This window comes from Streptomyces sp. NBC_00631 (genome assembly GCF_045206895.1).
In the GTDB taxonomy this organism is placed as follows: domain Bacteria; phylum Actinomycetota; class Actinomycetes; order Streptomycetales; family Streptomycetaceae; genus Streptomyces.
This window is the reverse complement of sequence record NZ_CP107734.1, coordinates 6,104,141-6,161,305: the sequence shown is the minus strand read 5'-3', so window position 1 is coordinate 6,161,305 and position 57,165 is coordinate 6,104,141. Positions and strand designations below refer to the sequence as shown.

Below are 57,165 nucleotides of genomic sequence, written 5' to 3'. Positions count from 1 at the left end.
TGGCGGCGGCCTCCAGCTCCGCGCGCTTCTGCCCGGCCTCGGCCAGCACCAGCTGCTCCTTCGCCCGCAGGTGTGCGGCCTGCTCGGCGGCCTCGGCCGCCTTGATGTCCTTGACCAGCTGCTCCTGCGCCTCCGCCTCGGCGGCGATGATCACGGTCTGCCGGGTGCGCTCGGCCTCCTGCACCACCCGGACCCGCTTGATCTCCTCTTCCTGCTCCGCGACCGTGCGGTCCACCGCGATGCGCTCACGCACCACGTCGGCCACGCTCCGGCGCTCCACCTCGACCTGCTTGTCCTTCTCGGCCCTGGCGAGTTCCACCTCCCGCTCCCGGTTGACGACCTCCAGCAGCCGGTCCTTCTCGATGCGCTCGCTCTCCACCGCGAGGACCCGTTCCCGGTTCTTCTCGGCGACCGCGATCTCCCGCACCTGGTTCTCCCGCTGGACGCCGAGCAGTTCCTCGGTCCGCAGCAGCGCGCCGTGCGCCTTGAGCCGCTCCTCCTCCTGGACCTGCGCGGTGGCCGCCTCCTCCTGCGCGCGCAGGGTCTCGATCCCCTTGCGCTGCCGGATCTCCGCTTCCGCGCGCCGCCGTTCCAGCTCCAGCACGGCCTCGCGCGCGTCCACGTTCTGGCGGGTGATCTCCATCTCCTCGTTGCGCTGGAAGTCGTTGGTGCGGATGTGCTCCAGCGCCGTCAGTTCGGTGATCTTCCGGATGCCCTGGGCGTCCAGGATGTTGGACGCGTCGAGCTGCTCCAGCGGGGTCTGCTCCAGGTGGTCGATCGCGGCGTCTTCCAGGTGGTAGCCGTTCAGATCGGTGCCTATGGCCGCGACGATGCGGTCCCTGAACTCCTCGCGCTTGGTGTAGAGGTCGGCGAAGTCGAGCTGCTTGCCCACCGTCCGCAGCGCCTCGGCGAACTTCGCGCTGAACAGGTTCTGGAGGGTCTCCTGATGGCTGGCCCGCTCCGTGCCGATCGCCTGGGCCACCTTGACGACGTCCTCCACCGTCTTGTTGACCCGGACGAAGAACGTGATCTGGATGTCGGCGCGGATGTTGTCCTTGCAGATCATGCCCTCCCGCCCGGTGCGGGAGATCTCGATGGTCTTCACCGAGATGTCCATGACCTCCGCCCGGTGCAGCATCGGCAGCACCAGGGCGCCGGTGAAGGTGACATCGACGCTCTTGGGCCGGGAGACGATCAGCGCCTCGCCCTGGACCACCTTGCGGAACAGCCGGCCGAAGAGCAGCAGCGTGCCCAGGCCGATGAGCAGCAGGACGGCGACGAGTACGCCGATTCCGATAGTGACGACAGACATGGCGGTTCCCTTGGACGACCTTGCCGTGGATGGATGAGTGAACGACGGGCGCGCCGAACGCCCTGACGAACGGGCGACGTGAGGTGGCGTCAGCCGGTGGCCGGCAGGGCGGGCATGACCCAGAAGTACTCGCCGGTGTCGTCGTAGTCGTAGATGAGCGCCGACGCTCCGGCGCGGAGCACGCCCCCCGGCCCTGCCGCGTCATCGAGGCTCTGCCGGACCTGTACGACGGCGGAGGAACCGTCGGCCGCACGGACCTCGGCCTGCCCGAAGTCGGGGCCGACCCGTCCGGTGCGGATCACGCAGCCGAGACCGACGAAGTCCCGGCGCGACGGCGGCGGGGCGGGGGCCGGCATCAGCCGCCGCAGGGGCCACGCCAGCACCCGCGCTCCCGCCCACCCGCCGGCCAGGGCGACCGGCAGCAGGACTCCCCCGTGTCCGCTGCCGAGCACGACCCGGCCGCTGAGCGCGCCGAACCAGGCGAAGGCGACCACCAGCGACACCGCCACGGTGATCGGCACTCCGCCGAGGCCCAGCACCTTCCGCAGCCCCCCGTGGCCAAGGTGCCCCCCGCCGTGCCCGTGCCCCCCGCCACGTCCGTGCGCGTGGCCGTGCCCAGGCGTGTTCGCGGGCCCGTGCCCGTGCCCGTGATGCCCACCGCGCGCGCCATGGAAGTGGGCGCCCCCCAGGAGCACCAGCAGCCAGTAGACCGCCACCACGACGAGCGCGAAGGTGAAGACCACGGTCGGAAACGCCGTGACCGCCCCCAGAAAGTCACCCACTGCGCTCGCCCGCCTCTGCAGATCCCCCGGCGGCCACGCTTCGTGTGCCGCACGCGCAAGGGTGACACCGTGGTGACGGCCGCGCAGTGCATGATCCCGGAAGTCTCGGCGGCCTTTTCACGTCCCGGATCAGCTCACACCGCTCGACGCCGGGACGCTGGTCACAGGGCCGGTGTTGCCGCGGCGGCGACCGCCGGTTCCGGGCGGCGCACAAGGATCCGGCTGCGTCGCAGCAGGGGCCGTTCGACGAGGGCGTACGAGGCGAGGGCCGCGACGAGTGTCGCAGCGAGGCCGGCGGGGAGGAGCCGGTCACCGCGCACACCGAGGTCGGAGAGCAGCCGGATGACGGGGTAGTGCCACAGGTACATCCCGTAGCTGAGGTTGCGCCCGATCCAGACCGGCACCGCCGGTGACAGCAGACGTGAGGGCCACGCCTGGGGGCACAGCTCAAGAGCGGCCACCACACAGGCCGACAGCACGGCGGCGGCCAGGAACCCGGCCGTGTACCAGAGGGGACGCCACCCGCTCGCCTCGGTGATCGGGATCCGCCAGGCGATCAGTGCCAGCAGCGCGAGGGCGGGCCCGCAGAGCCGTCCCGCCCAGCGGCGCAGCAGTGCCAGGCGGGGGTCGTCGGCGCGGAGCCGGGCCAGGACGAGGGCCAGCAGAGCGCCGACGAGGAGCTGGTCGGCGCGGGTGTCGGGGCCGTTGTAGATGCGGTGCGCCGCCGTGGGATCCCAGAGCACCGTCCGCCAGAGCACCGGCAGGACGCACAGCGCCGCGACCCAGCCCAGCACCGCCCGCGCCGTCGCGTGCCTCAGCAGCGCCAGCAGCAGGATCGGCCAGACCAGGTAGAACTGCTCCTCCACCCCCAGGGACCAGGTGTGGCCGAGGGGCGCGGTGAGATCCGAGTACGTCCCGGGGTCCGCGGCCCGTACGAGATTGACCACCGAACCCGCGGCCAGCGCCGCCGTCACCCACGCCCCGTCGAACAGCGGCAACGGGAACGCGACGGCCAGCAGGGCGGCAACCACGCACATCACCAGCAGGGCCGGCATCAGCCGCCGCCACCGCCGCCGGTAGAACGACCAGAGCCCGATCCGGCCGGTACGGGCGTACTCGGCGACCAGCAGCCGGGTGATGACGAAACCGCTGATGGTGAAGAACACGTCCACGCCCACCGAGCCGCCGGGTACCAGGTGCGGCTCCACGTGGTACACGATCACCAGCACCACCGCGACCGTGCGCAGCCCGTCCAGCCCCGCCACCCGCCCCCCACCGCGCAGCGCCGAGGCGAAGGCCCGCCCGCCGCCTCTGGGCCCGTCCGCCGACGAGGGGACGGCCTCAGGGGCCGCTCGCGCGTCCGGGCGCTGCTCCGCGGTCTCGGCCGCCGTGCTCCGATAGAGGGTGCTCATGAAATCGGCGCCTGCCCAGACGCGGCCGAATCACACGGACTCCACCACTGACCGGCTTCGGGATCCGGCTTTCGGGCGGTTCCGACCACATGGCCTGAACTCCGCGCCTTTGGCCAGAACCAGTACCGTTTCCCCAGCGTCGTACGGCATGTGTGCCGATGGCCCGAACTGTGGGGGGACCACATGAGCGCCGAGATCTACTTCAGCAACAACTACCGGGACCTGTGCGAGCGCAACGGGACCGGTGCCGGGTTCCAGTTCGAGTTCTCCTGCTCGCGCTGTTACGACACCTGGCGCTCGCCGTTCGAACCGTACGCCGGAGAGCGGGCCGCCACCTGGCTCCGCAAGGGCGTCGACGTGGCCTGGGGGCTGCTCGGCCGTACCGGTACCGGGCTGACGTCGGCGGCCGACGGCCTGGCGGGGGCCGGCTACGGGCGCGCCCGCGACGAGGCGTTCCAGCGGGCGATCAGCAACGCGCAGGGGCACTTCAACCGCTGCGCGCGCTGCACCGACTACGTGTGCGGCCGCTGCTGGAACGCGGCGCAGGGGCTGTGTCTGCGCTGCGCTCCGGACACGGCGGCCGAGGCGATGGCGGCCCAGCAGCGCGGCCTCAACGACATGGCCTCGCAGCGGGCGTACGCGGCGGGGCAGCAGGCCGGGCAGGGCTACGACCCCCACACACCCCGCCAGTTGGTCTGCCCGCACTGCCGGACCGAGACGCACGGCGCCGCCTTCTGCCCGGGCTGCGGGCATCAACTGGCCCAGTCCGCACGGTGTTCCTCGTGCTCCGCGGTGGTGCCGGACGGGGCGGCCTTCTGTCCGGGATGCGGCTCACGCAGGTAGCGGCCCGGTCCATCGGCCGCCCACGTCAGCCCGGTGCCGGCACGGGCCGGGCAGCGGGAGCGGCGGCGCGGCCCGCCCGCGGCGCGACCGTGGCCAGACCATGCGACTCCCCCCGAGACCCCTCACAGCCGAGGCAACCGAGGCAACCGAGGCAGCCGAGGCAGCTGATGCCGGTGATGCGGTCGACACGGCTGATCCGCCCGCGGCGGTGGACGGCCCGCCGTACCCGGAAGGCAGCGGGAGTCCACGGCCACGAACACCGGCCTCGACCGAGTGCAGAAGCCGCGTACGGACGGCCGGGTACGGCGGGCCGGAGGGGGGTACCAGCTACCACCCGGACCCCGTGGCGCCCCTGAATCCCTGGACCTCATACCCTACGGGGGTATATAAACTGATCGTCGCGGTCGGCTGCGAAAGGTGGACACCATGCATGCGGTCGGGCACGCGCTCTCCATCGCCGGGTCGATGACCTGGGAGATCACCTGGGCGCTGATCCTCGGCTTCGCGCTCTCCGCGGTCGTGCAGGCCGTGGTGCGCCGGGAGACGGTCGTACGGCTGCTCGGGGACGACCGGCCCCGTACGCTCACGCTGTCCGCGGGGCTCGGCGCCGCCTCCTCGTCCTGCTCCTACGCCGCCGTCGCCCTCGCCCGCTCCCTGTTCCGCAAGGGCGCGGACTTCACCGCGGCCATGGCCTTCGAGATCGCCTCCACCAACCTCGTGATCGAACTGGGCGTCATCCTCGCCCTGCTGATGGGCTGGCAGTTCACCGCCGCGGAGTTCGTCGGCGGCCCGATCATGATCGTCGTCCTCGCCGTGCTGTTCCGCGTCCTGCTGCGGGAGCGGCTGCTGCGCCGGGCGCGGGAGCAGGCCGAGCGCGGAGTGGCGGGCTCCATGGAGGGGCACGCGGCGATGGACATGTCCGTCGGCGGCGAGGGCGGTTTCGTACGCCGGCTGCTCTCCCGGAACGGGTTCACGTCCGTCTCCCACATCTTCGTCATGGAGTGGGCGGCGATCCTGCGCGACCTGGTGGCGGGGCTGCTGATCGCCGGGGCGATCGCCGCCTGGGTGCCGGACGACTTCTGGCAGAGCCTCTTCCTGGCCGGCCACCCGCTCGCGGCCAAGCTGACCGGGCCGCTGATCGGGCCGCTGGTGGCCATCGCCTCGTTCGTCTGCTCCATCGGCAACGTGCCGCTGGCGGTGGTGCTCTGGAAGGGCGGCATCAGCTTCGGCGGCGTCATCGCGTTCATCTACGCCGACCTGCTGATCCTGCCGATCCTGAACATCTACCGGAAGTACTACGGCACCCGGATGACCCTGTTCCTGCTGGGCACCTTCTACGCCTCGATGGTGGTGGCCGGCTATGCCGTGGAGCTCGTCTTCGGGGGCCTGGGGCTGATCCCCGACCAGGCCGACGCGAAGATCCCCGACGAGGGGATCAGCTGGAACTACACCACCTGGCTCAACATCGCCTTCCTGCTGCTGGCCGCCGCGCTGATCGTACGGTTCCTGCGTACCGGCGGCCCGGCGATGCTGCGGATGATGAGCGGTTCGCCGGACGGGGACGAGCAGCAGGAGGGGCACGAACACGGCCACGGTCACATGCACGGCGAGCACAGTCCCTGAGCCCGCGCGGACTGAGCGGGCGTGAACCGGGGGAGAACGTCCGGGTCGGGCACACCCGCCGTCGAGAAGGAGCTCACGTGGACCGCAGCCGCGACCTCGCCGTGGCGCCCGCCGTGCGTGCCGTCTACGGGCCCCAGGACCTGAGCTCCGCACCGGCGTTCGCGGGCGGGTTCATCAACTTCGGCCACTGGGCCGGGATCCCGCTCGACCGTCCGCTGACCGTCGAGGACCGGGTCCGCAGCCAGCGCGACCTCTACCGGCACGTGCTGGGCACCCTCGACGGGGCGGACGCCCACGCGGTCGAGGTCGGCTGCGGGCTGGGGATCGGCGCCGCGCTCGCGCTGGAGGAGTTCGGTTTCGCCGCCGTGACCGGTCTGGACATCCACCCCGAGCAACTGGAGCGGGCCCGCCGGGCCAACGCCACGCTGCTCGCCCGCGCGCCGGAGCGGCTCGGTTTCGCACACGGGGCGGCGGAGGGGATGCCGTTCGAGGACAGCGGTTTCGACCGGCTGTACTCGGTGGAGGCCGCCCAGCACTTCCGTGACCTGGCCGCGTTCGCCCGGGAGGCCGCGCGGGTGCTGCGGCCCGGCGGCCGGCTGGCCGTCACCAGCTTCTTCCTGCCGGCCGGCGCCGAGGACGCGGGCGCCGAACTGGCCGCGCGGCTGGAGAGCTTCGCGTCCGGCCTGGACCTGGCCCACCCGCTGGTGTCCCTGCTCGACGCCCTCGGCTCCGCCGGTCTGACCGGTGTACGGGCCGAGTCGATCGGCGACCATGTCTGGCCGGGCCTGGACCATTTCCTCGCCGGTGTCGAGATGCCCGTGCGGTGGCCGCGCAACTTCCTGCCGGCGTATCGCGACGGCCTGCTGGACTACTACGTCGTCACGGCGGACCGCCCGCTGTCCGACGCCTGACCCGCGGCCCTCGGGCGGGCCCCTCGCACCGGCTGCGCCCGCTCGGGTGGCTCTGCGGTGCGTGCCGCGTGGCTGTCCGGTCGCGGCCGGACCGACTTGATGATCATCGGTCCGTGACGACCCACGACGGCGCCCGCACCGCCGGCCACCCCCGCCGCACGGCGCCCGCCGACGCAGCCACCCCCCGCCGCACCGCGCCCGCCGACGCAGCCACCCCCCGCCGCACCGCGCCCGCCCTCGCAGCCACCCCCCGCCGCACGCCCGTCGCCCGCACTCCCGCCCGCCCCCTGGCCGCCGCCCGGGCCCTGCTCTGTTGCTGCCTGCTGACCGTGCTGACCTGTCTGTCAGCCGCGCCGCCCGCGGCCGCCCTCCCGCGACCCCGCGCGCTCCCTCGCCCCTCGACGGACGCCGAAGCCCGCACCGACGCCTACCTGACGTCGCTGCGGACGGCGGCCCCGGACGCCCCCCGGGCGCTGCGCAGGTTCTTTCTGCAGCTGCCCAAGGGCGGCGACCTGCACAACCACCTCTTCGGTGCGGTCAGGACCGAGTACCTGATCGCGCTCGCCGCCGGGGACGGGCTGTGTGTCGACACCGCGACGCTGACCGCCGTCGTACCGCCCTGCGGTCCCGGTACCCGGCCGGCCGCCGACGCCCGCAGCGACCCCGGCTTCCGCGAGGCGATCCTGGGGGCCTGGTCCATGCGGGACTTCCCGCCCGACCGGAGCGGCCACGACCACTTCTTCGCCACGTTCGAGAAGTTCGGGCTGGTGGCCGCACGGCACCCGGGCAAGGTGCTCGCGGAGGTCGCCGACTCGGTCGCGGCACAGCACCAGTCCTATCTGGAGACCATGGTCGACCCGGCCTCCGACCGCGCCGAGCGGCTCGCCGGCGAGGTCGGCTGGGACCCCGACCTCGCCGCGCTGCACGCCCGGCTGATCCAGGGCGGCCGGCTCGACGAGGTGGTCGCCGCGGCGCGCAGGGCGACGGACGACGCCGACGCCGAGTTCCGGGCCGCCGCCCGCTGCGGCACCGACCGCCCCCGCCCCGGCTGCCGGCTCACCGTGCGCTTCGTCTACCAGGCCTTCCGCGGCGAGTCCCGCGAACGCGTCTTCACCGAGCTGGCCCTCGGTATGCGGCTCGCCGAACGCGACCCCCGTTTCCTCGCCGTCAGCCTCGTCCAGCCCGAGGACGGGCCCGTCGCACTGGCCGACTACACCCTCCAGATGCGCATGGTGAGGTTCCTGCACACGGTCTATCCGAGGGCCCATGTCACCCTGCACGCCGGCGAGTTGCGGCCGGGGCTGGTCCCGCCGGAGGACCTGCGGTTCCACGTCCGGCAGGCCGTCGGCATCGCCGGCGCCGAGCGCGTCGGCCACGGCGTCGACCTCCGCCACGAGGACGACTGGCAGCGGACGGCCCGGACGATGGCCGCCCGGCAGACCGCCGTGGAGGTGCCCTTCACCAGCAACGCGCAGATCCTCGGGGTGCGCGGCGCCGCCCACCCCTTCGACACCTACCGGTCGTACGGGGTGCCGGTCGTCCTGGCCACGGACGACCCCGGTGTCTCGCGCACCGACATCAGCCACGAGTACCAGTACGCCGCCGGGACCTACGGCCTGTCCTACCCGGAGCTCAAGGACCTGGCCCGCGCCTCCCTGCAGTACGCCTTCCTGCCCGGCCGGAGCCTGTGGCGGGGCAACCCCACCCGCGACGGCTACCGTCCGGTCGCCGCCTGCGCCGGGCGGCTCCCCGGCAGCGGCCGTCCGCCGGGCGCGGAGTGCCGGGCCCTGCTCGACGCCAGCCCGAAGGCCGCCGTCCAGTGGCGCGAGGAGGCGGCCTCCGTGTCCTTCGAACGGACCTTCGGCCGGGCAGCCACCCGGCCTTGAAAAGCAGGTCGCGATGCGCCGTATGTCGACTGCGGCGCCATGGTGGCTGGTCGCGCCCGCGCGGCGGTAGCCGCACATCGATACAGCCCCGCGCCTCTTTGGGGCGCTGCCGGACCCCCTTAGTCTGCACGGGTGACGACCGAGACCCCCGAGCTGATCCTGCTACCCCAAGTCGCCTGCCGCGGACGGGAGATCACCGCGCCCCGGCTGCGTGGGCTGCTGGCGCTGCTCGCGCGGGACCTGCGTACCGGCTGCAGTACGGGGCGGCTGGTGGAGGGGCTGTGGCCGGACGAGCTGCCGGAGCGGCCGGGCAAGGCGGTGCAGGTCCTGGTCTCCCGGCTCAGGTCGCAGCTGGGCGCCGAGCTGATCCTGAGCACGCCGACGGGATACCGGCTGGGGCTGGACGAGACGCGCGTCGACAGTTCCGCGCTGCTGCTGCACGAGGCGGCCGGTGCCGAGCGGGCGCGGGCGGGGGATCACGAGGGCTCCCTGGCCGAGGCCGAGGCCGGGCTGGCGCTGTGGGACGGGAGCGTGGCCGCCGGGGCGGACGAGGAGCTGCACGACCCGGTGGCGGCACTGCGGACCGAGCGGGTGCGGGCGTACCGGGCGCTGGTGCGCTCCCACGCCCTCGCGCTCGCCCGGCTGGGACGGCGGGCGGAGGCCACCGCGCCGCTGGCCGAGCTGCACCGGGAGCTGCCCCGGGACGAGGAGGTGCTGGCGGAGCTGCTGCGCTGCGAGGCCGCCGGTGCCGGGCGGGCCGCGGCGCTCACCCGGTACGACGGCTACCGGCGCCGGCTCCGGGACGAGCTGGGAAGTGATCCGGGGGCCGGACTCCGTGCCGTCCACCAGGAGTTGCTGCGCGCGGACGCGGCGCCGGTCCGGCACGGGGTGCCGCACGAACCGAACCCGCTGCTGGGGCGGGACGCCGACATCGCCGCCGTGGCCGGGCTGCTGCGCGGCGCCCGGGTGGTCACCGTCGTCGGTCCCGGCGGCCTGGGCAAGACCCGTCTCTCGCACGCGGTGAGCCGGGCGGTCGAACAGCCCCTCGTCCACTACGTCACCCTGGCCGGTGTCACCGACGACGACGTGGCGGACGAGGTCGCCTCGGCCGTCGGCGGCGGGGAGGGCCGCCAGCTCCCGGGCGGGGGCAAGGACACGGTGAGCGCGATCGTCGCCGCGCTGGGGCCCGGCCCCGCGCTGCTGGTCCTTGACAACTGCGAGCACGTGATCGCGGGCGCGTCCGCTCTCGTACAGGCGCTGGTGTCGCGGTCCAAGGAGCTGCGGGTGCTGGCCACCAGCCGGGCCCCGCTCGGCCTGACCTCGGAGTCCGTGTACGCGCTGCCTGAGCTGTCCCTGGCGACCTCCGTCGAGCTCTTCGCGCAGCGGGCGCGGGCCGCCCGGCCCGGTGCGGACCTGCCGGCCGACCGGGTCGCCGAGATCTGCCGGCACCTGGACGGGCTGCCGCTGGCCGTGGAGCTGGCCGCGGCCCGGGTGCGGGTGCTCTCCGTGGCCGACATCGCGCACCGGCTGCGGGACCGTTTCGCGCTGCTGCGCGGCGGCGCCCGGGACGCGCCCGAACGGCATCGCACGCTGCGGGCCGTGGTCGAGTGGAGCTGGAACCTGCTGGAGCCCGAGGGCAGGGCGGCGCTCCGCGCACTGTCGGTGTTCCCCGGGGGCTTCGACGCGGACGCGGCGGAGTGCGTGCTCGGCGACACCGGGGCCGGTGCCGGGGACGCGATGGATCTGCTGGAGCAGCTGGCCGGTCAGTCCCTGATCAAGGTCGGGGAGAGCCCGGCCGGGGTGCGCTTCCACATGCTGGAGACACTGCGGGAGTTCGGCGCCGCCCGACGGGAGGAGGCGGGTGAGACCGAGGCCGTGACCGGCCGGTTCCTCGCCTGGGCCCGGGACTTCGGTCGGGCCCACCACGCCGGGATGTACGGCACCGACGCGCCGGCCTCCTTCGACCGCATCCGTGCCGAGCAGGACAACCTCGTCCTCGCGCTGCGGCACGCCCTGGCCCGCGCCGACGGGCCGGCCACCGCCGCCGTCACCGCCGTACTGGCCTCCCTGTGGTCCGTCGGCAACAGCTACGCCCGGTTCGTCACCCTCGCCGCCGAGACCGGCGGGCCGCTGTCCCATTTCCGCCCGGGACCCGGGCACCCCGAGGACGTGGAGACGGCCCGGAGCGCGGCGGCGGTGTGCGCGGCCGGCCTCTTCATGGGCTACGGCCCGCACGCCGTACGCCAGCTCGTCACGCTGCGCCGCCTGCCGCCCGCCCCTGCGGACACCGTGCCGCGGGCCCTGGCCGCCGTGCTCTGCGCGGTCCCGGACATGCGCCCGCCGGAGTACGCACGCCTGGAGGAGCTGTGCGACGCGGGCGAGCCCCTGCTGGCGGGCCTCGCGGCGAGCGTCGCCAGCTACCTGTGGGAAGCCGCGTACGAGACGGAGCGCGCGCTGCGCTACGCCCGGCGGATGCTCGCCGCGGTGGCGCCGCTCGGCAATCCGATCACGATGCTGCTCAGCCATGGGCGGATCGGCGAGCTGTGCCTCAAGACGGAGCGCGGCGCGGAGGCGTACGACCATCTCCGGGCCGCGGACACGCTCGGTGAGGCCGGTGCCTGGTCGGACGCGATCGGGGTGCGCTACGGGCTGGTGTCCGCCTGTCTGCAGCGCGGGGAGGTCGCGGAGGCGGAGTACTGGCTGGGCCGCGCCGCCCCGGACCGGCAGCCGGAGTCCGTCGAGGCCTTCAGCCCCGAACTGCTGCAGGCCCGGGCCGAGATCGCGCTGGCCCGGGGGTTGACGGAGGTCGGCCTCGGTCTCTGGCGGCAGGCGGCGGCCGGGATCCGGGCGGCCGGCGCGCTGGCCCCGGACGACCCTTTCCTCGACTCCTGGTCCCTCCATGTGCAGGCGGCCGCGCTCGCCGCGCACGCGCAGCACGGCCGGCTGGAGCCGGTGGCCGGGCTGTCCGGGCACCTGCGGGAGCGGCTGCTCGGGATGCTGTCCGGCGACGGTCCCGCCGCCGGGGACCTGCTGGAACTGCCGGTCTACGGCTCGGTGCTGCTCGCGCTCGGGTACGCCGGGCTGGCCCGGGGCGACACGGCGGCGGTACGGCTGCTGGCGCTGGCGGAGGTGCTGCCGGTGATGCGGGACCTGCCGACCCTCTCCTCGGCCCGGTCCCGGCAGGCGGCCGGGAACGCGGACGGGGCCGCCTACGCCGACGCGAGGTCGGAGTACGCGGCCCTGGGGCGGGATCAGTTGCGGGCGGCGGCCCGGCAGGCTCTGCACGAGCTCACTGCCGGGGCTCACGGCTGAACCGCGCCTTGGACCACAGGTAGCCGAGCACGGTCAGCCCGAGTCCCCAGCCGATGGCCAGCACCGCGTTCCTCGTGCCGATCTCGCTGCCCAGCAGCAGCCCGCGCAGGGTCTCGATGAAGGGCGAGAACGGCTGGTACTCGGCGAACCAGCGGAACCAGCCCGGCATGGCGTCCACCGGCACGAACGCGCTGGACAGGAAGGGCAGCATCACCAGCGGCGTCCCGATGTTGCTGGCGCCCTCGGGGTTGGGGCTGATCAGACCGATGCCGACGGCGAGCCAGGTCAGCGCGAGGCTGACCAGGGCCATCAGCCCGGCCGCCGCGAGCCACTCCACCGGCGACGCGTCGGGCCGGAACCCGATGGCGAGTCCGATGCCCAGGACCAGGACCAGGGCCATCATCGTCTGGATCACGCTGCCGATCACGTGGCCGATCAGCACCGAGGCGCGGGAGATCGCCATCGTGCGGAACCGGGCCATGATGCCCTCGGTCATGTCGGTGCACACGGCCACCGCGGTGCCGAGCGAGGTCATGGCCACGGTCAGGAAGAGGATGCCGGGGACGAGGTAGGCGACGTACTCGGACCGGTCGGCGTGGCCGCCGGTGATGCCGGCGCTCATCACGTTGCCGAAGACGTACACGAACAGCAGCAGCAGGATGACCGGGGTGAGCAGGAGGTTCAGGGTGAGGGAGGGGTAGCGGCGGGCGTGCAGGAGGTTGCGCCGCAGCATCGTGAGGTTGTCGCGGAACGCGTAGCCGGCGGTGCTCATCGGACGGTCTCCTTCTTGTCGGTGGCGGCGGCGTTCTCGTTGCCGGTGGTGCTGGTGGTGGCCGTGGTGGCCGTGGTGGCGGTCAGGGCGAAGAACACGTCGTCCAGGTCGGGGGTGTGCACGGAGAGTTCGTCGGCCTCGATGCCGGCGGCGTCGAGCCAGTCGAGGATGGCGCGCAGCTCGCGCTGGGTGCCGCCGCTGGGGATCTGCAGGGCGAGGGCCTCGTCGTCGCGGGTGGTCTCGCGCAGCGCGGTCGCCGCCCGCTCGTACGAGCCCGGGTCGGAGAACCGCAGCCGGACGTGGCCACCCGGGACGAGCCGCTTGAGCTCCTCGGCGCTGCCCTCGGCGACGAGCCGGCCGCCGTCGAGCACCGCGATGCGGTCGGCGAGCTGGTCGGCCTCCTCCAGGTACTGGGTGGTGAGGAAGACGGTGGTGCCGCCGGAGACGAGTTCGCGGATGATCTGCCACATGGTGTGGCGGGAGCGCGGGTCGAGGCCGGTGGTCGGCTCGTCGAGGAAGATGATCCGCGGGCTGCCGACCAGGGTCATGGCGATGTCGAGCCGGCGCTTCATGCCGCCGGAGTAGGTGGAGGCGGGCCTCTTCGCGGCCTCGGTGAGGTCGAACCGCTCCAGCAGGTCGGCGGTGACCTGCCGTCCGTCCCGCTTGGACAGGTGGTGCAGGTCGGCCATGAGGAGCATGTTCTCCTCGCCGGTGATCAGTCCGTCCACGGCGGAGAACTGGCCGGTGACCCCGATCGCGGCCCGTACCTTCTGGGCCTCGGCGGTGAGGTCGTGCCCGGCGATCCGGGCCGCGCCGCCGTCGGCGCAGATGAGCGTGGACAGGATGTTCACCGCGGTGGTCTTGCCGGCGCCGTTCGGCCCGAGGAGCGAGAAGATCGTGCCGGCGGGGACGCGGATGTCGATGCCGTCGAGGACGGTCTTGTCCCCGTAGGCCTTGCGCAGCCCGGTGGCCGCGATCGCGAGTTCGGGTTCGGGTCCGTGTGTGTTCGTCGTCATGCCGCAGAGCGTGCGGCCACGGGGATTCAACCGGGCTTCAGCCCGGTTTCAGCCGGGCGGGACGGCCTCGGGGCGCTGAAACCGAGCACCTTCCCTACATTTCCCATAGGAATGGTGGCTAAGGTCCCGCTCCATGGATTCCACCGTTCCGATCGTCATCGCGGGAGCCCTGGTCGGTTTCGCCGTAGGGCTCACCGGCATGGGCGGCGGGGCGCTCATGACACCGATCATGGTCATGGTGTTCGGGGTGAACCCCACCGCGGCCATCGGCAGCGACCTGGCCGCGTCCGTCTTCATGAAGCCGTTCGGCGCGCTGGTCCACCAGCGGGCCGGCACCGTGCGCTGGGACATCGTCCGCTGGCTGCTGCCGACCGCCGTCCCCGCCGCCTTCGGCGGTGTCTTCCTGCTCCGCGCCCTGGGCGACGGCGACGACCTGCAGCAACGCGTCAAGTACGTCGTCGGTACGGCGCTGATGCTGGCCGTCGTCGGCATGCTCGCCCGCATGTGGCTCGACCGCCGCCGCGCCGCCACGGACGGCGAGGGCGGCGAGGACGGCGAGGACGCCCGTGTTCCCGTGCGGCCCGCGGCCACGCTGCTCATCGGCCTGGTGGGCGGGGTGATCGTCGGGATGACCTCGGTCGGCTCGGGCTCCCTGATCATCGTGATGCTGATGCTCGCCCACCCGCGGCTCAAGGCCAACCACCTCGTCGGTACGGACCTGGTGCAGGCCATCCCCATGGTGGCCGCCGCCGCCCTGGGCCACCTGCTCGTCGGCGACGCCGACCTGGGGCTCGCGGCCACGCTCCTGATCGGCGCGATCCCCGGGGTGCTGCTCGGCTCCCTCGTCTCCAGCCGGGTCGCGGGCTCCGCGGTGCGCTGGGCCCTGGTCGTGCTGCTCACCGGGTCCGGACTGTCGATGCTGAAGGCGTCGTCCACCGTCATCCTGCTCGGCTGCCTGGGCATGGCGCTGCTCGGCACGCTCACCGCCGTACGCGACCGGCGGGCGGCCGAGGGCTCCTCGCCGTCGCCGTCGCCGTCACGGCCGCCGGCGCCGGCGCTCGACTCGCGGGCGTTGCCGCTCGCGCGCGACCATGGGCAGAAGTCGAGTCGCTCTTGAAGGAGCGGGCATGAGACGGAACCGACTGCTCACCTCGGCCGCGGTACTGGGCGCGGCCGTCGTCCTGGGCCCGGCGGTGCCCCACACCGCGGTGGCCGCCTCCGGCCGGAACTGCTCCTACGTGGCGTCGGGCTACCGGCCGACGCTCGCGTACGGGGACACCGGAGCGGCGGTCAGGCAGGTGCAGTGCCTCAGCAACGTGTGGGGCGGGCAGCCGCCCAAGCTCGCCCCCGACGGGGTCTACGGCACGGTCACGCAGCGGAAGATCGAGTGGATCCAGACCTGCCACGGCCTGCCGGCGAGCGGCGTGGTCGAGGGCCGCACCTGGCACGTGCTGTACCACCCTGCCCTGGACTGTTACGTCCCCTACCCGTCCTGACCGCCCTCCCCGGCCCGTCGCTCCGCCTTCCCCCGCCGCCCCGTTAGGGTGTTGTTAAAGAAAACGCAAAGAACCAGCGGGACGAGACGACGAGACAGGGGAGACAACCTTGGGGGCTCCACGCCTGAGCAGGACGCCGTTGCCGGGAATCGGGGTCCGCTACGACCTCGCCACGCGCGAGCAGGGCCGGGTGTCCGTGGTCGCGCACCGGGACGGTTCACGGATTCTGAGCGCCTACCACCAGGACGATCCGGATGCCTGCGCCCTGTCGCTGCGACTGTCCTCGGGTGAGACGGCGGCGCTCATCGACGCGCTGATGCCGACGCACCACAGCCCGAACCTGCTGTCCACCACCGACCTCGGGCTGGTGGCCGAGCGGATCGAGCTCTCCGCCACCTCGTACTGGAACGGCCGGCTGCTGGGCGAGACGCGGATGCGGACCGAGACCGGCGTGTCCATCGTCGCCGTGCTGCGCCGCGCCGAGGCGGTCCCCTCCCCCACGCCCGGCTTCCGCCTGGCCGGCGGTGACACGCTCATCGTGATCGGCACCCGTGAGGGCGTCGACGCGGCCGCCGCGATACTCGGGCGGGAGTGAGGCCGCCGTGCACGACTCCGCCGTGTTCCTGATCGAGTTCGGTGCGATCATCCTCGGTCTCGGCCTGCTCGGCCGGCTGGCCGGGCGCCTCCGCTTCTCGCCCATCCCCCTCTACCTGCTGGCCGGGCTCGCCTTCGGCAAGGGCGGGCTCTACCCGCTCGGCACGAGCGAGGAGTTCGTCGCGATCGGCGCCGAGATCGGCGTCGTCCTCCTGCTGCTCATGCTCGGCCTGGAGTACACGGCCAGCGATCTCGTCTCCAACCTCAAGACGCAGTACCCGGCCGGGCTGGTGGACGCCGCGCTGAACGCGCTGCCCGGCGCCGCCATGGCCCTGTTGCTGGGCTGGGGCCCGGTGGCGGCCGTGGTGCTGGCCGGCGTCACCTGGATCTCCTCCTCCGGGGTCATAGCCAAGGTCCTCGGGGACCTGGGGCGGCTCGGCAACCGGGAGACCCCGGTGATACTGAGCATCCTGGTCCTGGAGGACCTCTCCATGGCCGTCTACCTGCCGATCATCACCGCGCTGCTGGCCGGCGTCGGCCTCGCGGCGGGCAGCCTCACGCTGGCGGTCGCCCTCGGGGTCGCCGGACTGGTCCTGCTGATCGCGGTCCGCTACGGCAGGCACATCTCGCGTTTCGTCTCCAGCGACGACCCCGAGAAGCTGCTGCTGGTGGTCCTCGGCCTGACCCTGCTGGTCGCGGGCATCGCACAGAAGCTGCAGGTCTCCGCCGCGGTGGGCGCGTTCCTGGTCGGCATAGCCCTGTCCGGCGAGGTGGCCGAGGGCACCCACCACCTCCTCGCCCCGCTCCGCGACCTGTTCGCCGCCGTCTTCTTCGTCTTCTTCGGCCTGCACACCGACCCGTCGAGCATCCCGCCGGTGCTGCTGCCCGCGCTCGCCCTGGCGGCCGTCACCACGCTGACGAAGATCGCCACCGGCTACTGGGCCGCGAAACGCGCCGGGATCTCGGTGCGGGGCCGCTGGCGGGCGGGCGGCACCCTGGTGGCCCGCGGCGAGTTCTCGATCGTCATAGCCGGCCTCGCGGTCACGGCGGGCATAGAACCCTCGCTCGGCCCCCTGGCCACCGCCTACGTCCTCATCCTCGTCATCCTCGGCCCTCTCACCGCCCGCTACACCGAACCCCTGGCCCGCCGCCTCACCGGCCGGTCCGAGCCGACGGACCGCGTCGCCCTCGTACCCGCCGAAGCCGACGCGACCGACCAGGACACGGCCGGCCGGGTGTGATCCAGAGGGAACAGCACAGGCGGGGAACAGCACACGGGCACGAAATGGCCGGGCCCGAAAGACGGAAACCAGGACGCGGCCCTTTCAGCGTGGCGTCCAGCCCCACCGCAGGGACAGGTCGGGCCGGAGACCGACGGCTGACCAAAGCCTCTGACCTGTCGAGCTCGGCAACAGCGAGAACCTGCGGGACCTGGAGAGATCAGGCGCGGAGCAGGTCGGTCGAGACCGTCCAGAGGAGCTTGGCGATGGCGGGATCGAGCGCCCATTCCTTGACACCGTGCGGGTGCTGGGCGAGGTCGGCGTCGTTCGGCACGGTGTAGGCCTCTTGTGCATCGTCGAGGTAGTGGCCTCCGGGGCGAGCGAACTGGGGGGGGCGACGGCCGCGACGATGCGGGTGGCGGCCCCCTGCCCGACCTTCCTGCACGCACGCGCGACCCACGCCGACGCCCTCGGGACCTTCGCCCCACGGGCCGGACGCGACCACAGCCCGTGACAGGCTCGTCAGTTGTTCCAGCTCTCGTCGTACGGATCGGCCGGCACCGGGATCGGCTTGGCGTCCGTGACCTTCAGGTAGGGGATCGGGCCGTTGTTCACCGGGTCGTGGGTCAGTCGGGCGGTGTACGTGCCCGTCACCTGGAGCCAGGCGTCCGGCTGGAGGACCGGGGGGATCTTGCCGGTCAGTGCCACCTTCACCGGCTGGGCGTCCGCCGCGCAGCAGTTGAGGGCCATGCGGACCAGATACGGGGTGCCCTTGCCGTCCAGGGCCACGAAGCCGGCGATGCGGACGCGGTGGCCGTCGAACGAGCGCCCGTGGTCGTACACCGCGCGTCCCGCGTAGTCGACCAGGTTGAGCGGGATCGGGTCGGACTTGGGCAACTTCAGGTAGCCGTACGGCTGTTGCAGGGCCGTGCCGGTGCGCACCGCGCTGTAGGAGCCGAGCGCGGGCGGTGCGATGAGGATCAGGGCGAGGATGGGGAAGACCAGCAGCCAGGAGATGCGGGGCTCCGGGTGGACATGCGCCTCGGGCGCGGCTGCCGGAACGGCTTCCTGCGCGGCCTTCCGGCTGCGGGCGCGCTTCCACTCGTACCACGCCGTCGCCAGCGCCGAGGCGATCAGGACGGCGCCCGCGGCCAGCACCAGCGGCTGAAGGCCCGCCTTGACGTAGCGCAGGTAGAGATTGGTGGCGCCCGCGTGCAGCAGGGCCGCGCCCACCAGGAACATCACGGCGGCCTGCGCCTGCCGGTTCACAGCAGCACCGCCCCGGTCAGGACCGCGCCCGCGATCGCCGCCACGAAGGTGGCCGGGGCGAAGCGCAGGGCGAAGCCGCGGCCGAAGGTGCCCGCCTGCATCGCGAAGAGCTTGAGGTCGATCATCGGGCCCACGATCAGGAAGGCCAGCTTCGCGGTGAGCGAGAACTGGGTCAGGGAAGCCGCCACGAACGCGTCCGCCTCCGAGCAGATGGACAGGAGCACGGCCAGGATCGACAGGGCGAAGATCGCGACCACCGGGTTGGCGGCCGCCGTGCGCAGCCACTCCGCCGGGGCCACCGCCTTCAGCGTCGCCGCCGCCATCGCGCCGAGCACCAGGAAGCCGCCCGCCTGCATGGTGTCGTGCCGGACCGAGGACCAGAACGCCTCGCCCCTGGTCTCGCCCTCGTGGTGCGCGTGCGCCGGCAGGCGCAGCCAGTCGGTACGGCCGAGCCGCTGCCACAGCCAGCCCATCGCGCACGCCACCAGCAGACTGCCGGCGAACCGGCCCACCACCATCTCGGGGTCGCGCGGGAACGCCACCGCCGTCGCCGTCAGCACGATCGGGTTGATCGCGGGCGCGGCGAGCAGGAAGGCGATCGCCGCGGCCGGGGTGACGCCCCGCCGGACCAGGGCGCCGGCCACCGGGACCGACGCGCACTCGCAGCCGGGCAGGATCACCCCGGCCAGCCCCGCGACCGGTACCGCCAGGGCGGGGTGACCGGGCAGGGCGCGGGCGAAGAAGGAGGGCGGGACGAAGACCGCGATCGCGGCGGACAGGAGCACGCCGAGGACGAGGAACGGGAGCGCCTGGACGACCACCGCCACGAACACCGTCATCCAGCTCTGCATCACCGGCTTCGACAGTGCTCCGCGCACCGGGCCCTGGAACACCACGACCAGGAGGAGAAGCAGGGTCAGGGCCAGTGGTGAGCTGAAGTGCCACCCGCCTTCCTGGTCGGGCGGGTCGGGGGTACCGTCGCCGCCGGGGGTCCCGTCCTCGGGCACGGCGCCGGGCGGGGCGGCTTTCTCGGTGATGGCCACGGGTCGGATACCTCCGGCACTTCGGTCAGATCCGGGATTATGCTCCCTCACCTTCCCTACGGTCGGTCAGGGGCTGCCGTTCACCTGATTCTTGCGGGAATGGTGCGTGTATCGCACGTACGGTCTTGTCAGGGAGGCCGGGCGGGCGAGACGTTGAAGGGTGTGTGGGTGGTGACGGAGGGCATGCCCGGTACACGTACCGGCTGTGTGTGTCGTCGACCGCCCACTCGGCGCTGCTCGCCGAGTGGGACCGCTGCCGGTGGGTGTGGAACGAGTGCGTGGCCAAGTCCAGGGCCGTGCACGCGCACAACACGGCGCACCCCGAGGACGAGGTGTCGTGCGGTCCGGCGCAGCTCGACCGGATGCTGACCGGGGCCCGTGGGCGTACGCCGTGGCTGCGCGCGGGCAGTTCGGTGCCGCAGCAGCAGATCATCCGGGACTTCGGCAGGTCGCGTGCGAAGGCGCACACTCCCGGGGACAAGAACTCCGCCCGCGTGATGCTCGTCCGGGCTGGTCTGAACCCGGCTGGTGCCGAGGGCACAAGACCTCCTGGAGCGATGCTCCAGGAGGCGGCCTGAGCCAGGAATCCTCCCTTTCAGGGAAGCGAGCAGTCAATTCGTTGCTGGAACCATGCGTCCGGTTGAGGCAGTCTTTCCCTCGTGGCGAGCGTTCCGTATCAGGGTGGTGGGGCCCCGGCGCCCATGGTGGTGTGCGGGGACGACGGACTGGCGCACCGGCTGGCGGCCGAGTTGCGCACGGTCTACCGCGAAGAGGTCACCCTCGTGGTACCGCCGAACGTGCGCATCGCGCGGCCGCCGGTCGTCGGACGCGCCCGGGCCGCCTCGGCCGCGCTGTTCGACCGGGTGGTCAGCGCGGCCGTGGGCCGGGCGGGCGGCGGGAACGGTGGCGGCGGGGGCGGCAACGGTGGTTCTGGTGCGGGCGGTTCGGTCGCCGGTTCGGGCTCCGGCTCCGGCTCCGGTGCGGGCGACGGGTCGCGCGGGGAGCGGGTGCTGGAGGCCGTGGAGGCCACTGAGGCGGTGCTCGCCGAGGCGGGTGTGGAGCGGGCCGCCGCGCTCGCGCTCGTGTACGACGACGACGAGACCAACATCCGGGCCGCCCTCACCGCCCGCCGGCTGAATCCGCGGCTGCGGCTCGTGCTGCGGTTGTACAACCGCAGGTTGGGACAGCACATCGAGGAACTCCTCGACCAGGCGGCCGCGTTGGCGATCGGGGACACGGGCGGCGACGCCGGTGCGGTGGGGGACGCCTCCACGACCGTGCTGTCCGACGCCGACACCGCCGCGCCCGCGCTCGCCGCCACCGCGCTCGCCGGGCGGGGCAAGGTCATCCACACGGAGGGCCTGGTGCTGCGCGCGGTGGAACTGCCGCCGGGCACCGATGCCCGGCAGGACGCCGCCGAGCGGGGGCTGTTCCCGCTGGCGCTGCTCTCGCCGAACGGCACCGGGCCCGAGCCGGCCGACGGCGGCCGGGAGCGGGGGCCGCGGCTGCTGCCGGACGCGGAGCAGGTGGGGGCCGCGCCGGAGCGTGGCGTGATGGTGCTGGAGCAGGTGTCGTCGTCCGCGGGGGCGGCGGAGCCGGCCGGGCGCGGGGTCGGGGTGGTACCGCCGCTCGCCTCGCTGTTCTCGCGGCGGCTCAGGTGGTCGCTGGCCGGGAGCGTGGCCTGTGTGGTCGCGCTCGCGGTCGCGTTGTCGGTGGTGACGGGCATCCATCCGGTACGGGCCTTCTACTACACGCTCCTCGACCTGTTCGCCATCGACAATCCCGCGATCGGGGCCCCGCTGGGCCGGCAGATCCTGCAGCTGCTGTCGGGGCTGGTCGGGTTGCTGCTGCTGCCGGTGCTGCTGGCGGCGGTGCTGGAGGCGCTCGGGACCTTCCGGACCGCCTCCGCGCTGCGCAAGCCGCCTCGGGGGCTCAGTGGGCATGTGGTGCTCCTCGGGCTGGGGAAGATCGGTACTCGGGTGCTGACGCGGCTGCGGGAACTGCATGTGCCCGTGGTGTGCGTCGAGTCGGATCCCGAGGCGCGCGGGCTGGCGGTGGCACGGCGGCTGCGGGTGCCGGTGGTGTTCGGGGACGTGACCCAGGAGGGTGTCCTGGAGTCCGCCAAGATCCATCGGGCGCAGGCGCTGCTCGCGGTGACCAGCGCCGACACCACGAATCTGGAGGCCGTGCTGTACGCGCGGTCCGTGCGGCCCGATCTGACGGCGGTGCTGCGGCTGTACGACGACGACTTCGCGACCGCCGTGTACCGGACGCTGCGGGCGGCGCATCCGCATGCGGTGACCCGGAGCCGGAGCGTGTCCTATCTGGCGGCGCCGTCCTTCGCGGGGGCGATGCTGGGGCGGCAGATCCTCGGGGCCATTCCGGTGGAGCGGAAGGTGCTGCTGGTGGCGGTGGTGGAGGTGGGCGGGCATCCCCAGTTGGAGGGGCGGACGGTGCAGGGGGCGTTCCGGGCGGGGGCGTGGCGGGTGCTGGCGATCGAGGGCCGGCAGGGGGTTGCCGCTGGGGAGTACGTGTTGCGGGGTGGGGATCGGGTGGTGGTGGCCGCCACTCGCCGGGGGCTGGCGGAGCTGTCGGGCCGGGTCCCGCCCACCCACTCACCCGACTCGCTCGGCTGAGAGGTGGGGGTGGGTGGGCCGCGGTGGTGTGGGTGCGCGCGGGTGCGCTGTGGCTGATCGCGCCCACGCGGCGGAGCCGCACATCGGCTACAGCCCCGCGCCCCTCACGGGGCGCACCGCCCCGTGGTTCGGTAACGCGCCGTCGTGGTTGCTCGCGCAGTTCCCCGCGCCCCTTACGGGGCGCACCGCGCCGTGGTTTGGTAACGCGCCGTCGTGGTTGCTCGCGCAGTTCCCCGCGCCCCTCACGGGGCGCACCGCGCCGTGGTTCAGTGCCGCGCCGTGGTGGTTGCTCGCGCCCCTCACGGGGCGCACCACGCCGTGGTTCGGTGCCGCGCCGTGGTGGTTGCTCGCGCCCCTTACGGGGCGCTTGAGCGCGGTGGGCTCGGCGGGGCGGTGCGCCTCCGGGCGTGGCCCAGCTCGGGTGCGGCCTCGCCTTCTTGCGAACCGAGTCGGGTGGGTGGGTGGGAAAGGGTTCAGTCTGTCGGCGTCACCGCCGTAGGCGTCAGGTGGCGTTCCGCGAACTCCATTTCCAGGCGGAGTTGCTTGATGCGCTCGTCGACCACCAGGGAGCCGTGGCCCGCGTCGTATCGGTAGACCTCGTGGGGGGCCGAGCGGGCTGCCAGACGGTTGACGTAGTTGTCGATCTGGCGGATGGGGCAGCGGGGGTCGTTGAGGCCGGCCGAGATGTAGACCGGGGCCTTGACGTCGTCCACGTAGGTGAGGGGGGAGGACGCGGCGAAGCGGTCGGGGACCTCTTCCGGGGTGCCGCCCAGCAGCGTGCGGTCCATCGCCTTCAGTGACTCCATCTCGTCGTGGTACGCCGTGACGTAGTCGGCGACGGGCACGACGGCGATGCCCACCGTCCAGGACCCGGGCTGGGTGCCCAGGCCGAGGAGCGTGAGGTAGCCGCCCCAGGAGCCGCCGGTCAGGACGAGGCGGTCGGGGTCGGCGAGCCCGGACTCGATCGCCCAGTCCCGGACCGCCGCGACGTCCTCCAGCTCGATCAGGCCCACCCGGTGCTTCAGCGCGTCCGTCCAGGCCCGGCCGTAACCCGTGGAGCCGCGGTAGTTGATGCGGACCACCGCGTACCCGTGGTCGACCCAGGCCGCGGGGCCGGCCGCGAAGCTGTCGCTGTCGTGCCAGGTCGGGCCGCCGTGCAGGTCGAAGACGGTGGGGAGGGGCCCGACGGCCCCGGCCGGCTTCTGGATCAGGGCGTGGATCAGGCCGCCGGGGCCCTCCACCCAGGCGTCCGAGACCGGGACCGACGGCGGGCACGTCATGCCGGGCGGGTCCAGGACCACCTCGCCGGTCGTCGAGCGGACCACCGGCGGCTCGGCGGCCGACGACCAGAGGTACTCGACGGTGCCGTCGGGGCGGGCGGTGGCCCCGGACACGGAGCCCGGCGGGGTCGGGATGCGCTCCAGCTCACGCGTGGCCAGGTCGTAGCGGAACAGGTCGCTGCGGGCCTTGTGGCTGTGCGCGATGAGCAGCGCGCCGCCGTCCGGATACCACTCCGCGCTCACGTCGCCCGGCAGGTCGAGGGTCAGGTCGGTCTGCTCGCCGGAGACGACGTCCCAGACCAGGGGCTCCCAGCGGCCGCGCCGCTGATGGCCGATGAGCAGGCGCGGGTCGCCGTCCACCGGGGCGAAGCCCAGCACCTCCAGGCCCAGTTCCTCGGTGCCGCCGTCGGTGTCGTCGAGCTCGGCGACCGTCGTGCCGTCCGGGCGGAGCACGCGCAGCGCCGAGTGCATCGCGTCGCCGTGCTCGGTGTGCTCGATCGCGATCAGCGAGCCGTCGTGGGAGAGGTCGCCGACGCCCGCCGACTCGGCGTGCCGGTAGATCTCCAGCGGCTCCTGCCCCGTTCTGACCAGGTAGATCGTCGTACCCTCGTCGTCCGTGGAGCGGCCCACGACGGCCGTACGGCCGTCCCGGCCGAGCGCCAGACCGGAGGGGTACGACGGCTCCAGGCCCGGCGTCGCCTCCTCGTCCGCGCCACCGCCGAAGGGCTGGCGGCGCCAGACGCCGAACTCGTCGCCGTCCTTGTCGTCGAACCACCAGATCCACGCGCCGTCCGGGGAGAGCAGCCCGTCCGTCGTGCCGTTCGGCCGGTTCGTCGCCTGGCGCTGCTCACCGCTCGCGCGGTCCCAGGCGTACAGCTCGTACGTCCCCGTCGCGTTCGAGACGAACAGGGAACGGTCGGGGGCGTCCTCCGCCCAGTCCGGCAGGGAGACCCGAGGGGCGCGGAAGCGCTTCTCCCAGTCCGGCATGTCGCTCTCACTCATGGCCGCAGTCATGGCCCCATAGTGCCCGTCCCCACCCACAATGCGTCGAGGAGTACCCGCAGCCTGTGGATAACTTTGCGAACCACCAGGTAGACGTCCGGGCCGACAGCCGCTCGGCGGCCTCGCCGACCACCCCCCGACAGGCCGTCCCACGGCCTGGCGCGGCGGCCGAAGGCCGTCGTGTGCGCCCACCCCGCCCGTAAACCGTCATGAACCGCCCCGTACCGTGGACGGCGTGTACCGCTTTCTGCTGACACCCCGCTGGTGGGGCATCAACGTCTTCGTGCTGCTCGCCATCCCGTTCTGCATCTTCATGGGGTCGTGGCAGCTGAGCCGCTTCGAGGCGCGTGTCGAGGCGCATCGCAGCGCGGACGAGCAGGTCGAGACGGCGAAGACGGAGGCGGCCCGGCCGCTGGCCGGTCTGCTCCCCGTGAACCAGGCGACGTCGGGCAAGCGGGCCACCGTCAGCGGGCGGTACGGCAAGCAGCTGCTCGTGCCCGACCGTCAGCTCGACGGGAAGAACGGCTTCTACGTCCTGACGCTGCTGCGCACCGGCTCCGGCAAGGCCCTGCCCGTCGTCCGCGGCTGGCTGCCCGGCAAGGCGGATGCCGCCGAGGCGCCCGCCCCGCCCACCGGCGAGGTCACCGTCACCGGCGCGCTGCAGGCCTCCGAGACACCGGGGGACGACGGCGTCAGCAACCAGGGCGGGCTGCCGTCGGGGCAGACGGCGGCGATCAGCGCGGCCTCGCTGGTGAACCTGGTGCCGTACCCGGTGTACGACGCCTGGATCACCCTGGACAAGGCCGACTCGGGGATGACGGCCGTGCCGGCGACCGCGCCGGACAACTCGGGGCTCGACCTGAAGGCGTTCCAGAACCTCGGCTACACCGGCGAGTGGTTCGTGTTCGCGGGCTTCGTGGTGTTCATGTGGTTCCGGCTGCTCCGCCGCGAGGTGGAGTTCGCCCGGGACGCGGCGCTCGGCCTGGTCCCGGACGAGGAAGCCCAGCAGCCGACCGCCGTATGACGGACTCCGCAGGTCGCACGGACCCCGCCCGTCACACCGCCGGCAGGACTCCGGTCCAGTAGACCGTGCCGGCGCACGCGTTCGTCACCGTCGCCGAGCCGGTCGGGGACCCCGCCTGCGGGGTGTACGAGACCGCGATGCTGCCGTCGGCCGTGCCGTCCTCGGTGAGCAGCTGGGTGGTGGTCCCGTCCGACCCGGACGTGGTCGTACCGGCGCTGCTGCTGGCGCCCTCGGAGGGGCTCGGGGAGGCCGTGGTACCGCCGGTGCCGCCGGTGTCGGTGGTACCACCGGTGCTGGAGCCGCTGGTCGGGCAGGTCTCCGAGGGGACGAAGCCGAACTTCTCCTCGTAGGCCGCGCCAGGCGCCAGGACCAGGCCGGTGAGTTCGGTGGTCGGGTCGGGCAGCCCGGCCGCCGCGTCACCGGAGGCGTGCCGGAGGGCGTTGATCTTGGTGGAGTCGGCCGCGCCCTGCGCGAGGAGGCCCACGCTGCCGGGGCCGCCGACGGTGCAGCTCGTCGTCGAGACGTTGACGACGCGGAAGGTGCCGTAGACGACACCCGTCGAGTCGGGGGCGTCGACGGTGGACGTCGGGGTGCCGAGCTGGGCGGAGGTGCAGACCGGGGCGCTGCTGGCGGCGCTGGCGGTGGGGACGACCTTGGTGCCGCCGCCGGCTCCGGTGCTCTCGCTCCTGCCGCCGTCCTTGCCGCCGCCGGGGCTCTCGCCGGTGGTCCGGCCGCTGGTGCCGCCCGCGGTGCTGGCGCCGCCGTCCGGGTTCTTGCCGCCGGTGGAGCCGCCCTGCGCCTGGGAGGCCTGGCCGGCCATGGAGGTATTGGGGTCGGTGCCGCCGGAGTTGGAGACGTGTATGAGGGCGGGGACCGCGGTGCCGATGAACAGGGCCGCGGCCGCCATGCCGACGGCGGCCTGGCGCTTGCGGGCCCGGCGGGCGGGCACCGCGCGGCGCAGGTGGTCGAGGGCACCGTCGCGCGGTGCGACGTCGTCGACCGCGGAGTGCAGCAGCCGGCGCAGGGCCAGCTCGTCCGCGTCGAGCCCGTCCAGGGTGTCGGGGCCGTCGGCATCGGATCCGAAGCCGCCGCCGAGCCCGCTCCGGAGCCCTTCAGGGCCCGGTCCCAGGCCTTCGGGGCCCTTTTCGTCGGGGCCGTGGTTCACAGTTCCGTTCCCAGCGTGCGATTGCGTGTGCTCTTGCTCGTGCTGTCGTGGCGCCGGCTCCCCCGAACCGGACCGCGCCGGCTCCCCCGAACCGGACCGCGTCGGCTCCCCCGAGCCGGGCCCTGAACCGGGCTCGTGATCACGTGTCGGCTCGTGCCAGGCGTAGGGCTCGTGGCGATCATGCGAGTCGCCTCCCTCGGGGCTGTCCGTCATGCCTGCGACTCCATCGCCACCCGCAGGGCCGCGATACCGCGCGAACCGTACGCCTTCACCGAGCCCAGCGAGATGCCGAGCGTCTCGGCGACCTGGGCCTCGGTCATGTCGGCGAAGTAGCGCAGGACGAGGACCTCGCGCTGGCGGCGCTGCAGTCCCTTCATCGCCTTGATCAGGTCGCGCCGCTCCAGCTGGTCGTAGGCGCCCTCCTCGGCGCTGGCCGCGTCCGGCATCGGCTTGGAGAGGAGCTTGAGGCCGAGGATGCGACGGCGCAGCGCGGAGCGGGAGAGGTTGACGACCGTCTGGCGCAGGTAGGCCAGGGTCTTCTCCGGGTCCCGGACGCGTTTGCGGGCGGAATGGACGCGGATGAACGCCTCCTGGACGACGTCCTCGCAGGAGGCGGTGTCGTCGAGGAGGAGCGCGGCGAGGCCGAGGAGCGAGCGGTAGTGCGCCCGGTAGGTCTCGGTGAGGTGGTCGACGGTGGTACCGGCCGCGGCCGTCGTCGTCTCCTCGGCGCCGTCGCGCTGGCTGGGTATGCGGGTGGGCCGCGCTGCGGGCATGGGGGCGATCACCGGCATGCCGCCGGGCACGCCGGGCACGCGGGGGCGCAGGCCCGCGCGGGGCGGCCGCAGGGCCGTCGCGCCGCGGGGCGCACTGAGTTCGAGTACCTCTGCCACGCAAGTTGGACACGTCTGCCCCCGCCGGGGTTGTACGTGCCGGGCATCACTTTTACGTCGGGCATGCCGGACGCGCGCACGCCGATCCTGCCGGACGGTGCCTCAATTGCCGCCATGCGTCCCGCTCTTCCCTTATGTCCCATATGAACGGGCGTCCCCACGCCCCGATCACGGCGTCCCCACGCCAGGATCATGCGTCCCCCGACCCGAAGGCCCGGCCACGTAAGCGCCCGGTAAGAGGGCGACCGCAAAGACGCTCCCCGCCGCCCGCATGGTTGCGGAGGACGGGGAGGAAAATCTTCGAACGCCGAGGGGCCGGGGTTCAAGAGGTTTGGACCATGCTCCCGGCCACATTTCTTACGTTGATCCTACCTGTGGGCGCGCTCCCATTCAGGCCGTTTCCGGGACATCTGCCGTGGTCACCGGCCCTTCACGCAAAATCCGCCATACCTGAACGGCCGGTCAGTTCCGCGGCCACCAGCTCGGCGATCTGCGCGGTGTTCAGCGCGGCCCCTTTGCGAAGGTTGTCCCCGCACACGAAGAGTTCCAGCGCGGTCGGGTCGTCGAGCGCCCGCCGCACCCGCCCGACCCAGGTCGGGTCGGTGCCCACCACGTCGGCGGGGGTCGGGAACTCACCGGCGGCCGGGTTGTCGCAGAGGACGACGCCCGGGGCCGTGTCCAGGATCTCCCGGGCCCTGTCGACCGTGACCTCGGCCTGGAAACGGGCGTGCACGGTCAGGGAGTGCGTGGTGACCACCGGGACCCGCACACACGTCACCGCGACCGGCAGCTTCGGCAGCCCGAGGATCTTGCGGGACTCGTCCCGCACCTTCATCTCCTCCGACGACCAGCCGTCCTCCCGCAGCGACCCGGCCCACGGCACGACGTTGAGCGCGACCGGCTCCGGGAACGGCCCGGTGTTCTCCCCGACCGCCCGGCGTACGTCACCGGGCTTGGTGCCCAGCTCCGTACCCGCGACCATCGACAGCTGGGCCCGGAGCGTCTCCACGCCGGCCCGCCCGGCCCCGCTCACCGCCTGGTACGACGACACCACCAGCTCGCGCAGCCCGAACTCGGCGTGCAGCGCGCCCAGGGCGACGATCATCGACAGGGTGGTGCAGTTGGGGTTGGCGATGATCCCGCGCGGCCGGTTGCGGGCGCAGTGCGGATTGACCTCGGGGACGACCAGCGGCACCTCGGAGTCCATCCGGAAGGCCCCGGAGTTGTCGACCACGACGACGCCCTTGGCGGCGGCGATCGGCGCCCAGCGCGCGGACACCTCGTCGGGCACGTCGAACATCGCGACGTCGATCCCGTCGAAGGCCTCCTCCGAGAGCGCGACGACCTCGACCTCGACCCCGCGCACGGTCAGCTTGCGACCGGCCGAGCGCGGCGTGGCGATCAGGCGGATCTCGCCCCAGACGTCCGCCCGCTGGGACAGGATCTGGAGCATGACCGTGCCGACGGCCCCGGTCGCTCCCACGACCGCGAGCGCCGGCTTGGCAGTCATCGGCCGGTGCCTCCGTAGACCACGGCCTCGTCGCTGTCGGAGTCCAGCCCGAAGGCGGTGTGCACGGCCCGCACGGCCTCCGGCACGTCGTCGGCGCGGGTGACGACCGAGATGCGGATCTCGGAGGTCGAGATCAGCTCGATGTTGACCCCGGCGTCGCTGAGCGCCTCGAAGAAGGACGCGGTGACCCCCGGGTTGGTCTTCATGCCGGCGCCGACCAGCGAGATCTTGCCGATCTGGTCGTCGTAGCGCAGCGAGTCGAAGCCGATGCCCGACCGGTTGCGCTCCAGCGCGTCGATGGCCTTGCGGCCCTCGGTCTTCGGGAGCGTGAAGGAGATGTCCGTCAGCCCGGTGGCGGCGGCGGACACGTTCTGCACGACCATGTCGATGTTGATCTCGGCATCGGCGATGGCCCGGAAGATGGCGGCGGCCTCGCCCGGCTTGTCGGGGACCCCGACGACCGTGACCTTGGCCTCGGAGGTGTCGTGCGCGACACCGGAGATGATGGCCTGCTCCACCTTCTTGTCCCCAATCGGCTTGCTGCTGACCCACGTGCCCTGCAGTCCGCTGAAGCTGGACCGGACGTGGATCGGGATGTTGTAGCGGCGGGCGTACTCCACACAGCGGTGGAGCAGCACCTTGGAACCGGAGGCGGCGAGCTCCAGCATGTCCTCGAACGAGATCCAGTCGATCTTCCGCGCCTTCTTCACCACGCGCGGGTCGGCGGTGAACACGCCGTCGACGTCGGTGTAGATCTCGCAGACCTCGGCGTCCAGCGCGGCGGCCAGCGCCACGGCCGTCGTGTCGGACCCACCGCGCCCCAGCGTGGTGATGTCCTTCTTGTCCTGGCTCACGCCCTGGAAGCCGGCGACGATGGCGATGTTGCCCTCGTCCAGCGCCGTCCTGATCCGTCCCGGCGTGACGTCGATGATCCGGGCTTTGTTGTGGACCGAGTCGGTGATGACGCCTGCCTGGCTGCCGGTGAACGACTGGGCCTCGTGACCCAGGTTTTTGATCGCCATGGCCAGCAGTGCCATGGAGATACGCTCTCCGGCGGTCAGTAGCATGTCGAACTCACGCCCGGCAGGCATCGGGGATACCTGCTCGGCGAGATCGATCAGCTCGTCCGTCGTGTCGCCCATCGCGGAAACGACGACAACCACCTGGTTGCCGTTCTTCTTCGCTTCCACGATTCGCTTGGCGACGCGCTTGATGCCCTCGGCATCGGCAACGGAGGAGCCTCCGTACTTCTGCACGACAAGGCCCACGTGCGCTCCTCGCTCGGTTCGTTTGTGTCGGCTCAGTCTAACGAGCGTCCGAATTCCACCGGCCTGCTCCCGCATGGTGAGACTGACCTGGCCTCGTCGCTCGCGACCGGAACCTGCCCAGCGAACGGCACCCCACGCGGAAAGTGCCCTGCCTCACAGTTCATCGTGTGAATGAAGTTTCAAGAATTAGGTACGCGGCGTGCGCGTACTTCTGGTGGAAGACGACGAGCCGGTCGCGGAATCCCTCCGGCGCGGCCTGAAGCGGTACGGCTTCGAGGCCGACCGGGTCACCACGGGCGCCGCCGCGCTCACCCACACCGGCCCCTGTGACGTCGTACTCGTCGCCGACGCCTCGCACCAACTCGTCCTCGAGGACGTGGAACAGGCGACGGCGGAGGTGGTCCGGACGAGCCGCACGGTGACCCTGCGGGACGCGCCGGGGCGCGGTCTGTGGGTGCTGATCACCCTTCGGGCATCGCCGAGGAGTAGTGGTTGACGATCAGCCACTTCCCCCCCGCGCTTCTCGTAGTCGTAGGTGTGACGGGCCTCGACGACCCGCTGTGCCTTGGTGGGCGGCTGCTCCAGCTTCCTCAGGTGCGCAGCAGGCTGACCCCGGCACCGAGCGAGACGACGCCCATCCCGACGGCGGTCATCACCCCCTGCGTGCCGTCGACGACGAAGGGCGCGACGGCGGCGACGACGAGGTTGAAGAGGAAGAGGAACCACAGGACGGGACGGGAGGAGAGCAGCGGCTTCACGGCGGGATCCTTGGGTGTCGGGGGCTGGCTGACCTGGTGAGATCAACGATCCCGTCTCCCGCGTCCCGCAACGAGGAAGCGCACTGCCGAACCGTTGGTGTAGGCAGGTACACCATGACGGCGTTGATCCTTCTCACCGGCATCGTGCTGCTGGGCGCGAGCGTGCAGTGGCTGACCGGCATGGGTTTCGCGCTGGTCGCCGTACCGGCCCTGATCCTCCTGCTCGGCCCCGCCGAGGGCGTCGCGCTCGCCAACTGCGCGGCGGGCGCGATCAGCGTGGTGGGCCTGGCGGGCGGCTGGCGCCGGGTCCGCCCGGCCGCGATGGTCCCGCTGTGCGCGGCGGCGGCCTGCACGGTCCCGGCGGGCACCTGGATCACCCACCAGCTCCCGCCGCCGCTCCTCCTCCTGGCCATGGGCGCCCTGGTGACAGCGGCCGTGCTCCTGGTGATGCGCGGCGCCCGCCTCCCCGCCCTGCGCGGCCGGGGCGGCGCACTGACGGCCGGCGCGGTCGGCGGCTTCATGAACTCGGCGGCGGGCGTCGGCGGCCCCCCGATCTCCCTCTACGCCCTCAACGCGGGCTGGACGGTACGGGAGTTCGTCCCCAACGCCCAGTTCTACGGCGTGATCGTCAACGCCTTCTCGGTGACGGCGAACGGGATACCGGGACTGAGCGGCACGGAGTGGGCGGCGGTGGCCGCGGCGATGACGGCAGGCGGGATCATCGGCAGGAAGGTGGGCGACCGCCTCCCCGAACACCACGCCCGCCGCCTGGTCCTCCTCCTCGCCCTGACGGGCGGGGTCACGGCGGTGGCGAAGGGGGCGTGGACGCTGTGACCTTCGCGGTACGACCGCTCAGTCCACGAACTCCTTGAGGGGCTCGGTGTCCAGGGTGATGTTCACGGGTTCCGGAATGTCGAGCGTTGCGCCGAAGGGCTGGTTCAGCTGTTGGCGATAGCGTCCGTCCTCGGGATGGGTGAAGACGGTGACAGTGCAGTCGTCCCGGTCGACAAGCACGTAGACAGGGATACCCGCAGCCGCGTAACCATCCGGCTTGTCCACACGGTCGCGCTGAGCGGCGTCGGAGTCCCACGAGGTGACCTCCACAGCCATCAGCGCCGCGCCGGGCTCCTGCACGCTCACCGCAGCCCCGCCGCGCGCCGCAGGGCCTCGACGCGTTCGGTCACGTCGACGACCTCGTCGGCACCGGGCAGGTAGCCGCTGCCGCGCGGGACGGGAAGGAAGGTCTCCGGGACATAGCCGTCCGTGTACTCGTCCTCGTCGACGCCCTCCAGACACTCCCGGCACAGCCCGTTCACGATCTCGGTCGTCCGCTCGTCCGCGTCGCACAGACCGCAGGCCATGATCACGCGGGTGACGCGAGCCCGCCGGGCGGCCTTCTGCCGGATCTTCGCCTTGGACTTCTTCGGGGGCATCTGGCTCTCCGATCGTTTGCGGGCGAGTCCGCCCGGGTTGCTGACGGCGGCCGGGAGCCCGTCGGTCAGGGCCTTGGTGATGTCGTCCGGGGTCGCGCCACGTGACAGCCACTCCTCGGCCAGGGACGCGAGGGAACGGCAGTCGGCGTCGGACAGGACCATGCGGGAGTCGGAGGCACGCAGTTAGGCGAGGACCTGCTGGGCGGTGTCGGGTTCCGGCTCGGCGTCCACGACATCGATGTCCTCGGCCGCCCGAGCCTCCTCGACGCGGGCCAGCCCCGGTTGGTACTCCTCGGTGACGTCCTTGCCGTCCAGCTTCCGCGCGAACTCCGCCCACCACTCGGCCGACCTGCGGGTACGCGACCAGGTACGTCCGGGTCACCCAGCGCATCGAGTTGTCCTCGACGGTGATGTGCTCCTTGATCCAGCGCAGGTGGCCGGCGAGTGTGATGCGGCGCAGCGAGGTACGGCAGGCCTGCTGGCCGTAGCGGGGGTGCTCGGCGGCGATCGCCTTGTAGCCCATCGCGTGGCCCTCATGGAGGTGGTCGATGAGGACGGCGAGCTCGCGCTCACGATCGCCCAGGTGTGCGAAGTCCGGGTCGGCGTGCGGGTCTTCGTCACCCGCCGAGCGCTTGCCGTAACCCGTTCTGGCCATGGGGTGCGACGGGGACGGCAGAGCAGGGCTAGGCTGGGCGTAAGCCACCATCGAACTTTTCCTTCGACGAGTAGGGCGAGGCCCCGGAGCCGGTGTTCCCGCACCGACCGGGGCCGATCTATTTGCCGCGAACCTAGAGGCCCTTTACATTCGGGCGCAAGCCGATCACGGAACGTCAATCTTTCGAGGTAGGCGGCTTCAACTCACCTGCAGGCTTGGTCGGTTGGGTCGGATCAAACCAGCCCAAACACCCATGGAAGAGCTCGAAGCCCGGGGCTCAAGCCCCGGGCCTGGCGGTCGGCCGGCGCCGGTACGCCCGACCGCGATGGTTCCCCCTCCGCGCGGCAGCGGCCCGTGCGCGCCGAATCTTGGGGTTGTGACGCCGGCTCCGGATCCAACGCGACTGGTTGCGCCTAGGCTGATGGGTCCGGCACGCACGGGAAGTCGGGGGACGAACATTGATCGTGCAGTGGTGTGTGAAGGGGATGGCACTCCCCGGCGACGGCGTCGCCAGGGAAGTGATCGACAACAGGTTCGGGATCTCCTGCCGCTGGTGGCAGCGGATCGATCCTCTGCCGCACGGTGACATCGCCGCGAAACTGACCGCCCAGAATCTCGATCTGCACGTGAACCATTTCGAGAGCACGGACCCGGCCACGGGACTGCCATTCTGCGAGGAGACCCCGTTCATCTCCCTGTCGTGCGGGACGGTGGAGCGGGACACGGCCGCGAAGACCAACTTCGTGCACACCGCCCGGCACACGGCCCTGTGGTTCGGAACTCGCTTCGGCCAGGAGCCGGTCGCCTATCTCTACTTCTGCTGGGTCATCCTGGCCCCCCGCTCCGCGGTGGCCGTACAGGGCGTCGCCGAAGAGATCCGGGACCTCAACACCTACCGCAGATACTCCGCCTACCAGGTCGAGGGCGAGGTGGCCGCGAAGATCCTCGTGCCCGCGAACCAGATCAGTCGATGCGAAAGATGGGAGTGGAACCGCGAGAGCAAGACGATCCGGCAGGCGTGGACTCACTCCAACCCCCATTTCGTGCGGCCCGAAGCGCTGAGCAACGTCAGGGAGATGCTCTGAGATGACCTCTCCACCGCTCGACCCGCTGCAACTCGATGCCGACCAGGTGCGGAACGCCGCCGACTTCCACGAGGCGTACGCGCACTTCGTGATGCGCGACGCGGAGGCGGCGGACGGTGACCTTGAGGCCGCCCTCATCGAGGCCGCGTCGGCTTACCGCCTCGCAGGCCAGTGGCGATTACTGGTCGACCGCAAGGGCGGAGTCGCTCTGCTGCTCCGCGCCGCCGCGCTGTTCTCCCGGGTCGGACTCATGTACGGCGCCTACCTCGAAGCCTCACTGGCCCCGGACAGGGTGCGCGACCGCCTCGATGCCTGGACGGCCCTGCTCCTACGCACCGACGGGCAGCCACAGCGCGCGGCCGACCCCGCGTTCGAGGAACACCAGGCGGACAAGTTCCTCGGTCACGTCCAGCAGCAGACCTATCTGCTGCTGGCCTGCGCCGCGCTCACCACACCCGGGAGCGGACAGGCGGAGGAGCTCAGGTCCTTCGCGAGCCGGTCACCGCACCGGGACGGCGTCGTCCCCATGGGGTCGATGGGGGTGCCGGTGCGGACTTTCTGGGGCCTAGCGCTGAACATGCTCTCACCCGACGACGAACCGGCCGCCCGCACGTACGCCGACACACTCACCGAACTGTCCCGCGCCTACGCCAGGACGGTCGACCTCGCCATGGCCAACACCCTGACCTGGTTCAACGGAGCGGCCCCCATCGACGTGGCGGACCTGGACGTGATCGGCACGATGGCGATGGGCATACAGCACTTCGGCCGAGGCCGGATGCGGGACCTGCTGGACGCCACCGAACTTCCCGCCGTCGCTCTGGTACCGCTGGACCTCGGCATGCAGGTGGCACCACCTCCACCGGACGGCAGACCGAACCTGAACCGACCCGAACTGGACGACCTGCCCCCAGACAGAATAGACCCGAGCGGCATAGACCTGGATGAACCGGACCAGGATGGACCGGACCTGGACGGCCCAGACAACGGACCGGACGGGTGGCGGGGGCCGGGGGGTCTGTGGTGAAGGACGCGACAGAGCTGATCCGGGCGCTGACCGGGCTGGCCTGGCCCCTGTTCGCTGCCTGGGTGGTGTGGAAGTTGCTTCCGGAGATCCGGAACGTCGTCAGGAACCGGGCCTTCAGCCTCAAGGTCGGCAACAACGAACTGACGGTCCAGCAGTTCACGGACCAGGTGATCGAGACCACTGCGGAGCTCCAGCAGCAAGTCACGGCCCAGACAGATCGTGGCCGGCCCGGACAGGAGCCGTCGCCGCAGTCGCAACGCGTCGTGCACAGGATCCTGTGGGTCGATGACACGCCCGCCAACAACGCTTACCAGACCGCCCAGTTACAGGCGATGGGCATGGAGGTCGTGCAGGCCGAGTCCACGGACGAGGGCCTGCGGGCCCTGCGGAGGGCAGCGCCGCCCTTCGACGTAGTGATCACCGACATGGGCCGCGCCGAGGCCGACGGGTTCGACCCCGACGCCGGCCTCAAGCTGATCCGGAAGATCCGCGAGACCGACGCCATGACCCCGGTGTTCGTCTACGGAGGCGCCGGTGCGGCCGCCCGCCGGGATCAGGTGGCCGACGCCGGGGGTAACGGTGTCACCCAGTCCCCGGCCGAGTTGTTCGTCCTGCTGGGCCAGGTAGGACGGTTCCCGAAGACGGCTACTTGACCGACCGCGCTCCCAGTGCCCCGCCGATCTCCTGCTCCATGACCCGGCCCGCTTCGAACTCCAGGGTCTCGTCGCCCATCGTGTCCTGGTCCGTGTCCAGGCCGTCCAGTTCCTCCAGGGGCTGGTTGAGGCGGACGTGGATCAGGACGGACTGGAGGGCTCGCAGGACGGCGGAGGCCGTGGGGCCCCAGTTGGAGAAGTAGGAGAACTGCCACCACCACAGGGCCTCCGTGGTGCGGCCCGCGCGGTAGTGGACCATGCCGTGGCGGAGGTCGGTGATGATGTCGGCCAGGTCGTCCGAGACGCGGGCCGGGACGGGCGCCTTGCGGGGCTCGTAGGGGTCGAAGACCTCGGAGTAGACGTCGATCGGGTCGAGGAGCCGTGCGAAGTTCTCACGGAGCTGGTCGACGTCCGGCTCCGGGCCCGGGTCCGGCTCGTAGCGCTCGTCGGGGACGATGTCCTCGTGCGCGCCGAGACGGCCGCCGGCCAGCAGGAGCTGGGAGACCTCCAGGAGGAGGAAGGGCACCGCCGAGTCCGGCTCGTCGCCCTTCGACACCTCCGTCACGGCCACCAGGAAGCTCTCCACCTGGTCCGCGATCTGGACCGCGAAGTCGTCCGGGTTCTGCGAGGTCGCGTGCAGCGTGGCGTCAGACATCTAGGAGTCGTCTCCCCTCGAAGGCGCGGCCGAGGGTGACCTCGTCCGCGTATTCCAGGTCGCCACCCACCGGGAGGCCGCTGGCCAGGCGGGTGACCTTCAGGCCCATGGGTTTGATCATGCGGGCGAGGTAGGTGGCGGTCGCCTCGCCCTCCAGGTTCGGGTCCGTGGCGAGGATCAGCTCGGTGACCGTGCCGTCCGCCAGCCGGGCGAGCAGCTCTCTTATCCGCAGGTCGTCGGGGCCGACGCCCTCGATCGGACTGATCGCGCCGCCGAGCACGTGGTAACGGCCGCGGAACTCGCGCGTACGCTCGATAGCGACGACGTCCTTCGGCTCCTCCACCACGCAGATGACGGTGAGGTCGCGGCGGGTGTCGCGGCAGATGTTGCACAGTTCCTCCTGTGCCACGTTGCCGCAGGTCGCGCAGAAGCGGACCTTCGCCTTCACCTCCAGGAGAGCCTGCGCGAGACGCCGTACGTCCGTCGGCTCCGCCTGCAGGATGTGGAAGGCGATCCGCTGCGCGCTCTTCGGACCGACGCCGGGCAGCCGCCCCAGTTCGTCGATGAGGTCCTGGACCACGCCTTCGTACAACGGACTGCCCTTCCTGGAGACTTATCGGTACGTACGGTAGTTGGCTGCCGCCTGTCCTAGGAAGGCGGTACGGGTGACGCGCGGGCGACGAACATCAGAACGGCAGGCCGGGGATGCCGCTGCCGCCGCCCAGGCCCTGCGCCAGCGGGCCCAGCTTCTGCTGCTGGAGCGTCTGGGCGTTCTCGTTGGCCGCCTGGACCGCCGCGACGATCAGGTCGGCGAGGGTCTCGGTGTCCTCCGGGTCCACCGCCTTCGGGTCGATCTTCAGCGCGCGCAGCTCGCCGGAGCCGGTCACGGTGGCCCTCACCAGGCCGCCGCCCGCCTGTCCGTCGACCTCCGTGCTCGCGAGTTCCTCCTGGGCCCGTGCCAGATCCTGCTGCATCTTCTGGGCCTGCTGGAGCAGCTGCTGCATGTTGGGCTGGCCACCACCGGGGATCACGATCAGCTCCTGCGTCGGGTCCGGACTTTCTCTGTTGTGCATGAGCCTACGTGGTCGACGCAGCCATCGCCCCGCCACTCTTTCGAGTGAGATTCCCGGCGAGCCTATACCTGATCAAGCCCCCCTTCCGGGCGGAAAAGAGACGAAAGCACAGCCTTCGCCACCCATTGGGCGGTAGGAAGGGTTCCCGACGTCAGCATCCATTGTCAGGTCCAGTGCCAGGTCCAACGTCAGGTCCGATGTCAGGTCCGAGGTCACGGAGTGTGACCGGCCGGGATCAGTTAGGGAGTGCCGGGTGGGTCAGCCGGAGATGCAGCCCGAGGGACCGCCTCAGGAGGGGCGGGGCGGCGAGGGTGCGGCCGGACTGCGGCCGGGTGATCTGACCGGGCGGGCGTTCCCGCTCGGGGACTGGGGTGAGCCGGCCGAGCGGCTCGACGAGCTGTACCGGTGGGTGGAGCGGGGGGCTCTGGAGACGGCCGGGTGGTATCTGGCGGACCGGGTGTGGAAGCGGCGGGGGGCGCGGGCGCTGCGGTGCGGGGCGGCCGTCGGGGCGGTGCTGGGGGCGGCGCTGCCGCTCCTGGACCTGACCGGGGTGGTCGGCGGGGTCGCGCCCTGGGGGTATCTCGCGCTGCTGATGGCGGTGTCCTGTGTCGGCATCGACCGGTTCTTCGGGGTGACGTCCGGCTGGATAAGGGACATGGCCACCGCGCAGGCCGTGCAGCGGCGGTTGCAGGTGCTGCAGTTCGACTGGGCCTCGGAGAGTGTGCGGGAGGTGCTGGGGCCGGCGGAGGGTACGGCGAGCGAGGCGACCGAGCGGTGTCTGGGGGTGCTGCGGAGGTTCTCGGAGGACGTGACCGAGCTGGTGCGTACGGAGACGGCCGACTGGATGGTGGAGTTCCGGACGGGGCCGACGCCGCTGGGCATGCAGGCGACGGTGGCGGCGGGGCCGCGGGCGGACGCGGGGCATCTGAACGGCCGCTTCCCGCTGCCGCCGGGCCCCAACGGGGCTCGGCCGAACATGCCCAGACAGAGACCGCCGGAACCCCGGTGAGGGGGGTGCGCACCACCGGTTCGGTGAGGCGCCGCGGGGGCGTTCGCGCAGTTCCCCGCGCCCCTGAAGGGGTGGCTTCGCGCCGCGGGGCGGTGCGGCGCCGTCGGGGTGTTCGCGCAGTTCCCCGCGCCCCTAGGGGCGGGGGCTTCGCGCCGTGGGGGCTGGTCGCGCGGTTCCCCGCGCCCCTGACGGGGCGCTGAAGTGCACGGCGCCGTAGACGCGCCCCGTAAGGGGCGCGGGGAACCGCGCGAGCAACCACGATGGCGGTGCGCTCGACCTTGTACAGACGCCCGAATGTCTTGACATCTTGAGAAGCGGCGCCGCATCGTGAGCACGCAGGCTCTGGACGGTCCAAGGAGGGGCAGCCCCATGGTGAGTACGCTCGGCGTCGCCGTCGTCGGATTCGGCTGGATGGGGCGGGTGCACACCCAGGCCTACCAGCGGGTCGCGCACCACTTCCCGCAGCTGCCCGTACGACCGGAGCTGGTGGCCGTCGCCGAGGAGGTGCCGGGGCGGGCCGAGGAGGCCGCCGACCAATTCGGGTTCGCGTCCACCACCCGGGACTGGCGCGAGGTCGCCACCGACCCGCGGATCCAGGCGGTCAGCATCACCGCGCCGAACTTCCTGCACCGCGAGATCGGCGTCGCGATGGCCGAGGCCGGCAAGCACATATGGATCGAGAAGCCGGTCGGACTGACCTCCGAGGACGCCCGGACCGTGTCCGACGCCGTCGCCAAGGCAGGCGTGCGGGGCACCGTCGGCTTCAACTACCGCAACGCGCCCGCCGTCGCGTACGCCCGTGAGCTGATCGCCTCCGGTGAGCTGGGGGTCGTGACGCATGTCCGCATCCGGCTGTTCAGCGACTACGCGGCGCACCCGGACTCCGCTCTGACCTGGCGGTACGAGCGGGCCCGGGGCGGTGGCGGGGTGCTCGGCGACCTCGCCTCGCACGGTGTCGACCTGGCCCGGTTCCTGCTCGGCGACATCGAGTCGCTGGCCGCCGACACGGCCGTGTTCATCCCGGAGCGCGCCCGGCCCACCGGCGCCACCGCCGGCCACACCCTCGCCACCGGCGGCGAACTCGGCCCCGTCGAGAACGAGGACTACGTCAACTGCCTGCTGCGGTTCGCCTCCGGCGCCCGGGGTGTCCTGGAGGCCTGCCGGGTCTCGGTCGGCGAACAGAACAACTACGGCTTCGAGGTGCACGGCACCAAGGGCGCCGTCCTCTGGGACTACCGGCGGATGGGCGAGCTGGGCGTCAGCCGCGGCACGGCGTACCAGGACCAGCCGGTCAGCACGGTGTTCGTCGGCCCCGGCCACGGCGAGTACGCCGCCTTCCAGCCCGGCGCGGCCAACGCCATGGGCTACGACGACCTCAAGGTGATCGAGGCCGCCAACTTCCTGCGGTCCGTCGCCGAGGGCACCTCCTACGGCCCGACCCTCGAAGACGCCGTGCACAGCGCCACCGCCCTGGACGCGATGAGCCGCTCGGCCGAGCAGGGCACCTGGGTGAGCCTGGGCTGACCGGCGAGGGCCGGGGCCGGGGCGTCACGCGCACAGTTTCATCCCCACCGGCGTGTAACAGGGCACATGCCCGTACGAGCGGATCACGTCCTCGCCGTTCCCCTTCACGACGTACGACAGGAAGCTCGACGTCAGGGAGTCGGCCGCCGGCCTGCGGTAGGTGTACGCGTACTCGATCTCCCGGTACGGGTACGGGCTGACACCCCGCTCGATCGCCTCCACCGACGGGGCGTCGGCGTCCAGGGAGAGGATGTGCAGGCCCGTCGCCCCCTGAGCCACGTTCAGCTCGGCGTAGCCGACCGCCCCCGTCAGCCGGGCCACCTCCGACAGCACCTGGTCGGTCGAGTCCAGCTCGCAGCGGATCACCCTCGCCGTCGGGTCGTCCTTGTGCACGCAGTCGACAGAGGAGTTGGCGATCTCGCCGCGCCCCAGCACCCGCCGCTGGAACACCTGCCGGGTACCGGAGTTGGCGTCCCCGCTGACGAGGCGCACCGGCAGGTCCGGGCCGCCCAGCTGCTTCCAGTCGGTGATCTCGCCCCGGTACAGCCGCCGTACGCCGGCCGTGGTGAGGTTCCGCAGCGTCACGTCGTCGTTCACGACCAGCGCGAAGACCACCAGGGCGACCCGGTTCTCCGTCAGCTCGGGCATGTCGGAGGGCTTGGGGCCGTCCGAGAGAGCACCGCGGTGCCCACGGCGACGATGTTCTCCGCGCTCAGCCACTCCATGTGGGTGCCCCCGCCACTCCCCGGAGCCGGATGGTGGGGTCGCCGTAAGGGGCGGAGAGGGGATCTCAACGGACAATCCGGGCACATGAACCGAAGTTCGCCGAACGTTCAACTGTCTCGTAGGGAGCGGGACTTCACTCCTTGCTGTAGGTCAGGCTCTCGGCGCCGTCCTTCTGCACCCGCTTCAGCTTGCCGTTCGGCAGCAGGGTCACCTCGGTGGCCTTGCCGGCGGTGCAGGACGAAAGCGGCTTGCCGGTCGTGACCTTGGAGGGGCCGATCTCCAACGGGCCGGCGGAGCCGGGCTTCTCGGCGAGCTTCCCGGTGAACTCGCAGTGGTAGCCGGGGCCGTCCGCGACCAGGGTGAGGACCGTGTCGCCCACGGCGCCCTGACGGATGGTCAGTTCGCGGGTGTTGTGGCCGGTGTCGTTGTCCACCGACGTGGCCCAGGTGCCGAGGAAGCCGGTGGGGACGGTGCCGGTGCCTTTCGGGTCGGCCGAGGAAGAGGGTGACTCCGTGGGCGTCGGCTCGCCCGTGGTGGTGGGGGCGGTGGCCGACGGGGTGGGGGTGGTCCCGCCGGCCGCCTTGCCGTCCGCGCTGTCGCCGCCGCTCTTCATGAGCGCATACACCGAGCCGCCCGCGGCCAGCAGCACGATCAGCGCGATGGTGACGAGGAGCGCGGTGGAGCGGGGGGTGCGGCGGGGCTCTTCGGTGGGGAGGGGGTCGTAGAGCGGGGGTGGGGGGACGGGCGGGTAGACCTGGGTGGGGGCGGGGGTGGGGACGGGTGCGGTGGCGGTGTACGGGTTGTACGGCGAAGACTGCGGGTGCGGTTGCGAGTAACCGTAGGCCGGGTGGGCGGGGGCGTGTTCGGGGGAGGGATCGTTGTGGGGCGGGTGCGGGTGAGTGGGGGATGGTCGCGCCCCCGTGGCGGCCGCCGCAGATCCAGCACCGCCCCGCGCCCCTCGGGGAGTCGGCCCCTGCGCCCATTGACTGGTTGCCGCGGATGCGGATGCCTCGTTCAAGGCCCCGTGGATCGTCGGGTCCTCCACCTCCAGCAACTCCACGGCGTGGCGGCCCAGTTGGGCCACCAGGGCGCCGGGGAGCCAGGGGTCTTTCGAGCGGCCCTCCCAGACCGTGTCGCCCGCTCCCGTGCGGGACAGGATCGCGTCCAGCGACGGGCGGGCCGCCGGGTCCTTGCGCAGGCAGTCGCGGACCACGTCGGCGATGTCCTCGGGGAGGCCGGAGAGGTCGGGGTCCTCCTGGGCGATGCGGAACATCAGGGCGTGCGCACCGCCCTCCGTGGAGCCGAAGGGAAGCCGGCCGGTGGCCGCGTAGGCCAGCACCGAGCCCAGGCAGAAGATGTCGCAGGCCGGGGTGATCCGGTCGCCGCGCACCTGCTCGGGGGCCATGAACCCGGGCGAGCCGAGGAGCGAGCCGGTCTGGGTGAGCCGTTCGCCGGGCAGTGTCTCCAGCGCCCGCGCGATGCCGAAGTCGATGACCCGCGGCCCCTCTATGGTGAGCATCACGTTGGACGGCTTCAGGTCACGGTGGACGATCCCGGCCGCGTGGATGTTGCCGAGCGCGTGCGCCAGCCCGGCGGCGAGGATGCGCACCGACCGCTCGGGCAGTGGCCCGTGGTCGTGCTCGACGACCCGCTGCAGGCTCGGCCCGGCCACATAGCCGGTGGCCACCCAGGGCACCGCGGCCTCGGTGTCGGCGTCGAGGACGGGCGCGGTCCAGAACCCGCCGACCCGCTGGGCGTTGCGGACCTCCTGCCGGAAGCGCGCCCGGAACTCCTCCTGCGCGGCCAGCTCCGCCCGCACCAGCTTCACGGCGACCGTACGGCCCCGCTCCGACCGGGCGAGATACACATGCCCCATGCCGCCCGCGCCCAGCCGCGCCAGCAGCCGGTAGCTCCCGATGTGCTGCGGATCCCCCGGCCCCAGCTTCTCCATGGCAGATCCGCTCCTCGCTCACACTTGTGATCGAGCCGAGAATAATGCGGCCGTTCCTGGGTTCGCGCTGCGCCATGTCTACGGTTACGTAACAGGCACCCGTCGCGGTCGGCCGGCCATGTCCCCAGGTTGTGGACAACCTGTCGCGGAATCCCCCGGACCACGGAACATGTCGCCGATATCGCTCCCGCGCCGGGCACTCCTACGCTCCCCGCCATGACCCCTCAGCCCAATCCCCAGGCCGGAGCCGCCGTGAAGGCGGCCGATCGTGCGCATGTCTTCCACTCCTGGTCCGCGCAGGACCTCATCGACCCGCTCGCCGTGGCCGGCGCCGAAGGGTCGTACTTCTGGGACTACGACGGCCGGCGCTATCTGGACTTCACCAGCGGGCTCGTCTTCACCAACATCGGGTACCAGCACCCGAAGGTCGTCGCCGCCGTCCAGGAGCAGGCCGCGAAGATGACGACCTTCGCGCCGGCCTTCGCCGTCGAGGCGCGGTCGGAGGCGGCCCGGCTGATCGCCGAGCGGACGCCCGGCGACCTGGACAAGATCTTCTTCACCAACGGCGGGGCGGACGCGATCGAGCACGCCGTGCGGATGGCCCGGCTGCACACGGGGCGCCCGAAGGTGCTGTCCGCCTACCGCTCGTACCACGGCGGCACCCAGCAGGCGATCAACATCACCGGCGATCCGCGCCGCTGGGCCTCCGACGGCGCGGCCGCCGGGGTCGTGCACTTCTGGGCGCCCTTCCTCTACCGCTCCCGTTTCTACGCCGAGACGGAGGAGCAGGAGTGCGCGCGGGCGCTGGAGCACCTGGAGACCACGATCGCGTTCGAGGGGCCCGGGACGGTCGCGGCCATCGTGCTGGAGACCATCCCGGGGACCGCCGGGATCATGGTTCCGCCGGCCGGGTATCTGGCGGGGGTCCGGGAGATCTGCGACAAGTACGGGATCGTCTTCGTCCTGGACGAGGTGATGGCCGGGTTCGGGCGGACCGGGGAGTGGTTCGCCGCCGACCTGTTCGGGGTCGTACCCGATCTGATGACCTTCGCCAAGGGCGTGAACAGCGGGTATGTGCCGCTCGGTGGGGTGGCCATCGGTCCGGAGATCGCCGAGACGTTCGCCAGGCGGCCCTACCCGGGCGGTCTCACGTACTCCGGGCATCCGCTGGCCTGTGCCGCCGCCGTCGCGACGATCGACGTGATGGCGGAGGAAGGGGTCGTCGAGAACGCGAAGCGGCTGGGGGCCGAGGTGGTGGGGCCCGCGCTCGCCGCGCTCGCCGAGCGGCACCCGAGTGTGGGTGAGGTGCGCGGGGTCGGCATGTTCTGGGCGCTGGACCTGGTGCGGAACCGGGAGACCCGGGAGCCGCTGGTGCCGTACAACGCGGCCGGGGAGGCGAACGCGCCGATGGCCGCGTTCGGGGCGGCCGCGAAGAAGCACGGTCTGTGGCCGTTCGTGAACATGAACCGGACGCATGTCGTGCCGCCGTGCAACGTGAGTGAGGCCGAGCTGAAGGAAGGTTTCGCTGCGCTGGACGCTGCGCTGAGCCTGGCCGACGAGTACACGGTGGGCTGAGGCCGCGTTTCGGCCGCGGGTGCGTGAGGGCTGGTCGCGCAGTTCCCCGCGCCCCCACGCCGGCCACCCGCACGTCACCTGTCCCGCACCGCCCGCCCGGCGGCAGTCGCAGATCGGATACAGCCCCGCGCCCCCACGCCGGCCGCCCGCACGTCGGCTGTTCCGCGGCGCGCCGTCGCGGCCGGGCGGTGGCGGTCGGTGATCGGATACGGTCCTGCGTCCCTTCCATCGGCTGCCGGGAAGGGGCGTGGTGGAGGGCCGGTTCTCACAGGGGGCTCATGGGAGCCGTAGAAACGACCGACGGGTAGCTTCGCGGGTACGGGAGGAGTACAGCCGGAACCCGAACGCGTAAGGTGGCGTGCTCGTACATGTATCTGTGAGCGAGCACGTCACCCGAACGCGTGAGGAGAGGCACCCGACGATGCCCGGCAACGGCGCTGTGACCCGCAGTACCCTGCGCCAGCAGATCGCGGACGCGCTCCGCGACGAGGTCCTCGCCGGGCGGCTCCAGCCGGGGCAGGAGTTCACGGTCAAGGAGATCGCCGAGCAGTACGGGGTCTCCGCCACGCCCGTCCGTGAGGCGCTGGTGGACCTGTCCGCGCAGGGCATCCTCGACGCCGACCAGCACCGCGGCTTCCGGGTGCCGGAGTACACACTCGCCGACTACCGGGTCATGATCGAGGCCCGCAGCCTCGTCACCGACGGCATGTTCCAGGCGGTCGACGACGGCCTCCACCCCGCCCTCAAGGAGGTCGAGGAGCCGCGGGTCGCCGCCGCCCTGGCGACGGTCCGGCGCCGCGGCGAGGAGGCGCAGCGCGCGGCGATCGCCGGTGACCTGACCATACTCATCGGCTACGACCTCCGGTTCTGGCGGGAGCTGTCCGCCCTGTTCGGCAACCCCTACCTCGCCGACTTCCTGCACCGGCTGCGCGTGCAGTCCTGGGTGTGCGCGGTGCAGCATCTGCGCCGGCTGCCCGATCTACGCGGGTATCTGTGGTCCCGGCACACCGAGTTGGTCGACGCGCTGTCCCGCCGGGACACCGAGGCCGCCCGGGGGATCGTCGCCGCGTACAACACGCACTCCCTCGCCCTGATCGAGCGACTGGCGGAGAAGAACGGATGACCACGCCCCCGGAGACCACGGAGACCCCGCAGACCAGGGAGACCGTCGACCTTTCCGTCGTCATCCCGGCGTACAACGAGGAGGCACGGCTCGGCCCGACGCTCGACGCCGTCACCCACTACCTCGCCGACAACGAGAGCCGCTTCGGCTCCTGGGAAGTGATCGTCTCCGACGACGGTTCGACGGACGGGACACGCGAGGTCGCCGCCTTACGGCACCCGCATGTCCGGCTGGTCGCCGCCGACCGCAACCGGGGCAAGGGCAACGCCCTGCGGCTCGGCGTCGCCGCGACCGGCGGCAGCCGCGTGCTCGTCACCGACGCCGATCTCGCGGCGCCGATCGAGGAGCTGGAGCGGCTGGACAAGGCGCTCAGCGAGGGCAGCGCGGCGGCGATCGGCTCGCGCGCGGTGCCGGGCGCGCAGATAGCCGACCACCAGAGCCGGCTGCGCGAGCTGCTCGGCCGGGCGGGGAACCTGCTGATACGTGCGACAGCCGTGCCCGGTATCCGCGACACCCAGTGCGGTTTCAAGCTCTTCGACGGCGACCTGGCCCGTGAGGCCTTCGCCGGTTCCCGGCTGGACGGCTGGGGCATCGACGTCGAGGTCCTCCAGCACCTGCACCGCGGCGGCCACCCGATCACCGAGGTCCCGGTCCACTGGAGCCACCAGCCCGGCTCCAAGGTGGGCCCGCTGGACTACCCGAGGGTCCTCGCCGACCTGGCCCGGCTGCGGCTGCGCCGCCTGCGCCCGGCGGACCTGCTGGTCCCGGTCCTCTTCCTCGCCCTGTCCGTCGCCCTCTACTCGGGCCGCTTCTTCGACCCCGGCCACCGCTATCTCACCGACTCCATCCAGGACCAGAACCAGTGGGAGTGGTTCTTCGCGGTGACCGCGGACAACCTCGCGCACTTCCGCAACCCGCTCTTCTCGGACCTCCAGAACTTCCCCGACGGCGTCAACCTCATGGCCAACACGGTCATGCTGGGCCTGTCGGTGCCCTTCGCCCCGCTGACGCTGCTGGCCGGTCCGGCCGTCTCGCTCTCCGTCTGCATGGCGCTCGGGCTCGCCGCGACCGCCGTCGCCTGGTACTGGCTGATCGTGAAGCGGGTGGTACGGCACCGGGGCGCGGCCTTCGTCGGCGCGGCCCTCGCGGCCTTCGCGCCGCCGATGGTCAGCCACGCCAACGCGCACCCCAACTTCGTGATCCTCTTCATGGTCCCGCTGATCATCGACCGTGCCCTGCGTCTCGCCACCGGCGAGCGGGTCCGGCGGGACGGGATCGTGCTCGGCCTGATGGCGGCGTACCAGGTCTTCCTGGGCGAGGAGCCGTTCCTGCTGGCGGCGCTGGGGATGACCCTGTTCGCCCTGGCGTACGCGGTCGTACGCCCGCAGGTGGCGAAGGAGGCCTGGCGCCCCCTGGCCAAGGGCCTGCTGATCGCCGGGGCGGTCTGCCTCCCCCTCGTGGTCTACCCGTTGTACTGGCAGTTCACGGGGCCGCAGAGCTACCACAGCGTCCTGCACGGCGACGACGCCGGAAACAGCCCGCTCTCCCTGCTCGCCTTCGCCGAGCGCTCGATGCTCTTCGGGAACGCGGGCCGTGCCAACGAGCTCTCCCTCAACCCCACCGAGCAGAACGCCTTCTACGGCTGGCCGCTGGTCCTGGTCGCCTTCGGGATCGTCGTACGGCTGTGGGAACGGCCGCTGGTCAGGGCGCTGGCGTTCACGTCGGTGGCCGCGGCCGTCCTGTCCATGGGCCCGAAGATCCGCATCCCGCTGACGGAGGCGGTGTATCCGGGCCCCTGGGCGCTGGTGCGGAAGTTCCCGCTCTTCGAGTCCGTCATCGAGGGCCGGGTGGCGATGATCTGCGCCCCCGCGCTGGGCGTACTGCTCGCCCTGGCCCTGGAGAAGGTCCTCGCCACCCGCAGCGTCGGCGCCCAGTACTTCGGCCTGCTGGCCGTCGCGCTCGCCCTGCTCCCGATCGTCCCCGCACCGCTCAAGTCCGAGCAGCGGGAGGCGGTCCCGGAGTTCATCACGAGCGGGATGTGGAAGTCGTACCTGGGCAAGGGCGAGTCCCTCGTCCCGCTCCCGCTCCCCGACCCCGGCGCCGCCGAGGCCCTGCACTGGCAGACGGCGGCCGACCTCGGCTTCAAGCTCCCCGGCGGATACTTCAACGGCCCCTACGGCGCGGACCGCACCGGCATCTACGGCGCCGTCCCCCGCTACACCTCCGACATGCTCCGGGACGTCCGCTACACCGGGAAGGTGCCGGTGATCGGCAAGAACTGGCGGGCGCAGGCCAAGAAGGACTTCGCGTACTGGAAGGCGGGGGTCCTGGTGGTCGCCCCGCAACCCAATGACGACAAACTACGGCAGGCGGTGGAGGCCCTGACCCAAGAACCCGGTAAGTGGACCGGTGGGGTCTGGGTATGGGACCTGCACGAGGGGAGCTGACCGCCGACGCACGGACTACTCTTCCCTGACCACCTGGCTGAGCACTTGCTGTGAACGCGCTGATACTAGGAGCCCTCTTTGGCCTGTGACCTCTGGCTGGTACCGCTCGTGGACGTGTTGTGCCACACCCCCGACAATCCGTTCGCCGACGAACTCGCGCAGTACAACAAGGTGCTCGCCGAGGCCGGGCTGCCGCCGGTGCCGGTGTACCAGTACATGCCGGGTCTGTCCGGCGAGGTCGCGCCCGTGGCCGGCTTCGACTACGACGCTCTCCATTTCCTCCGCCGCGCCTATCTCCTCCAGGTCTGCGGCCTGCCCGTCTCCCCCGTGGACGACCTCGGCGGCGACTACGAGCAGCTCCTGGAGATGTTCGAGTCGACGGCCCAGCAGTCGCATCTGGTCTGGCACTACGACCACGCGGGCGCGTACGTCCCGGTCGACTTCCCGAACCCGCTCTCCAGCGACGAACTCCTCGCCAGCGGCGGCCCCCTGGGCTCCTCCCACGCCCTGCTGCGCGAGCTGGAGTACGTCGCCCCCTCCATCGGCATCGACCCGGCGAACCCCCCGGCCCCGCCGCAGCCCCCCGCCGCCCCCACCGACCTCGAAGAACCGGCTGTCCCGGCCCCCTACGACCCGAGCCCCTTCGCCCGCGAACGCCACGTCTGGCTGGGCCTGCACGCGGCGGCGACCCGGAGCCTGGCCCAGGGGTCGATGATCGTCTTCAGCTGATGGCCGGTCACGCTGACGGCAGGTCATGCTGACGACCGATCACCCGGATACCGGTGTCCCCATATGGCTCCTCCGAAGAGCGCGGCGCGAGATGTCGATCTAGCCTCCGAAATGAGCGCTTATCAGTTCATATGACTGCGCTCTCGTCAGATCAAGGAGGAGAACATGCGCAAGCTTCACAAGGCAGCCGCCGTGATCGCCGTCATCGGTGGCGTCGGCTTCATGGGCGCCGTCCCAGCGACCGCCCTGACGACGCAGCAGCACGCGTACGGGGGTGGCCACGGTGGCTGCCGGTCCCACGACTTCAACCTCGACATCCTCGGCAACGTGGGCATCGCCAACGGGCTCGCCGGCAACCTTCTGAACGGTGAAGGAAGCCCGGGCGCGCAGATCACCGACCTCGGTTCCGACTGCGATCGCGGCGGCTGGTAGGCCGGCACGCACCACTGAAGCGGCCTTGAGCCGCGTATTCATCTCTGTGTGAGTGAAAAAGGCTCCGGACCGTTCCCGGTCCGGAGCCTTGGGGTGCGTGGTCAGCCCTGTTCGAGATCCGGATGGTGCGGATGCCCGTGCCCCCGTACCGCATCGGTGTCCTGGTCAGGACCGGACGGCCGCGCGGCCACTCGACGGTCGGCAGGGCGAGGTGCAGCACATGGGCACCGCTCCAGTCCGGCTCGTCCTTCCCGTTCTCCGGCTCGCCGTCCGCGGCACGCAGGCGCTTGCCGACGGCGGTGGCCGCCGCGAAGTCGAACCCTTCGATGTTGACGGACGGCAGCGCACCGACGTGCTCGGCGACCCCGGCCCGCTCCCGCTCCGCTGCGGCCAGGCTCACCGCGGGGATGTACACCCGCAGCGCGGCATCTCTCCGCCTCGACGACCAGCCGGGAGGCCATCCGTCGAGTACGGCCGGGTCACCGGGTCCCGCCGCACAACCCGCCGCAGATACCGCCGTTCCTCCAGGTCACGCAGGGAGGCGACGATCGACATACACCCTTCCCCACGCTGCGCCGCGAGGACGCGCTCCGTGATCCAGGCGCCGTCGGGCAGCCCCAAGAGGTACGTCAGTACGCCCACCGCGCCCCAGGACAGACGTCGGTCCCGGGAACGGGAGTCGGCGAGGGCTGCGAGGGCGCGCACGGGCGCCGTACGATGAACGCGCACGGGAGGGTTAGCTCCTTGTGCCGAGCCCCCGGGTGTTGGCGCACCGCGGGGGCGATCTGTTGATCGTGACTCCAGAGCCACACAAAGAGCCGAGCGCAAGTCACAATCCCTTTTTCGTACCGCCGTGTCGACGCAATTCACTCCGCCGAGTGAAGTGCGGTCCGCAGCAATCGCGTGTGCACGAGACGGCCGTGCGCGGACGGCCGATAGCGCCACGACAACGGCCAGGTCATGTCGTCCAGCGCCGGAATCGGGATGTACGACTCCCGGGCCGGGACGGCGGTCAGTCTGGTCACCTCCGCGGGCCAGGGCAGGTGGTCCGTACTCCCGGCCGGGACCAGGAAGTACACGCACCGCCGCCCACTGGCGACCTCGATGACGGGGCCGGGGTCACCCCCGGTCATCTCCGCGAGCCGGTCGGCGAGCCGCCGCCCCCACTCCCCGTCGTCCACCCGCACCGCGTCGAACTGGACGCCGGCCTTGCGGAGTTGAACGCCAGCGGCGGGAAGCCAGCCGAGGTTTAAGGGGTCGCTTCGCGTGTTCATGGGACCAGTGTCGGCAGACGCGGCTAGCTTTTCCATAACTCTGAGTTGACCACCGAATACGGTCAGAAACCAGAGGGCGTCGGTTGTGACCGGTTGAGTTCGGTTGAGTTCGGTTGAGTTCGGGGGTGACCGCAATGGCGCGGGCCGAGAACAAGGCGGAGGCGGGCAGCACGGCACAGCTCTAGCCGCCCTCGCGAAGGCCTTTCGCGAGCAACAGAAGCTGACGCAGGAGGAGTTGGGCAAACGCATCGGCTACACCGGGTCCGCGATCAGCGCAATGGAGACGGGAGCGCAGCCTGCCGGCGACAAGATGCTCGCCATGCTGGAGGAGGCGATCGGTGGCGGGCTGGGCATCTTCGAGAAGGCACGCAGGTTCGTATTGCTGGACAAGTATCCGGCCCAGTTCAAGAACTTCGCGCTGGTGGAGCAGGAGGCGGTGACGCTGTCGTCGTACCAGACGTTCGTGGTCGACGGCCTATTCCAGACACCGGAGTACGCGCGGGCATTGATCGGCGGCGGTTTTCCGAAGCTGCCGGGGGAGAAGGTGGAGGAGCTGGTCGAGGCGCGGATGGCACGGCGAGCGCTGCTCGACCGGGCAGACCCGACCGCCATGATCGAGGTGATCCTGGAAGAGTCTGTACTGCGGCGGCCGTTCGGGAGCTGGGAGGTACTGCGCGACCAATTGCGGTCGCTTGCGGAGGACGCCGAGAGGGACAATGTGAGTATCCAAGTGATCTCACAGGAACGGGGGTTGAGGAGCGGGCATGCGGGTGCTCACGGCGACATGAAACTGGTGAAGACCAATGACCACCACGACGTCGTTCACCTCGAAGCCCAGGATGAAAGCCTCCTGGTCAGCGATCCCGCGAAGGTCGCTCTCCTCGCCCATCGGTATGCAAAGATCCGGACCCAGGCACTGAGCCCGGACGACTCGCTAGGCATCATCCGGAAGTTGGCGGGAGAAGAGCGGACATGACGAACACCCTGCATTGGTTCAAATCGAGCCGCAGCAACGCCAGCGGCGGGGACTGCCTCGAAATATCCCCCTGCCCGGGCACCGTCCACATCCGCGACTCCAAGACGGCCCCCGCCGGCCCCCACCTCACCGTCTCCCCCGTGACCTGGGCGCGCTTCCTACGTCACCAGGGCAGCTCGCCGTTCTCGTCGAAGTAGCCGCCGGTCGGGCCGTCGTCGGGGAGGGTCGCGAGGCGGATCGCGATCGCCGCACCCTGCTCCGGGGTGCGGACCCCGCGGAAGCCGTTGAGGTCGGTGGCGCAGAAGCCGGGGCAGGCGGCGTTGATCAGGACGTTCGTGCCGGCCAGCTCCTTGGCGTACTGGACGGTGACGGCGTTCAGGAACGTCTTCGACGGCGCGTAGGCGACGGCGATCGGGCCCGTCTCCGCGCCGGGACTGCTCTGCAGGGTGAGGGAGCCGACCGTGCTGGACATGTTCACGATCCGCGGGGACGGTGAGCGGCGCAGCAGCGGCAGCATCGCGTTGGTGACGCGGATGACGCCGATCACGTTGGTCTCCACGGCCGCCCGGACCGTCGCGACATCCGCGGTGGTGGGCGTCTGCGCCATGCCGCCGGTGATCCCGGCGTTGTTGACGAGCACGTCGAGGCGGCCCGCGCGGTCCTCGACCAGCCCGGCGGCGGCCGTCACGCTCGCGTCGTCGGTGACGTCGAGCGGTACGCCGAACGCGTCGACACCGGCCGCCCGCAGCTTCGCCACGGCCGTCTCCCGGCGCGCCTCGTCCCGGGCGCCGATCCCGACGCTCAGGCCGAGGGCGCCGAGGCCCGCCGCGATCTCGTGTCCGATGCCCTTGTTCGCGCCGGTGACCAGCGCGGTCCTCTTCTGTTCGGTCATACGTCGATCGTGTCCGGGCCGGGGCCGGACAGGCCAACACCGATCGGGTGGGCATCGATACCGCACGGGTATCGATCCCGGTCGGGCCGGTAGCATGGCGGTGTGGAGACGCGGGAGTTGAGGTACTTCGTGGCCGTCGCCGAGGAGCTGCACTTCGGGCGGGCGGCACAGCGGCTCGGGATGGCGCAGCCCCCGCTGTCGCGGGCGATCAGCCTGCTCGAACGGCGGCTCGGAGCGACGCTGCTGGAACGCACCAGCCGTGCGGTCACCCTGACCGAGGCCGGGTCCGTGCTGCTGCGGGAGGCCCGGGCGGCGCTGGACGCCGTCGAGGCCGCCGAGCAGCGCACCCGCCGCGCCGCACTCGCCGCGACCGGCCGGGCCTGCGTGGTCCTGGCCACGAAGGCCGGCGCGTCCGGTGAACTGCTGGCGAAAATGCTCGACGCCTACGCCGCCGAACCGGGTGCCGTCACCGTCGACCTGCTGCTGTGCGGGATCGGCGAGCAGGAACGCATGCTGCGCGACGGGCGCGCCGACGTGGCGCTGCTGCATCTGCCGTTCGACTCCACGGCCGGCTTCGACACCGAGGAACTGCGCACCGAGAACCAGGTCGTGATCCTGCCCGCCGGGCACCCCCTCACCACCCGGGCCCAGGTACGGCTGGCCGATGTCACCGGCCTGCCCGGCCTGCCGCTGCCGCGCTGGCCCGGCCCCGACGGCACCTACCCGGAGGGGCCCGGCCCGCAGGCCCGGGACCACGCGCAGCTCTACCAGCTGATCGCGCTGGGCCGCGCCTGCTGGATCGCGCCCGAGTCCTGCCGGGTCCAACTGCGCGAGGACCTGGCCGCCGTACCGGTGCTGGACGCACCGCCGGTGACCACCGTGATCGCGTGGCCGCCGCACAGCCGCTCCCGGGCCGTCGCCGACCTGGTCCGGGCCGCCACCCGTCTCTGAGACCGGGCCGCCGTCAGGCGCGTCGGCCCAGGTCCGCACGCCATCCGGACCTGAGTCCAGGCGCCGTACCTCCCCGGGCACGCAGCCGCGCGGCGAGGGCCCACGCCGTGCTGATGAGCGCGGCCAGGGTGAGGGTGATCAGCAGCAGGGTGGTGTGGGAGCCGGCGCTGTCGGCCGCGCGGGCGACCGGGTTGGGCAGGCCGAGGCGGTCGGCCAGCCAGCCGAGGGCCGCAATCCCGGTGAGCACCGCGCCGGTCAGGCGGAGCGCGGGCTGGACGCGCAGGCGGGCCATGACCAGGAGCGAGGGCAGGGCGAGGCAGACCAGCAGGAGCTGGACCAGTTCGATGCCGAGGTTGAAGCCGAGGAGGCTGGTCACCAGCTGGCCGGTGGAGAGGTGCATCTCGGCCAGCACGAAGGAGAACGCCATGCCGTGGCCCAGGCCGAAGACGCCGGCCACGACGGCTTCCCTGCCGGGGAAGAGGGGGCGGATCGCGTGGATCGCGCCGACCAGGATGCTCGCTGCGATGAACGCCTCCACCGGCCAGGAGGGAATCTGCAGGCGGCCCAGCGCGGTGGCGGCCAGGGCGACCGAGTGGCCGGCGGTGAAGGCGAGGGTGATGCCGCCGATGCGGGCCAGCGCCTTGCGGGGGCCGACCAGACCGGTCCAGCGGCCGCCGGTCGCGGCCAGGGGGGCCGGCAGGAGCAGGATCAGCAGGAAGAGAAGGTGGTCGGTGCCGGTCAGGATGTGGTTGCCGCCGAGTTCGACCATGGCGACGAAGCCGCGCCACGCGCTGCCGGGGCCGAGGTCGACCTTCAGGGCCGGGACCTTCATGTGCCGGATGTCGAGCTCTATCGTGCCGACCTGGGTGGTGCCCTCGCCGTCGACCTGCCCGTTCGCCCAGTCCTGGCGGACGGTCACCAGGGTGACGTGGGTGACGACCTGGTGCACGATCACGTCGTAGCGGAAGGTGAAGCGGCGTACGTCGGCGCCGGCCGGCGGGGTCAGGACCGCGGCGACGACCAGTTCGCGGTAGGGGCCGGTGGACGTCTGCTGGGTGGCGGTCAGGTGCATCGCGCCGATGCCGACCCGCCATGCCGTGCCGCCGGTCGTGGTCGGGTGGATGTGCTGGGCGAGGTAGGTGCGGATCACCTTGGCGCGCGCGGCCGGGACGGCCTTGCCGGTGATGTCGTCGAGGTCGATGCCGCTGGCCCGGGAGAAGTCGGAGACCGGCAGTTCCAGCCGTGCGGAGACGGAGGACCGGTACACGTCGAGCTGCACCACCGAGTGCGGCATCGGATGCGCGGCGGCCGGCGACGCCCCGAGCAGGAGCGCCGCCGGCACCACGATCGCGATCCCGGCCACCAGGCGTGTCAGGACGGTGGTCAGCCAGTTTCGCGGTCCGGTCATGAGAAGGAGAACTCGCTCCCGTAGTCGCGGGTGTGGTCCCGGTACACGGTGTGGTAGTGGACCTGGTTCTGGAAGACCACGCCGTTCTGGCAGACGAACTCGATCCAGACGCTGGGGCCGTCGATGCGGACGTAGTCGCCCTGGGTGTCCAGGCCCGTGCCTCCGGAGTAGGAGATGTAGGTCTGGTCGAGCTCCTTGGCGTACGTCTTCATGAGCTTCTTGGCCGTGGCGTCGTCCGCGTCGGCCACCCAGGGGCGCATCGCGGCGAGGACCAGCTTCTTCTGCTTCGCCGACAGCTCGCTGACCTTGATGCCTTCCTTGGTCTCCGGGAAGTCGCCGTCCTTGTTCGGGCCGAGCAGCACGTCGCTGAACGACTCGGACAGCTTGGCCTTGGCCAGCTCCGCCGTGCTCAGGCTTGCGGTCAGCTTGAGCATGCCGTCGCGGAACCTGTTCAGCGGCGCGACCGTGGTGCCGTCGGTCGTGGTCCAGCTGGACGGCTCGACGCCCGTGAAGTACGGGCTGGCACCGGCGACCTTGCCGTCCTTGTACGTGATGTTCACGGCGAGGTGGTGACCGCCGAAGTGCAGTTGCCAGGTGCCGGTCGCCGACGGGGTGCCGAGGAACGCCAGGAAGTACTGGCTGCTGCCGTACCCGCCGCCACCGCCACCGGTACCGCCGGACGGCGGGGCGCCCGTGGGGGCGTCCGTGGGCACGGCGGTGTCGGTGGACGTCGCGCTCGGGTCCGCCGAGGCGGAGCCGGTGGGCGCGTCCGTCGGCGCGCCGGCGGTGCTGGTGGCCTGCGCCGAGGCGAGCACGTCGTCGGCCGCGAGCGTCTGCAGGACGTGCTGGTAGCCCGTGTCCTCGCCGGTGCCCAGAGCCTCCTTCAGCACGGCCTCGGCGGCGGCGATCTGGTCGGTCGTCAGCGAGCTGAACTCGATGCCGACCCGGCAGGAGGAGCCGCACGGCAGGTTCGACCAGGCGGTCGCGTTCGCCTGGGAGAAGGCCAGCAGGGTCGAGGCCTGCTGGTCGGAGGTCAGGGTGTTCAGGAAGGCGTTGGCGGCGCTGACCACGGCCGCGGTGCCCTTCGCATGCTTGTCGACCGGGCGCTGGACACCCGCGGCCGATTTCTCGCTGCTGGCCGTCGCGGCATTTGCGACGGCGAAACCACCGCCCACCAGCGCCAGAGCCGCAGCGGCCCCGACTATGGTCCGACGAGTCCGCCTGGAGCGGACCAGGCGGGTTCTGTCTTTGCTCACAAAATACTCCTTCGGCATGCCGAACTAGCCATACGAGGACACACGTTGGCTTGGTCAGGAGATCGCGGGAACGCACCGCGGACATTACCAACAACATTGTTGGTACTCAATGCGAAAACCCGACCGGATAACGGCTCCGAATTGGGACCGGAACAAGATTTTCAGGATTCACAGAAACAATGAAATCCGCCAATGAAATCGACAGGATCCGCATAGCCGGGGAAAACAAAAAGTGGTGGCCCCACCCGAGGGTGGGGCCACCACACATGTGGCTGGGAGGCGCTAGAAGACGGGCGTGCCGTCCTGCGTCAGCTTCCAGTTGGTGGCGGCGAAGGCCGACGGGTCGATGGTGCCCTTGGCCGTGGCGTAGGCGATCATCAGGTCGCGGACCTGGTTGGTGGAGCTGTAGGCGGTCTCCGCGGCGGCGATGTGCGGGTAGCCGGAGCCGCCGTTGGCGCGGTAGTTGTTGACGGCGACGACGAAGACCTGGTCGTCGGCGACCGCCGCGCCGTTGTAGGTGAGGTTCTTGATGCGCGAGCCCTCGGCCGCCGCGATGTCGATCTCGTAGTCGACGCCGGCCGCCATGTCGTACATGTAGTCCCAGAAGCTGTTGGCGTTGGTGAGGGTGGCGGTGTCCACCTTCGTGCCGCTGGGCACCTGGTGGTAGTACTTCGCCGCGTACTCCAGGTAGTCCTTGAGCTGGGCGCCGGTGAGCTTCTTGCCGTACAGGGTGTTCTCGTAGACGTAGAGGCCCGCGACGTCGCGGATCGTCACGTCACCGGCCGGGATGGTGGCCGTGCGGCTGAAGCACGCGGCCACCGAGATCAGCGGCAGCGCGGCGTCCGCCGCCGACAGGCCCGCCTTCACCGCGTCCATCTGGACCTGCTGGATGAAGTCGATGGCGGGCACGTCCTTCCAGCAGGCCTCCGCCGTCGACATCGCCGCGGTGCTGGTGCCGATCGCCGTGTTGACGTACTTGACCACCAACTGGTGGTCGGCCGTGAGGAGTTCGGTGATCCGCGGGTCCTCCGCGACCGTGTTGCTGTTCAGCGTGGTGGCGGTCTTCTTGGTGATCTTCCAGGAGCCGTGCACGTGCTCCAGCTCGAAGTCGAAGACGGAGAGGCGGTAGCCGTAGCAGTACGGCTCGGAGAGGAGGACGTCCTCACCGGTCTCCGCGTTCTTCACCGTGTACGTCGGGACGTCGACGTGGGTGTGGCCGACGAGGATCGCGTCGATGCCGGGGACCTGCTCGGCGACCAGGTTCGACGCGTTCTCCACGTAGGGGAG

At 71.6% G+C, this 57,165-nt stretch carries 49 protein-coding genes and 4 pseudogenes (2 of these 53 only partly in view); 27 read left to right on the top strand and 26 right to left on the bottom strand.

All coding sequences use genetic code 11. The annotated features are described in order from the left end of the window. The 3 genes from OHB00_RS28320 to OHB00_RS28310 all read right to left on the bottom strand — a co-directional run. Window positions 1-1,312: the 5' portion of an SPFH domain-containing protein gene (locus OHB00_RS28320; RefSeq protein WP_406438760.1), read on the bottom strand. It extends 716 nt beyond the left edge of the window; 1,312 of the gene's 2,028 nt are visible here — the first part of the coding sequence; the start codon lies at window positions 1,310-1,312; the stop codon falls past the left edge of the window. An 89-nt stretch (window positions 1,313-1,401) separates the two neighbouring features. After that, window positions 1,402-2,094 (bottom strand): hypothetical protein, encoded by a 693-nt coding sequence (locus OHB00_RS28315; protein ID WP_406438758.1) that lies wholly within the window; start codon window positions 2,092-2,094, stop codon window positions 1,402-1,404. 161 nt (window positions 2,095-2,255) lie between these two features. Further along, window positions 2,256-3,506 (bottom strand): acyltransferase family protein, encoded by a 1,251-nt coding sequence (locus OHB00_RS28310; protein ID WP_406438756.1) that lies wholly within the window; start codon window positions 3,504-3,506, stop codon window positions 2,256-2,258. A 183-nt stretch (window positions 3,507-3,689) separates the two neighbouring features. On the opposite strand from OHB00_RS28310, the gene OHB00_RS28305 reads away from it, so the two are divergent. From OHB00_RS28305 to OHB00_RS28285, 5 genes are all read left to right on the top strand, one after another. Further along, on the top strand, window positions 3,690-4,349 hold the full coding sequence (locus OHB00_RS28305) for a zinc ribbon domain-containing protein (protein WP_406438755.1): 660 nt from the start codon (window positions 3,690-3,692) through the stop codon (window positions 4,347-4,349). Between the two features lie 426 nt (window positions 4,350-4,775). Then, complete coding sequence (locus tag OHB00_RS28300; RefSeq protein WP_406438753.1) at window positions 4,776-5,972, top strand: permease; 1,197 nt, start codon at window positions 4,776-4,778, stop codon at window positions 5,970-5,972. Window positions 5,973-6,049: 77 nt separating this feature from the next. Further along, the gene (locus OHB00_RS28295; RefSeq protein WP_406438751.1) at window positions 6,050-6,883 is read left to right on the top strand and encodes a class I SAM-dependent methyltransferase; all 834 of its coding nucleotides are present in this window, start codon (window positions 6,050-6,052) and stop codon (window positions 6,881-6,883) included. Between the two features lie 287 nt (window positions 6,884-7,170). Further along, complete coding sequence (locus tag OHB00_RS28290) at window positions 7,171-8,769, top strand: adenosine deaminase (RefSeq protein WP_406446011.1); 1,599 nt, start codon at window positions 7,171-7,173, stop codon at window positions 8,767-8,769. 132 nt (window positions 8,770-8,901) lie between these two features. Then, window positions 8,902-12,081: an ATP-binding protein gene (locus tag OHB00_RS28285; protein ID WP_406438749.1), complete on the top strand. Its 3,180-nt coding sequence runs from the start codon at window positions 8,902-8,904 to the stop codon at window positions 12,079-12,081. On the opposite strand, the gene OHB00_RS28280 is transcribed toward OHB00_RS28285, so the two are convergent. Next, window positions 12,059-12,853, bottom strand: coding sequence for an ABC transporter permease (locus OHB00_RS28280; protein ID WP_406438747.1), 795 nt, complete (start codon window positions 12,851-12,853; stop codon window positions 12,059-12,061). The genes OHB00_RS28285 and OHB00_RS28280 overlap by 23 nt on opposite strands. Next, window positions 12,850-13,869, bottom strand: a complete 1,020-nt coding sequence (locus OHB00_RS28275) for an ATP-binding cassette domain-containing protein (protein WP_406438745.1) — start codon at window positions 13,867-13,869, stop codon at window positions 12,850-12,852. The genes OHB00_RS28280 and OHB00_RS28275 overlap by 4 nt, the downstream gene beginning before the upstream one ends. A gap of 133 nt (window positions 13,870-14,002) precedes the next feature. Between OHB00_RS28275 and OHB00_RS28270 the strand changes: the two genes are divergently transcribed. The 4 genes from OHB00_RS28270 (at window position 14,003) to OHB00_RS28255 (ending at window position 17,200) form a co-directional block, all read left to right on the top strand. Then, window positions 14,003-14,986 (top strand): sulfite exporter TauE/SafE family protein, encoded by a 984-nt coding sequence (locus OHB00_RS28270; RefSeq protein WP_406438743.1) that lies wholly within the window; start codon window positions 14,003-14,005, stop codon window positions 14,984-14,986. A 10-nt stretch (window positions 14,987-14,996) separates the two neighbouring features. Further along, window positions 14,997-15,365, top strand: a complete 369-nt coding sequence (locus OHB00_RS28265) for a peptidoglycan-binding protein (protein ID WP_406438741.1) — start codon at window positions 14,997-14,999, stop codon at window positions 15,363-15,365. Between the two features lie 109 nt (window positions 15,366-15,474). Then, window positions 15,475-15,960: a cation:proton antiporter regulatory subunit gene (locus tag OHB00_RS28260; protein WP_406438739.1), complete on the top strand. Its 486-nt coding sequence runs from the start codon at window positions 15,475-15,477 to the stop codon at window positions 15,958-15,960. A 7-nt stretch (window positions 15,961-15,967) separates the two neighbouring features. Next, the gene (locus OHB00_RS28255; RefSeq protein ID WP_406438737.1) at window positions 15,968-17,200 is read left to right on the top strand and encodes a cation:proton antiporter; all 1,233 of its coding nucleotides are present in this window, start codon (window positions 15,968-15,970) and stop codon (window positions 17,198-17,200) included. Between the two features lie 199 nt (window positions 17,201-17,399). Here OHB00_RS28255 and OHB00_RS28250 read toward each other — a convergent pair. The 3 genes and pseudogenes from OHB00_RS28250 to OHB00_RS28240 all read right to left on the bottom strand — a co-directional run. Continuing rightward, a pseudogene (locus OHB00_RS28250) lies at window positions 17,400-17,620 on the bottom strand (oxidoreductase); the annotation flags it as partial. A gap of 81 nt (window positions 17,621-17,701) precedes the next feature. Next, the gene (locus tag OHB00_RS28245; protein ID WP_406438735.1) at window positions 17,702-18,448 is read right to left on the bottom strand and encodes a TIGR03943 family putative permease subunit; all 747 of its coding nucleotides are present in this window, start codon (window positions 18,446-18,448) and stop codon (window positions 17,702-17,704) included. Then, on the bottom strand, window positions 18,445-19,491 hold the full coding sequence (locus tag OHB00_RS28240) for a permease (protein WP_406438733.1): 1,047 nt from the start codon (window positions 19,489-19,491) through the stop codon (window positions 18,445-18,447). The genes OHB00_RS28245 and OHB00_RS28240 overlap by 4 nt, the downstream gene beginning before the upstream one ends. 164 nt (window positions 19,492-19,655) lie before the next feature. On the opposite strand from OHB00_RS28240, the pseudogene OHB00_RS28235 reads away from it, so the two are divergent. Further along, window positions 19,656-19,955: pseudogene (locus OHB00_RS28235) on the top strand (RNA-guided endonuclease TnpB family protein); the annotation flags it as partial. Window positions 19,956-20,192: 237 nt separating this feature from the next. Continuing rightward, window positions 20,193-22,127, top strand: a complete 1,935-nt coding sequence (locus OHB00_RS28230; RefSeq protein WP_406446009.1) for an NAD-binding protein — start codon at window positions 20,193-20,195, stop codon at window positions 22,125-22,127. A 473-nt stretch (window positions 22,128-22,600) separates the two neighbouring features. Here OHB00_RS28230 and OHB00_RS28225 read toward each other — a convergent pair whose 3' ends face one another. After that, on the bottom strand, window positions 22,601-24,409 hold the full coding sequence (locus tag OHB00_RS28225; protein WP_406438731.1) for a S9 family peptidase: 1,809 nt from the start codon (window positions 24,407-24,409) through the stop codon (window positions 22,601-22,603). Between the two features lie 235 nt (window positions 24,410-24,644). Between OHB00_RS28225 and OHB00_RS28220 the strand changes: the two genes are divergently transcribed. Next, window positions 24,645-25,433, top strand: a complete 789-nt coding sequence (locus OHB00_RS28220; protein WP_406438730.1) for an SURF1 family protein — start codon at window positions 24,645-24,647, stop codon at window positions 25,431-25,433. A gap of 31 nt (window positions 25,434-25,464) precedes the next feature. On the opposite strand, the gene OHB00_RS28215 is transcribed toward OHB00_RS28220, so the two are convergent. The 4 genes from OHB00_RS28215 to OHB00_RS28200 all read right to left on the bottom strand — a co-directional run bounded on the left by OHB00_RS28215 (window position 25,465) and on the right by OHB00_RS28200 (window position 30,266). Next, window positions 25,465-26,598: a hypothetical protein gene (locus OHB00_RS28215; RefSeq protein WP_406438728.1), complete on the bottom strand. Its 1,134-nt coding sequence runs from the start codon at window positions 26,596-26,598 to the stop codon at window positions 25,465-25,467. A 209-nt stretch (window positions 26,599-26,807) separates the two neighbouring features. Next, window positions 26,808-27,488, bottom strand: a complete 681-nt coding sequence (locus tag OHB00_RS28210) for a SigE family RNA polymerase sigma factor (protein ID WP_406438726.1) — start codon at window positions 27,486-27,488, stop codon at window positions 26,808-26,810. Between the two features lie 430 nt (window positions 27,489-27,918). Next, window positions 27,919-28,998 carry an aspartate-semialdehyde dehydrogenase gene (locus tag OHB00_RS28205; protein ID WP_406438724.1) on the bottom strand — a complete coding sequence of 360 codons (1,080 nt, stop codon included), beginning with the start codon at window positions 28,996-28,998 and terminating at the stop codon, window positions 27,919-27,921. Then, on the bottom strand, window positions 28,995-30,266 hold the full coding sequence (locus OHB00_RS28200; RefSeq protein ID WP_406438722.1) for an aspartate kinase: 1,272 nt from the start codon (window positions 30,264-30,266) through the stop codon (window positions 28,995-28,997). Before OHB00_RS28200 ends, OHB00_RS28205 begins: the two co-directional genes overlap by 4 nt. A gap of 199 nt (window positions 30,267-30,465) precedes the next feature. On the opposite strand from OHB00_RS28200, the pseudogene OHB00_RS28195 reads away from it, so the two are divergent. Further along, window positions 30,466-30,609, top strand: a pseudogene (locus tag OHB00_RS28195) (response regulator); the annotation flags it as partial. A 247-nt stretch (window positions 30,610-30,856) separates the two neighbouring features. Here OHB00_RS28195 and OHB00_RS28190 read toward each other — a convergent pair. Beyond that, window positions 30,857-31,024, bottom strand: coding sequence for a hypothetical protein (locus OHB00_RS28190; protein ID WP_406438720.1), 168 nt, complete (start codon window positions 31,022-31,024; stop codon window positions 30,857-30,859). Between the two features lie 114 nt (window positions 31,025-31,138). On the opposite strand from OHB00_RS28190, the gene OHB00_RS28185 reads away from it, so the two are divergent. Beyond that, window positions 31,139-31,858, top strand: a complete 720-nt coding sequence (locus OHB00_RS28185; protein WP_406438719.1) for a TSUP family transporter — start codon at window positions 31,139-31,141, stop codon at window positions 31,856-31,858. An 18-nt stretch (window positions 31,859-31,876) separates the two neighbouring features. Here the strand turns inward: OHB00_RS28185 and OHB00_RS28180 are convergent, their stop codons facing one another. Together OHB00_RS28180 and OHB00_RS28175 are read right to left on the bottom strand one after the other, a co-directional pair. Continuing rightward, window positions 31,877-32,164, bottom strand: coding sequence for a Uma2 family endonuclease (locus OHB00_RS28180; protein ID WP_406438717.1), 288 nt, complete (start codon window positions 32,162-32,164; stop codon window positions 31,877-31,879). After that, window positions 32,161-32,619 carry a hypothetical protein gene (locus OHB00_RS28175; protein ID WP_406438715.1) on the bottom strand — a complete coding sequence of 153 codons (459 nt, stop codon included), beginning with the start codon at window positions 32,617-32,619 and terminating at the stop codon, window positions 32,161-32,163. Before OHB00_RS28175 ends, OHB00_RS28180 begins: the two co-directional genes overlap by 4 nt. Window positions 32,620-33,597: 978 nt before the next feature. On the opposite strand from OHB00_RS28175, the gene OHB00_RS28170 reads away from it, so the two are divergent. Genes OHB00_RS28170 through OHB00_RS28160 form a run of 3 tightly spaced genes read left to right on the top strand, consistent with a single transcriptional unit; the run spans window position 33,598 to window position 35,877 of the window. After that, window positions 33,598-34,197: a hypothetical protein gene (locus OHB00_RS28170; RefSeq protein ID WP_406438713.1), complete on the top strand. Its 600-nt coding sequence runs from the start codon at window positions 33,598-33,600 to the stop codon at window positions 34,195-34,197. Window position 34,198: 1 nt separating this feature from the next. Next, complete coding sequence (locus OHB00_RS28165; protein ID WP_406438711.1) at window positions 34,199-35,224, top strand: hypothetical protein; 1,026 nt, start codon at window positions 34,199-34,201, stop codon at window positions 35,222-35,224. Beyond that, a complete protein-coding gene (locus tag OHB00_RS28160; protein ID WP_406438709.1) occupies window positions 35,221-35,877 on the top strand; it encodes a response regulator in 657 nt (218 codons plus the stop codon). Before OHB00_RS28165 ends, OHB00_RS28160 begins: the two co-directional genes overlap by 4 nt. Here OHB00_RS28160 and OHB00_RS28155 read toward each other — a convergent pair. The 3 genes from OHB00_RS28155 to OHB00_RS28145 all read right to left on the bottom strand — a co-directional run bounded on the left by OHB00_RS28155 (window position 35,870) and on the right by OHB00_RS28145 (window position 37,563). Beyond that, window positions 35,870-36,532, bottom strand: a complete 663-nt coding sequence (locus OHB00_RS28155) for a DUF5063 domain-containing protein (RefSeq protein WP_406438708.1) — start codon at window positions 36,530-36,532, stop codon at window positions 35,870-35,872. The two genes, OHB00_RS28160 and OHB00_RS28155, sit on opposite strands and share 8 nt — an antisense overlap. Then, entirely contained in the window at window positions 36,525-37,124 is a 600-nt protein-coding gene (gene recR / locus OHB00_RS28150) for a recombination mediator RecR (protein ID WP_406438706.1), read from the bottom strand. Before recR ends, OHB00_RS28155 begins: the two co-directional genes overlap by 8 nt. A 94-nt stretch (window positions 37,125-37,218) precedes the next feature. After that, window positions 37,219-37,563 (bottom strand): YbaB/EbfC family nucleoid-associated protein, encoded by a 345-nt coding sequence (locus OHB00_RS28145; protein WP_406446008.1) that lies wholly within the window; start codon window positions 37,561-37,563, stop codon window positions 37,219-37,221. A 295-nt stretch (window positions 37,564-37,858) separates the two neighbouring features. Here OHB00_RS28145 and OHB00_RS28140 point away from each other — a divergent pair, with 295 nt between their 5' ends. Beyond that, window positions 37,859-38,614, top strand: coding sequence for an SLATT domain-containing protein (locus OHB00_RS28140; RefSeq protein ID WP_406438704.1), 756 nt, complete (start codon window positions 37,859-37,861; stop codon window positions 38,612-38,614). Between the two features lie 369 nt (window positions 38,615-38,983). Then, window positions 38,984-40,138 (top strand): Gfo/Idh/MocA family protein, encoded by a 1,155-nt coding sequence (locus OHB00_RS28135; RefSeq protein ID WP_406438702.1) that lies wholly within the window; start codon window positions 38,984-38,986, stop codon window positions 40,136-40,138. Between the two features lie 24 nt (window positions 40,139-40,162). Here the strand turns inward: OHB00_RS28135 and OHB00_RS28130 are convergent. Together OHB00_RS28130 and OHB00_RS28125 are read right to left on the bottom strand one after the other, a co-directional pair. Beyond that, window positions 40,163-40,816, bottom strand: a pseudogene (locus tag OHB00_RS28130) (substrate-binding domain-containing protein); the annotation flags it as partial. Between the two features lie 181 nt (window positions 40,817-40,997). After that, window positions 40,998-42,815 carry a serine/threonine-protein kinase gene (locus tag OHB00_RS28125; RefSeq protein WP_406438700.1) on the bottom strand — a complete coding sequence of 606 codons (1,818 nt, stop codon included), beginning with the start codon at window positions 42,813-42,815 and terminating at the stop codon, window positions 40,998-41,000. A gap of 216 nt (window positions 42,816-43,031) precedes the next feature. Here OHB00_RS28125 and OHB00_RS28120 point away from each other — a divergent pair, with 216 nt between their 5' ends. The 5 genes from OHB00_RS28120 (at window position 43,032) to OHB00_RS28100 (ending at window position 49,121) form a co-directional block, all read left to right on the top strand. Continuing rightward, window positions 43,032-44,390, top strand: a complete 1,359-nt coding sequence (locus OHB00_RS28120) for an aspartate aminotransferase family protein (protein WP_406438698.1) — start codon at window positions 43,032-43,034, stop codon at window positions 44,388-44,390. 421 nt (window positions 44,391-44,811) lie between these two features. Further along, window positions 44,812-45,513: a GntR family transcriptional regulator gene (locus tag OHB00_RS28115; RefSeq protein WP_406438696.1), complete on the top strand. Its 702-nt coding sequence runs from the start codon at window positions 44,812-44,814 to the stop codon at window positions 45,511-45,513. After that, entirely contained in the window at window positions 45,510-47,960 is a 2,451-nt protein-coding gene (locus OHB00_RS28110) for a dolichyl-phosphate beta-glucosyltransferase (protein WP_406438694.1), read from the top strand. The genes OHB00_RS28115 and OHB00_RS28110 overlap by 4 nt, the downstream gene beginning before the upstream one ends. A gap of 78 nt (window positions 47,961-48,038) precedes the next feature. After that, window positions 48,039-48,689 carry a hypothetical protein gene (locus tag OHB00_RS28105; RefSeq protein ID WP_406438692.1) on the top strand — a complete coding sequence of 217 codons (651 nt, stop codon included), beginning with the start codon at window positions 48,039-48,041 and terminating at the stop codon, window positions 48,687-48,689. A 165-nt stretch (window positions 48,690-48,854) separates the two neighbouring features. Further along, window positions 48,855-49,121, top strand: a complete 267-nt coding sequence (locus OHB00_RS28100) for a hypothetical protein (protein WP_406438690.1) — start codon at window positions 48,855-48,857, stop codon at window positions 49,119-49,121. An 866-nt stretch (window positions 49,122-49,987) separates the two neighbouring features. Here the strand turns inward: OHB00_RS28100 and OHB00_RS28095 are convergent. Next, window positions 49,988-50,395: a hypothetical protein gene (locus OHB00_RS28095; RefSeq protein WP_406438688.1), complete on the bottom strand. Its 408-nt coding sequence runs from the start codon at window positions 50,393-50,395 to the stop codon at window positions 49,988-49,990. A gap of 103 nt (window positions 50,396-50,498) precedes the next feature. Here OHB00_RS28095 and OHB00_RS28090 point away from each other — a divergent pair, with 103 nt between their 5' ends. Continuing rightward, window positions 50,499-51,371, top strand: coding sequence for a helix-turn-helix transcriptional regulator (locus OHB00_RS28090; protein ID WP_406438686.1), 873 nt, complete (start codon window positions 50,499-50,501; stop codon window positions 51,369-51,371). Then, entirely contained in the window at window positions 51,368-51,568 is a 201-nt protein-coding gene (locus OHB00_RS28085; RefSeq protein ID WP_406438685.1) for a DUF397 domain-containing protein, read from the top strand. The genes OHB00_RS28090 and OHB00_RS28085 overlap by 4 nt, the downstream gene beginning before the upstream one ends. On the opposite strand, the gene OHB00_RS28080 is transcribed toward OHB00_RS28085, so the two are convergent. Then, complete coding sequence (locus OHB00_RS28080) at window positions 51,535-52,263, bottom strand: SDR family oxidoreductase (protein WP_406438684.1); 729 nt, start codon at window positions 52,261-52,263, stop codon at window positions 51,535-51,537. The genes OHB00_RS28085 and OHB00_RS28080 overlap by 34 nt on opposite strands. Window positions 52,264-52,365: 102 nt before the next feature. Here OHB00_RS28080 and OHB00_RS28075 point away from each other — a divergent pair, with 102 nt between their 5' ends. Continuing rightward, window positions 52,366-53,214, top strand: coding sequence for a LysR family transcriptional regulator (locus OHB00_RS28075; RefSeq protein WP_406438682.1), 849 nt, complete (start codon window positions 52,366-52,368; stop codon window positions 53,212-53,214). A 13-nt stretch (window positions 53,215-53,227) separates the two neighbouring features. On the opposite strand, the gene OHB00_RS28070 is transcribed toward OHB00_RS28075, so the two are convergent. The 3 genes from OHB00_RS28070 to OHB00_RS28060 all read right to left on the bottom strand — a co-directional run. Beyond that, window positions 53,228-54,622, bottom strand: coding sequence for a HupE/UreJ family protein (locus tag OHB00_RS28070; RefSeq protein WP_406438681.1), 1,395 nt, complete (start codon window positions 54,620-54,622; stop codon window positions 53,228-53,230). Next, window positions 54,619-55,878 (bottom strand): DUF3500 domain-containing protein, encoded by a 1,260-nt coding sequence (locus OHB00_RS28065; protein WP_406438679.1) that lies wholly within the window; start codon window positions 55,876-55,878, stop codon window positions 54,619-54,621. The genes OHB00_RS28070 and OHB00_RS28065 overlap by 4 nt, the downstream gene beginning before the upstream one ends. Window positions 55,879-56,160: 282 nt before the next feature. Further along, on the bottom strand, window positions 56,161-57,165 hold the 3' portion of the coding sequence (locus OHB00_RS28060; protein ID WP_406438677.1) for a bifunctional metallophosphatase/5'-nucleotidase. The gene runs 828 nt beyond the window's last position; the window shows 1,005 of its 1,833 coding nt (coding positions 829-1,833); its start codon lies beyond the right edge, outside the window; its stop codon occupies window positions 56,161-56,163.

Bases quoted from the DNA above. Each gene is read 5' to 3' on its own strand.
- OHB00_RS28310 (WP_406438756.1), bottom strand. From the start codon at position 3,506: ATGAGCACCCTCTATCGGAGCACGGCGGCCGAGACCGCGGAGCAGCGC.
- OHB00_RS28305 (WP_406438755.1), top strand. From the start codon at position 3,690: ATGAGCGCCGAGATCTACTTCAGCAACAACTACCGGGACCTGTGCGAG.
- OHB00_RS28300 (WP_406438753.1), top strand. From the start codon at position 4,776: ATGCATGCGGTCGGGCACGCGCTCTCCATCGCCGGGTCGATGACCTGG.
- OHB00_RS28280 (WP_406438747.1), bottom strand. From the start codon at position 12,853: ATGAGCACCGCCGGCTACGCGTTCCGCGACAACCTCACGATGCTGCGG.
- OHB00_RS28275 (WP_406438745.1), bottom strand. From the start codon at position 13,869: ATGACGACGAACACACACGGACCCGAACCCGAACTCGCGATCGCGGCC.
- OHB00_RS28270 (WP_406438743.1), top strand. From the start codon at position 14,003: ATGGATTCCACCGTTCCGATCGTCATCGCGGGAGCCCTGGTCGGTTTC.
- OHB00_RS28265 (WP_406438741.1), top strand. From the start codon at position 14,997: ATGAGACGGAACCGACTGCTCACCTCGGCCGCGGTACTGGGCGCGGCC.
- OHB00_RS28230 (WP_406446009.1), top strand. From the start codon at position 20,193: ATGGTGGTGTGCGGGGACGACGGACTGGCGCACCGGCTGGCGGCCGAG.
- OHB00_RS28225 (WP_406438731.1), bottom strand. From the start codon at position 24,409: ATGAGTGAGAGCGACATGCCGGACTGGGAGAAGCGCTTCCGCGCCCCT.
- OHB00_RS28205 (WP_406438724.1), bottom strand. From the start codon at position 28,998: ATGACTGCCAAGCCGGCGCTCGCGGTCGTGGGAGCGACCGGGGCCGTC.
- OHB00_RS28185 (WP_406438719.1), top strand. From the start codon at position 31,139: ATGACGGCGTTGATCCTTCTCACCGGCATCGTGCTGCTGGGCGCGAGC.
- OHB00_RS28175 (WP_406438715.1), bottom strand. From the start codon at position 32,619: ATGGTCCTGTCCGACGCCGACTGCCGTTCCCTCGCGTCCCTGGCCGAG.
- OHB00_RS28170 (WP_406438713.1), top strand. From the start codon at position 33,598: ATGGCACTCCCCGGCGACGGCGTCGCCAGGGAAGTGATCGACAACAGG.
- OHB00_RS28165 (WP_406438711.1), top strand. From the start codon at position 34,199: ATGACCTCTCCACCGCTCGACCCGCTGCAACTCGATGCCGACCAGGTG.
- OHB00_RS28155 (WP_406438708.1), bottom strand. From the start codon at position 36,532: ATGTCTGACGCCACGCTGCACGCGACCTCGCAGAACCCGGACGACTTC.
- OHB00_RS28135 (WP_406438702.1), top strand. From the start codon at position 38,984: ATGGTGAGTACGCTCGGCGTCGCCGTCGTCGGATTCGGCTGGATGGGG.
- OHB00_RS28125 (WP_406438700.1), bottom strand. From the start codon at position 42,815: ATGGAGAAGCTGGGGCCGGGGGATCCGCAGCACATCGGGAGCTACCGG.
- OHB00_RS28120 (WP_406438698.1), top strand. From the start codon at position 43,032: ATGACCCCTCAGCCCAATCCCCAGGCCGGAGCCGCCGTGAAGGCGGCC.
- OHB00_RS28115 (WP_406438696.1), top strand. From the start codon at position 44,812: ATGCCCGGCAACGGCGCTGTGACCCGCAGTACCCTGCGCCAGCAGATC.
- OHB00_RS28110 (WP_406438694.1), top strand. From the start codon at position 45,510: ATGACCACGCCCCCGGAGACCACGGAGACCCCGCAGACCAGGGAGACC.
- OHB00_RS28100 (WP_406438690.1), top strand. From the start codon at position 48,855: ATGCGCAAGCTTCACAAGGCAGCCGCCGTGATCGCCGTCATCGGTGGC.
- OHB00_RS28095 (WP_406438688.1), bottom strand. From the start codon at position 50,395: ATGAACACGCGAAGCGACCCCTTAAACCTCGGCTGGCTTCCCGCCGCT.
- OHB00_RS28085 (WP_406438685.1), top strand. From the start codon at position 51,368: ATGACGAACACCCTGCATTGGTTCAAATCGAGCCGCAGCAACGCCAGC.
- OHB00_RS28080 (WP_406438684.1), bottom strand. From the start codon at position 52,263: ATGACCGAACAGAAGAGGACCGCGCTGGTCACCGGCGCGAACAAGGGC.
- OHB00_RS28070 (WP_406438681.1), bottom strand. From the start codon at position 54,622: ATGACCGGACCGCGAAACTGGCTGACCACCGTCCTGACACGCCTGGTG.